Genomic DNA, 56,110 nt, shown 5'->3' with positions numbered 1-56,110 from the left:
GCTTCGCAATCTGCACCGCCTGTTCACCATCGCTCGGGTTCTGGCGCGCCATGACGCGCTTGAAGTCGTCGATCTGCCCATCGCCGCCTTAGCCTCCAAAATCATCCGCCTGGGGCGCGCGCCGACGCATGAAGGTCGCCCCGGCCAACGCCTGGCCGCCGCCCTGACCGAATTGGGGCCGACCTTCATCAAGTTGGGCCAAGCGCTGTCCACCCGCGCCGATCTGTTGGGCGACGAGATGACCGCCGATCTGTCGGAATTGCAGGACCGGTTGGCGCCGTTTCCGTCGTCATTGGCGCGCAGCATCATCGAGGAGGATCTGGACCAGCCGCTGGCCGCGGTCTATGCCCGGTTCGACGACGTGCCGGTGGCCGCCGCCTCGATCGCCCAGGTCCATTTCGCCGTCACCACCGAGGGCCGCGAAGTGGCGGTCAAGGTGTTGCGGCCCGGCGTCGACGAGGCGTTCCGCAAGGATATCGACCTGTTGCGCTGGCTGGCCGGATGGGTGGAGCTGACCCAGCCGTCCTTGCGTCGCCTGCGCATGGTGGAAAGTGTCGAAACCTTCGCCGATTCAGTCCAACTGGAAATGGATTTGCGTTTCGAAGCGGCGGCGGCGGCGGAACTGGCCGAGAATTTCGCCGGGGACGAATCCTTCCGCGTCCCCGAGGTGGATTGGCAGCGCACGGCCAAGCGGGTGATGACCCTGGCGCGGGTCAGCGGCATTCCGGTGGACGAGGTCGAGGCCATCCGCGCCGCCGGCATCGACCCGGATGACGTGCTGCGCAAGGCCGCCGAATCCTTCTTCAACATGGTCTTCCGCGACGGCTTTTTCCATGCCGACATGCATCCGGGCAATCTGTTCGTCGATTATGACGGCAATCTGGTGGCGGTGGATTTCGGCATCATGGGCCGCGTCGATCTGCGCACCCGGCGCTTTCTTGGCGAGATGCTGGTCGGTTTCTTGAACGGCAATTACCGTCGGGTGGCGGAAGTGCATTTCGAGGCCGGCTTCGTCCCGCCCGACAAAAGCGTCGATAATTTCACCCAAGCCTGTCGTTCGATCGCCGAGCCGATCATGGGCAAGCCCATGCACGAAATCTCCATTGCTCGCCTGTTGGGGCAATTGTTCCAGATCACCGAGCAGTTTTCCATGCAGACCCAGCCGCAATTGCTGATGCTGCAAAAAAGCATGCTGGTGGCCGAAGGCGTCGGCCGCACCCTGGATTCGGGCATCAACATGTGGGAATTGGCCCGGCCGTTGATCGAGACCTGGATGATGCAGCATTTGGGGCCGCAGGCGCGCATCAAGGACAGCGTCGTCAATGTCGTGCACAGCCTGGAACGCCTGCCGCGGGTGCTGGCGGAAACCGAAAAGGCCTATACAAATCTGATGAATGGCGGCTTGAAGCTGCATCCCGACACCGTCAAGGCCATGCGCGGCGAAGGGGGCGGCAAGCGCGCCATCGGGTGGTTGCCATGGGTTTTAGTCGCGGTTTTGGGCGTTTTGCTGGTCCTTAAGTAAACTTGCGCGATTTTGGCGAAGGCGTTAGGTTAACCACACTTGCCCTTTGGTAAAATGTGTGGGGTATTCCTGTGCTCGACGGCCGACGCGTACTTCTGGTCATTTCAGGCGGAATTGCCGCGTACAAATCGCTGGAGCTGATCCGGCGCTTGCGCGATCGTGGCGCCGACGTGCGCTGCATCCTTACCGGCAACGCCACCAATTTCGTCACTCCCTTGGCGGTGCAGACCTTGGCGGGCAACAAGGTGTTCGAAAACACCTTTTCCCTGACCGACGAACACGAGATTGGCCATATCACCCTGGCGCGCGACTGTGATCTGGTGGTGGTGGCCCCGGCCACCGCCAACCTGTTGGCCAAGATGGCCCATGGTTTGGCCGATGATCTGGCCTCGACCGCCTTGCTGGTCACCGACAAACCGATCTTGGTGGCCCCGGCGATGAATTTCCGCATGTGGGGGCACGCCGCCACCAGCGCCAACATGGCTTTGCTGAAAAGTCGCGGCGTTCACGCCGTCGGCCCCAATAGCGGCATGCTGGCCGAGGGCGAAAGCGGGTTGGGCCGCATGGCCGAGCCGGCGGAAATTCTGGCCGCCATCGAAACCTTGCTGGCGGCGGGACCGCTGAAGGGGGTCAAGGCCCTGGTCACCAGTGGCCCGACCTATGAACCCATCGACCCGGTGCGTTTTATCGGCAATCGGTCATCGGGCAAGCAGGGCCACGCCATCGCCACCGCTTTGGCCCGGTTGGGCGCGGACGTCACCTTGATCAGCGGCCCGGTCAAACTGGCCGATCCGGCCAACATGCGGGTCATCCATGTGGAAACCGCGCGCGAGATGCTGGGGGCGGCGCTGGGGTGCCTGCCCATGGATGTGGCGGTGTGCGCCGCCGCCGTCGCTGACTGGACGGTGTCCAATGCGTCAAAGGAAAAGCGCAAGAAGGACGCCAGCGGCCAAGCGCCGCTGATTGAGTTGGCCGCCAATCCCGACATCTTGGCGACGCTGTCGGAAAAAGGCTCGGCGCGGCCGCGCCTGGTGGTCGGCTTCGCCGCCGAGACGGAAAAGGTCCTGGAACACGCCCGCGCCAAGCATCAGCGCAAAGGCTGCGATTGGATCGTCGCCAATGACGTGTCGCCGCAAAGCGGCACCTTCGGCGGTGATTTCAATTCAATTCACTTGATCACCGCCAGCGGCGTCGAGGATTGGCCGCGCATCACCAAGGCCGACGTGGCCGAGCGGCTGGCCTGGAAGATCGCCGATGTTTTGAAGGGAAGCCCATGACCGCGAAACTCACCGTCCTCGTCCAGCGTTTGCCCCATGCCGAGGACTTGCCGCTGCCGCGCTATGAAAGCGCCAACGCCGCCGGCTTGGATCTGATGGCCTGTATTCCCGCCGACATCGTCTTGGCGCCGGGGCAGCGCATGCGTGTTCCCACCGGTTTCGCCATGGCCATTCCTGTCGGCTTCGAGGCTCAGATCCGGCCGCGCTCCGGGCTGGCGGTGATGCACGGGATTACCGTGTTGAATGCGCCGGGCACCATTGACGCCGATTATCGCGGTGAATTGGCGGTGATTTTGATTAATCACGGCGAGACCGGCCACACCATCACCCGTGGCATGCGCATCGCCCAAATGGTGATCGCCCCGGTGGTTCAGGCTCAATTGACCGAGGTGGCCGAATTGTCCGAAACCGCCCGCGGCGCCGGCGGTTTCGGCTCCACCGGCCTGAGTTAAGGAAGATCCCATGCTGCGTCCGTCGAAAAAGATGCTGTTCGCCATCGAGGCGGTGCTCGACATCGCCTATCACGCCGGCGGCGAGCCGGTGCAAAGCCGCGAGATCACCCGTCGGCAGGCGATCCCCCGCCGTTATCTGGAACAGACCCTGCAACAATTGGTGCGTTCGGGTCTCTTGGTCGGCGTGCGCGGCCCCAAGGGCGGGTATCGGCTGGCGCGCGAGCGTCGCCGCATCTCGGTGGGGGAGGTGGTCCGCGTGGTCCGCGCCATGGAAACGGCGGAAGATCCGTTTCAAGACGTGCCGGCTTCGGATCTTGGTGCCAAGGTCATTCGCCCCATGTGGGGCGACCTGACCGAAGAAATCATGAATCGCTTGGATGCCATCACCTTCGATGATCTGTGTATGCGGTCCTATAAGACCGGCATTCCGTCGGAAGCACATTCCAAGCTGGACTTCATAATCTAAGCTTGCCAAACTGTAGATATGTTGTGAACTACAGCGAAAACGAGGAAAATACGATGAGCGAGTTCCGCGGCCGCATCTACGATTCGATCGTCGACACCATTGGCGCCACCCCGCTGGTGCGCATGTCCAAGCTGGCGGCCGAGGCGGGCGCCAAGGCCAATATCGTCGGCAAGTGCGAATTCTTCAATCCGCTGGCCAGCGTCAAGGATCGCATCGGTCTGGCCATGATCGAAGCCGCCGAAAAGGATGGCCGTCTCAAGCCTGGCGCCACCTTGATCGAGCCGACCTCGGGCAATACCGGCATCGCCTTGGCCTTCGTCTGCGCCGCCAAGGGCTATCGCCTGATTTTGACCATGCCGGAAAGCATGAGCATTGAGCGGCGCAAGATGCTGGCCCATCTGGGGGCCGAAATCGTGTTGACCCCGGCGGCCAAGGGGATGACCGGCGCGGTCAAGGAAGCCGAACGTCTGGTCGGCGAAACCCCCGGCGCCGTCATGTGCCAGCAATTTGAAAATCCGGCCAACCCGGCGGCGCACGAAGCCAGCACCGCCCTGGAAATCTGGAACGACACCGACGGCAAGGTCGATGCGGTGATTGCTGGCGTCGGCACCGGCGGCACCATTTCCGGCATCGGCCGGGTGCTGAAGGCCAAGAACCCCAATATCAAGATCATCGCGGTGGAACCCGAGGACAGCCCGGTATTGTCGGGTGGCGCGCCGGGTCCGCACAAGATCCAAGGCATTGGCGCCGGCTTCGTGCCGGGCAATCTGGATCGCGCCGTCATCGATGAAATCTTGCAAATCAGCAACGAAACCGCCTTCGTCAACGCCCGCAAGGCGGCCAAGGTCGAAGGCTTGCCGGTGGGCATTTCGTCGGGCGCGGCCATCGCCGCGGCTTTGGAAGTGGGCGCTCGTCCCGATATGGACGGCAAGTTGATCGTCGTCATTCTGCCCAGCTTCGCCGAGCGTTATCTGTCGACGGCATTGTTCGAGTAATTCGTGATATCCCCCGCGCAACGGTCCCTTGTTCTTCCCCGTTGCGCGGGGTCGGGAGCACCGGGATATGGATTTCCGCGAAGACCAGATTAACCGCTATGCCCGCCACATCATCCTGCCCGAGGTGGGCGGGGTAGGCCAAGCCAAGCTGCTGGATTCGCGGGTTCTGGTCATTGGCGCCGGCGGCCTGGGGTCGCCGCTGATCCAATATTTGGCCGCCGCCGGAATCGGCACCATCGGGGTGGTCGATGACGACGTCGTCGACCTGTCCAATCTGCAACGTCAGATTTTGCACAGCACCGCGAGCATCGGCCGGGCCAAGGTGGACAGCGCGGCGGAGACGGTGGCCGGGCTGAACCCGGATGTCAGGATCGAACGCATCCGCGCCCGCCTGAACAAGGACAACGCCGCCGCCATCATCGCCGATTATCCGCTGGTGGCCGATGGTTCGGATAATTTCGCCACCCGCTTCCTGGTCAACGATGCCTGTCATTTCGCCGGGGCAACCTTGGTGTCGGCGGCCATCTTGCGCTTTGACGGCCAATTATCGACGTTCAAGCCCGATGGGCCGTGTTACCGCTGCATCTATGCCGAAGAACCGCCGCAAGGCACCATCCCGACCTGTTCCTCGGCCGGGGTGTTGGGCGCCATTGCCGGCACCTTGGGCAGCTTGCAGGCGACCGAGGTGCTTAAGGAAATCCTGGGCATCGGCCAATCCATGAGCGGCCGGCTGTTGATTTATGACGGGTTGTCGGTGGCGTTCCGCACCGTTCGGGTCAAGCGCGATCCCGGCTGTCCGTTGTGCGGCGACCACCCGACCATCACCGATCTGTCCGGCCACCGGAGCACCGCCCATGCCTGCGGCTGACAAGACCTCGCCCGATAAAGTGTCGATCGTCGTTTTTTCCGGCGATTTCGACAAGATTCACTATGCCTTGGTGATGGCGGCGGCGGCGGTGGCCTCTAATACGCCGGTAACCTTGTTCTTCACCATGTGGGCCGGGCGCGCCTTGGAACGCGATCAGGCGTGGAAACGGCTGAAATGTTCGGATGGATCATCCGCCCATGACATGGATAGCTGCTTCAAGGACAAGAACGTCGCCGATTTCGAAACATTGCTGGCGGCCTGCGTCGCCCTGGACGTGACCTTCATGGTCTGCGAGATGGGGGTGAAGGCCCTGGGCATGGACCCTGACGATTTCCGACCCGATGTGCCGCTGGCCAAGGGCGGAATCGTCACTTTTCTGGCCGATGCCAGCAAGGATGGGGCGATGATTTTTGTGTAAAACTTGACGGCACCGGGGCAGACACCCTATCTGAAAGCCAGAATTTTACACTAAGGTGACTGTTTCCATGGCTATCTTGTCCATTCTGACCGCTCCCGATCCGCGCCTGAAGCAAAAGGCGGCTGTCGTCGCCCAGGTCGATGACGGCGTGCGCAGCTTGATGGACGACATGCTGGAAACCATGTACGCCGCCCCCGGCATCGGTCTGGCGGCGCCGCAGGTGGCGGTGAGCCGACGGATCATCGTCGCCGATATCGGCCGTAACGAAGACGACCGCCAGCCGGTGCGCATGGTCAACCCGGAAATCGTCTGGGTTTCCGACGACGACAACACCTATGAAGAAGGCTGCCTGTCGGTCCCCGAACATTACGGCCAAGTGGTCCGCCCCCGCGTCATCCAGGTGCGGTATATGGATGAAGCTGGGGCACAAAAGGAATTGGAAACCGACGGCCTGTTGGCGACGGTGTTGCAACACGAGATGGATCATCTGGACGGGGTTTTGTTCATCGACCATCTGTCGTCGCTCAAGCGCAACATGATCTTGCGCAAGCTGCTGAAGGCCAAGAAGGAAGCCGGCTGAGATGCGTCTGGCCTTCATGGGGACACCGGATTTTTCCGTCGCGATCCTTTCGGCCTTGCTTGACGCCGGTCACGACGTGGCTTGCGTCTATGCGCAACCGCCGCGTCCGGCCGGGCGCGGCCACAAGGAACAGCTGAGCCCGGTCCACGCCTTCGCCGCCGCCCGTGGAATCATGGTGCGGACGCCCAAATCCCTGAAATCCGAAGCCGAGCAACAGGCCTTTGCCGAGCTTGATCTGGATATGGCGGTGGTTGCCGCCTATGGATTGATTCTGCCGCAAGCCGTCTTGGACGCCCCGCGCCGGGGCTGCTTGAACGTCCATGCCTCGGTGCTGCCGCGCTGGCGCGGCGCGGCTCCGATTCAGCGGGCGATCTTGGCCGGCGATGCCGAAACCGGGGTGACCATCATGCAGATGGATGCCGGGCTTGATACCGGCGCCATGCTGCTGGTTGATCGCCTGCCGATCACTTCGACCACCAACGCCGCCAGCTTGCATGATCAACTGGCCGAGATGGGGGCGCGGCTGATCGTCGCGGCGCTGGCCGGCTATGACGGGTTGGCGCCGGTGGCGCAGCCGCAATCCGGCGTTACCTATGCCCATAAGCTGAGCAAGGATGAAGGCCGGCTGGACTGGACCCGGCCGGCAATTGAATTGGAACGCCAGGTGCGCGGACTGACGCCGTGGCCCGGCGTGTGGTGCCAGGTGGGGGAAGAACGGCTGAAGGTGCTGGAAGCGGGCGTGGACACAGGGCAGGGCGCCCCCGGCACCGTGCTGGACGAAGGATTGTGCGTCGCCTGTGGCGATGGCGCCTTGCGCTTGCTGCGGGTGCAGCGGGCGGGCAAGGGGCCGATGAATGCCGCCGACCTGCTGCGCGGCTTTGCCATCCCGGTGGGGACGCGGCTGGGCTGACTTGACCAGGGTCACGGCGCTGGCGGGCGTCTTGGGCCGATGCTTGGCCCATGCAGATGCACTGGAATGATGCCCTGATCGTGGGCAACGTGTTGATCGACACGCAGCACCGCGCCTTTTTCGACGAGGTCAACGCCGTCGTTGACGCCTTGGCGCGCGGCGCCCCGCATTCGGTGGTGCAGCGTTTCCACCGTAATTTCGTCATCGCCCTGGTCCGCCATTTCCGCGACGAGGAATTGCTGTTGGCCCGCGTCAATTATCCCGATCTGGAACATCATCAGGCCGAGCACCGGGCGCTGATGGCTTCGGTCACCGCTTTGGCCGAAAGCCTGGGGCTGGCGGAGAGCTTTTCCGAACTGATGGTGGTTGTGCGCAACACGATTACCACCCTGATCGAGCACATGGCGCTTGAGGATATGCGCTATCGCCGCTATGTCAGTGCAGCACAGGCAGAAAGCTGGTGAGGCACCCATGGCCAAATTTTATGACGGCATCAACGACGAGCAGCGGGCATTCATTGCCGCCCAGCCGCTTTTTTTCGTCGCTACCGCTCCGGATGAGGGGCGGATCAATGTCAGCCCCAAGGGTCTGGACGACAGTTTCGTCGTGCTTACGCCCAACCGGGTGGCGTTTCTGAACCTGACCGGCAGCGGAAATGAAACCGCCGCCCATTTGCTGCGGGACGACCGCATCACCATCATGTTCTGCGCCTTTGCCGGCGCACCGAAAATCCTGCGCCTGTATGGCCGTGGCCGCTCGGTGCATCCGCGTGACGGCGAATGGGCGGATCTGATCGGCCGCTTCAAAGCCTATCCGGCGGCGCGCCAGATCGTCGTCATCGACGTGGATAGCGTCAATTCCTCGTGCGGGTTTGGGGTGCCGTTGATGGAATTGCAGTCCCAGCGCACGGTGTTGCCGGAATGGGCCGACCGCAAAGGCGATGACGGCATCGCCAAGTACCAGCGGGAAAAGAACGCCACCAGTTTTGACGGCTACCCCACTGGTCTGTTCGACGACGACGACGAGGACTAAACACCTAGACCGTGATGACTTCAATGTGCATCGCGGTCTCAGTTTTGTTTACCTCTGGCCAAGGCAAGTGTCTTGGCATGGGGGATCAGCGCGCTTGATTAGCCGCCCAATATGATCTTGATGCCGTCGCGGGCCAGCTGGTCGGCCCGTTCGTTTTCCGGGTGGCCGTTATGGCCCTTGACCCACTGCCAGCGAACCTGGTGCAGGGCGCAGGCGGCATCGAGGATTTTCCATAAATCGTCGTTTTTCACCGGTTTCTTGTCGGCGGTTTTCCAGCCCTTGGCCTTCCAGCCGCGCAACCATTCGGTCATGCCCTTCATCACATACTGGCTGTCGGTATGGATGGTGATTTGACAGGGCCGGCTGAGGGCTTCCAACGCCTTGATCACCGCCATCATTTCCATGCGGTTGTTGGTGGTCGGGTTCTCGCCGCCGCACAATTCCTTTTCGGTGCCCTTATAGCGCAAAATGGCGCCCCAGCCGCCGGGGCCGGGATTGCCGGAGCAGGCGCCGTCGGTGAAGATTTCGACGATATCGGTCATTCTATGCCATAAGCTCCGGGGCCGCTGATGCCTTGGTGAAAACGCAGCTTGCGGTAATATTCCAGGGGGTCCTTGCGTTTGACCAAGGCCCCTTCGGGGGTGTTGAGCCAGTCATACAAGCGGGTCAGCAAAAAGCGCATGGCCGCGCCTTGCGCCAGCAGCGGCAGGCTGGCCAGTTCGTCGGCGGTCAGCGGCCGGACCTTGCGATAGGCGTTCAAAAGGGCGCGGGCCTTGGTGGCGTTGAACGCCCCATCCGGCTCGAAGCACCAGGCGTTGAGGCAGATGGCGACGTCATAGGCCAGGAAATCGGTGCAGGCGAAATAAAAGTCGATCAGGCCCGAGACCCGTTCCTGTCTGGTTTCCTTGTCGGCCATGAAGAAGACATTGTCGGGGAACAGGTCGGCGTGGATCAGCCCCACCGGCAAGGTCTGCGGCCATTGGCGTTCCAGGTCATCCAGGCGTTCGGCGATGAAACTGTCGAGACCGGGGCGCAGGCTGTCGGCTCCGGTCCGGCATTGTTCGAACAGCGGCCGCCAGTCGCCGACCGACAGATTATTGGCCCGCGTCGCCGCGAAATCGGCGCCCTTCAGGTGCATCTCGGCCAAGGCGCCGCCCAGCGCCGCGCAATGACCGGTGGTCAGGCGCTTGGCCGACATGCCGCGCAAGAAGGTGACCATGGCGGCGGGGCGTCCGCACAATTGGCGCAGCACAGTGCCGTCGCGGCCGTGCAGCGGGGTCGGGCTGGCCAAGCCCCGCGCCGCCAGATGTTCCATCAGGTCGATGAAGAACGGCAATTCGTCCGGGTTCACCCGTTTTTCATAGAGGGTCAGGATATAGGGGCCGGTCTCGGTCTGAACCAGGAAGTTGGAATTCTCCACTCCCTCGGCGATGCCGGTGAAGGACACCACGTCGCCGATCGCATAGCCCGCGATGAAATCCTGCATCTCTTCGTCGGAAACTTCGGTATAGACCGCCATGCCCCTGTCCTTAAGCAACGCCCGGCCGGCAAACTACTTCACCGCGAAGGGCTTTTCCAGCGCCGCGCCCTCGATCCGCCAGATTTGCCAGCCGGCGGCCGGAACAAGGCCAAGCGAACGGTAAAATTCCTGCGCCGGCTGGTTCCAGTCCAGCACGTTGACATCGATGCGGCCCCAGCCGCGTGCCGGGGCCATGGCCACCAGCGCCCGCACCAGCATTTTGCCCAGGCCCTGCCCACGGGCGGTGGGGCGGACATACAGATCGTGGATGATCGCGCCGCTTTGACCGCGCCAGGACGAATAGCTGGGCAGGATCGTCAGCAGACCGGCGAGGGCGCCGGCCTGTTCGGCCACCAGCGCCTCGAAGCGGCCTTGGCCGAAGCCTTGCCGCAAATCAGCCAGACGGGCGGTGACCGCGCCGCCCTCGAAGGCCGCCAGTTCATGCAGCAGACACAGAATCTCGGCCAGATCGGCGGCGGTGGCGGCGCGGATGGTCACAGCAATTGCGGAGGCAGCTTGAAGGCGACGGTTTCGTCGGTGACCTTGATTTCCTCGATGGTGACGGCAAAGCGGGCGCGGGCGGCGGCGATGACTTCCTCGACCAGCACTTCGGGGGCCGAGGCGCCGGCGGTGATGCCCAGCCGGCTGATGGCGGCCAACGTGTTCCAATCCAGATCGGCGGCCCGTTCCACCAAGATGGAATGGGCGCAGCCGGAGCGCGCGGCCACTTCCACCAGCCGTTTGGAATTGGATGATTGAGGCGAGCCGATGACCATCACGGCATCGCAATGCGGCGCGATGGTCTTGACCGCGATTTGGCGGTTGGTGGTGGCGTAGCAGATATCGTCCTTGCGCGGGCCGACGATATCGGGGAAGCGGCGGCGCAGCACCTCGACGATGGCGATGGTGTCATCGACCGACAAGGTGGTCTGAGTGATATAGGCCAGCTTGTCGGCGGCGGCGGGGCTGACCGTTTCGGCATCGTCGACGTTTTCCACCAGCAGCACGGCGCCAGCGGGCACCTGGCCCATGGTGCCGATCACTTCCGGGTGGCCCTTGTGGCCGATCATGATGATTTGGCGGCCCATCTCGTGGTGCAGTTCGGCCTCGCGGTGGACCTTGGTGACCAGCGGACAGGTAGCGTCCAGATAATCCAGGCCGCGGGAATCAGCGGCTTGGGGGACCGATTTGGGCACGCCATGGGCGGAAAAAACCACCGGCACGCCATCGGGAACCTCGGTCAGCTCGTCGACGAACACCGCCCCCTTGGCCTTGAGCGTATCGACAACGAAGCGGTTATGGACGATTTCGTGGCGGACATAGACCGGGGTGCCGTATTTCTCGATCGCCGCCTCGACGATCAGGATGGCGCGGTCAACGCCGGCGCAAAAGCCGCGTGGGCTGGCAAGAACGATGGTCAGCGGAGACTTGGTCATCAATACTTCCGTTCGCGGGGGCAGCATGGCGGCTTGTGCCGCCGGTCGCGCTTCACTAATGTTGGTGCAGACTATATGGCCTCAACGGCTTTCTCGAAAGACCATCATGATCCGTCGCTTCGTCCTCCCTGTTGCCGCCTTGCTGGCCTTGCCCCTGCTTGCCTCGTGCTCGCTGCTGGAAAAGAAGGTGGCGCCGCCGTGCCCGCCGATTTACCTGCTGGGCGACACCGCGACGCTGACCAAATATAAGCCGGGCAAGGGCCGCGATCTCACCGATATCGAGTTCAGCGCCGACATCCAGGGCTATACCGGTGATTGCACCTATGACGAAAAAGGCGCCATCGTCGAATTCCAGGTGACCTTCAACCTGACCCGTGGTCCGGCCGATGACGACCGCAAGGCCAATTTCGACTACTTCCTGGCGGTGCCGTTGTATTACCCCGCCCCCAGCGCCAAGGTGGTGTTCCCGGTCGAGGTCACCTTCCCCGAGGGGGTGAATTACGTGCGCCACACCGATGAATCGGTGGTCATGCGGGTTCCGGTCAAGGACAAGGACATCATCCAGAAATACGAGATTTATCTGGGTTTCCAGACCAGTGCCGACGAATTGGAGGCCAATCGCAAGGCGCGGCAGTAAACCTTTTCTTAAGTATTGACTTGCGTCTGGGGGCCGATACATTCTGCTCTCAGACGATCCCCGCCGGGAGAGAGTGGGTAACGCCCACCGCCGAAGGAGCAACCGCCCCTGGAAACTCTCAGGCAACAGGACCAGCGGGGGGATAAAGCTCTGGAAAGCGGGTGGCGAGAGCCACCCCACCGACGATGTAAGCCCAGGCTCCTGGGTGAATCTTTCAGGTTCCAAGACAGAGGGGGGCACCGGGCTGACGCCCGTAGTGCGATTCCCGCTGTCTGTTAAGGAACCATCATGTCCGACACCGCTCTGCTGACCACGCCGCTGGATGCCCTGCACCGGGAATTGGGCGCCAAGATGGTTGCTTTCGCCGGCTATGCCATGCCGGTGCAATATCCCTTGGGGGTGTTGGGCGAGCATCTGCACACCCGCAAAAGCGCCGGCCTGTTCGACGTCTCCCACATGGGCCAGGTCACCATCGAGGCCGATGACCCCGCCGCCTTGCTGGAGACGTTGGTTCCTGGCGACGTACAGGGATTGGCGGTTGGCCGGACCCGCTATTCGGTCTTCACCAACGATGCCGGCGGCATCTTGGATGATCTGATGATTTCCAAGCTGTCGCCGACCAAGCTGTTCTTGGTGGTCAATGCCGCCTGCAAGGACGCCGATTTCGCCCACATGGCGGCGGCCCTGGCCGGCAAGGCGACGGTGACGCGCCTGGATGGGCGGGCGCTGATGGCCCTGCAAGGCCCCAAGGCGGCGGCGGTGATGGCCAAACTGGCCCCCGGCGCCGAAGCCCAGGGGTTTATGTCCATCGCCGAATATGCGGTGGCCGGGATTCCCTGTCTGGTGACCCGCTCGGGCTATACCGGCGAGGATGGCTTCGAGATTTCGGTGGCCAACGCCGAGGCGGAAAAGCTGGCTCGCGCCCTGTTGGCCGCGGAGGGCGTCGCCCCCATCGGCCTGGGTGCCCGCGATTCCCTGCGCTTAGAGGCCGGGCTGTGCCTGTACGGTTCGGATATCGACACCGCCACCACCCCGGTCGAGGCCCGGCTGAACTGGATCATCGGCAAGCGCCGGCGTGAACAAGGCGGCTTTCCCGGCGCCGCCATCATTCAAAAGCAATTGGCCGAAGGCGCGCCGCGCCTGCGCGTCGGCATCAAGCCCGATGGTCGGGCGCCGGCCCGTGCCCATACCCAGATCACCGATGTCGATGGCACGCCGTTGGGCGAGATCACCTCGGGCGGTTTCGGCCCCTCGGCCGATGGCCCGGTGGCCATGGGCTATGTTCCCGCCGGGTTCGCCGTGCCCGGCATGCCGGTCAAGCTGGTCGTTCGCGGCAAGGCGCTGGACGCCCATGTGGCGCTGCTGCCGTTCGTTCCCCATTCTTATCACAAGGGTTGAGCATCATGAGCATGTACTTCACCAAGGACCATGAATGGATCAAGGTTGACGGCGATACTGGCGTCGTCGGCATCACCGCATACGCCCAGCACGCGCTCGGCGACATCGTTTATGTGGAAGTGCCGGAAAGCGGCCGCGAGCTGAGGTTGGGCGGTGATGCCGCCGTGGTCGAATCGGTCAAGGCCGCCTCCGAGGTTTATTCCCCCGTCTCCGGCACGGTGACCGCCGGCAACGCGGTGCTGGCCGACCAGCCGGCCCTGGTCAACGAAAGCCCCGAGGATCAGGCCTGGTTCTTCAAGCTGACGCTGTCCAATCCGACCGAATTGGAAGGGCTGATGGATCGCGCCGCTTATGACGAATACGTCGCCGGTCTGGAATAAGGAAAAACCGACCATGCGCTATCTGCCCCATACCGAGGCCGACCGTCGCGCCATGCTGGCCACGATCGGTGCGCGGGACGTGGATTGCCTGTTTCAGGACGTCCCGGCCGCCGCCCGTCTGGACCAGCCCATCGACCTGCCGGCCGGCCAAAGCGAGATGGCGGTGGAGCGCGTGTTCACCCGCATGGCCGGCAAGAATTTGTCGGCCGGTTGCGCGCCGTTCTTCATCGGCGCCGGGCTTTACCGCCACCATGTGCCGGCGGCGGTGGACCAATTGCTGACTCGGGGCGAGTTCCTGACCAGCTATACCCCCTATCAGCCGGAAGTGTCGCAAGGTACGCTGCAATATCTGTTCGAGTTCCAGACCCAGGTCGCCATGATCACCGGCATGGAGGTGGCCAACGCCTCCATGTATGACGGCGCCACCGCCTGCGCCGAGGCGGCGGTGATGGCGGCACGGGTGACCCGCAAGAAAAAGATCGTCCTGTCGGGCAACCTGCACCCCCATTACGTCCAGACCACCGAGACGGTGACCAAGCATCAGGGGCTGGAAATCGAGGCGCTGGCCCCCGATCCCTTCGGTTTCGAGGATCTGATGGGCCGCGTCGATTCGCGGACCGCCTGTCTGATCGTGCAAAATCCCGGCTTCTTCGGCGGTATCCGCGACCTGACCCAACTGGCCGATGCCTGCCACGAAGTCGGCGCGCTGCTGGTGGTGGCGGTGGCCGAGCCGGTTTCCCTGGGCCTGATCACCCCGCCTGGGGCCATGGGCGCCGACATCGTCGTGGCCGAGGGGCAATCCTTGGGCATGGGTCTGCAATTCGGTGGCCCCGGTCTGGGATTGTTCGCCACGCGGGAAAAATACGTTCGCCAGATGCCCGGCCGGCTGTGCGGCCAGACAGTGGACCAGGACGGCAAACGGGGTTTCGTCCTGACGCTGTCGACGCGCGAGCAGCATATCCGCCGGGAAAAGGCGACGTCGAACATCTGCACTAATTCCGGCCTGTGCGCGCTGGCTTTCACCATGCATCTGACCCTGCTGGGCGAAACCGGCCTGACCCGGTTGGCCAAGCTTAACCATGCGCAGGCGGTGCGGCTGGAACAAAGCCTGCGCCGGGTCCCGGGCGCCAAGGTGATCAGCCAGACCTATTTCAACGAATTCGCCCTTTATCTGGGCGACGACGTCGATGCCGCCGAGGTGGTGGAAAAGCTGGCGGCCAAGGGCATCCTTGGCGGCGTCGCCGCCTCGCGCTTTTACCCGCATTGGCCGGAATTGCGTCCGATCTTGTTGCTGGCGGCGACCGAGACCAACAGCCAAGACGACATGGCCGCGCTGGTGTCCGCCTTGAACGAGGGGCTGTAAGATGACCGAGATCACCACCATTTCCGGCAATCGCGGTCTGATGCTGGAAGAGCCGCTGATCTTCGAACAAGGCTGTCCGGGGCGTATCGGCGTTGATATCGCCGATCCCGGCCCCGTCGACGAGGATCGTTTGGGCGGGCTGGCCCGGCAAGGCGCCATCGGCCTGCCCGATCTGTCCGAGCCGCAGATGGTCCGCCACTACACCCGGCTGAGCCAAAAGAATTACGGCATCGATTCCGGCTTTTATCCGCTGGGCTCGTGCACCATGAAGCACAATCCGCGTCTGTCGGAAAAGATGGCCCGTATTCCCGGCCTGACCGATCTGCATCCGTTCCAGCCGCAATCCACCGTGCAAGGGGCGCTGGAGGTCATCGACCTGCTGGCCCATTGGTTGAAGGGCCTGGCCGGCATGCCGGCCTTGGCCATGAGCCCGGCCGCCGGCGCCCATGGCGAATGGTGCGGTCTGATGGCCATTCGCGCCTATCACGATGATCACGGCGACAGCCGGCGCACCCGCGTTCTGGTGCCCGAATCGGCCCACGGCACCAACCCGGCGACGGCGGCCATGTGCGGCTATAGCGTCGATCCGGTGCCGGCCAACGAGCGAGGCCGCGTTGACGTGGCGGCGTTGAAGGCCAAGCTCGGCCCCGATGTCGCCTGCATCATGGTCACCAATCCCAACACCTGTGGTCTGTTCGAGGATGAAATCCTGGAAATCGCCCGGATCACCCACGACGCCGGGGCGTTCTTTTACTGCGACGGCGCCAATTACAACGCCATCGTCGGCCGGGTGAAAGTGGCCGATTTGGGCATCGACGCCATGCACATCAATTTGCACAAAACCTTTTCCACCCCCCATGGCGGCGGCGGTCCCGGTGCCGGCCCGACCGTGCTGTCGGCAAAGCTGGCGCCTTACGCGCCGCTTCCCTTCGTCGTCCATGGCACCGATGGTCTGGAACTGGTGGAACATGCCGAACAGGCGCCGGGCGCCAAGCCGTTCGGCCGGGTCAAGGGCTATCACGGTCAGTTCGGCGTCTTCGTCCGCGCGCTCGCCTATATCTTGTCCATGGGCGCCGACGGCCTGCGCCAGACCAGCTCGGATGCGGTGCTTAACGCCAATTACCTGTTGGCGTCGCTGAAGGACGTGCTGTCGGCGTCGTTCGACGGCCCCTGCATGCATGAATGTCTGTTCGACGACCGCTTCTTGAAGGATAGCGGCGTCACCACCTTGGATTTCGCCAAGATGCTGATCGACGAAGGTTTCCACCCCATGACCATGTACTTCCCGCTGGTCGTCCATGGCGCCCTGCTGATGGAACCGACCGAGTCGGAAGCCAAGGAAACCCTGGACGGCTTTATTGCCGTTATCCGCGCCCTGGCCGCCAAGGCCAAGAACAGCGAAGCCGAGGCCTTCAAGGCCGCCCCGCGCCTGACCCCGCGCCGCCGTCTGGATGAGACTTTGGCCGCCCGCCAGCCGATATTGCGCTGGAAGCACGGGGCCAACGCCGAGGGGTAACGGGATAAAGTAAAGCGAAGGGGCTTGCCCCTTCGCGCATCCCGTTGCTTTCTCCAAAATCGCGCATAAGCTGTGGGATGTCGGTAATGACACTCAAGGCTTGGTCATGCGTGTTTCGCTGTTCGTCTTTTTGCTGTTGCTTCCAGTCGCGGCTGCCGCCGCGCCGGGTGATTCCGTCGAAACCCGCTTGCGGCTGTTGGAACAAAGGCAGGAAAGCCAAAAAGACGACGCCAAGAGCGAAGCGATGCGGGTGGAAACCCGCCTGCTCGACCGCGTCGGAAGTCTGGAACTGACCGTCAATCAGCAAAACAGCCATGTGGATCAGGTGCTGTCGCAACTGAACCTGACCATTGCCATCGGCGGCATCTTCATCGCGGCTGTTGCCTTGTTGGGCGCTTGGAAGGCGGTTTCGATCGCCAAGGCCGAGGCCCGCGAGACGTTGCGCGAGATGCTGGGGGAGGTCAGCAAAGCGAAAACCGAGGTTGAAGCCTTGCTGAAAGAGGTGCGGCAAGGCCATGGCGAGGTGATGAGCAAGGCGGCAGAGCTCAAAGCCGCCGGCACCGCCCCAGAGAATTTCACCCCGGACGATAAGGCCTCCATCGCCGCAGCCGCTCAACAGGCGGCGGCTAAGCCGGCATCCCAGCGGACCGAGATCGACATTTGGGCCTTGGCCCAACAGGCGATTTTGCGTGGCGACAGCGGCCAGGCCGCCGATCATTTGGCCGATGCCGACGAAAGCAAACCCTGGACCTGGGTGTTGCGGGCACGGGTGAAGTCCAGTCAGGGGGATTGGGCTGGCACACGGCGGGACGCCGAAACCGCATTGCGGCTGGCGCGCCAACAAAACGACCGCGAGCAAGAAGGCTTGGCCTTGGAAGTTCTGGAGTATGCCCATAGCGCCCATGGTGATTGGCCCAAAGCCAAAGCCGTTTGTATGGAGGCTTTGCAGATCAGCCGAGAGCTTGCCGCCGCCGAGCCGGAAAATTCGCGGAAGCAATCGAATCTGGCCGTCAGTCTGCGGCGTCTCGGGCAGTTTTGTCTGGGACGGGGGGAGGTGGAAGAGGCGCGGGGCCATGTTACCGAGGCGGTGACCATCAGCCGCCGGTTTCATGACAACAATCCAGCCAGCGTTGACGGACAGAAGCAATTGGCGCGGAGCGATATCCTCCTGGGAACAGTATGCCTGGAGGAGGGGAAATGGACGGAGGCCAAGATAGCCCTGACCGAGGCCATAAGCATCAGCCAAGACTTACTGGCGGATGACCCCGTCAATACCGAGTTGTTGTATCAATTGGGCCAATGCTGGACTCGGTTAGGGCTGGTTGCTCGAATGGAGGATGATTGGCAGCAAGCCCGCGCCTGTGCGGTGGAATATCGGGTGTTGGCCGAGCGGCTGGCCAGCCTCGATCCACGCAATGCCCAATGGCAGACAACCGTCGCCTATGCCCGCCGTGACAACGCGGTCTGCGATGATCAATTCGGGCATCTGGCGATCGCCCAGGCTGGCTATCGTGCTGCCATCCAACGGCTGCAAACGCTCGACGGCCAGGGTAAATTGGCAGCGGATGACCAAAAGTTGCTGGAAGAATGTCAGCGGAAATTGGCGGCGGTGGAAAAGAAAATGGCGGAAAAGGGTGATGTCTGACGCGTTGCGGCTGATGTTGTCGGGGCAGGGCCTCAAGCGCGTTCCATCCCGTCATACCCGCGCAGGCGGGTATCCAGGGAGTCGCGGAAAAATCGGTGGTGCACCCCCTGGGTTCCGGCCTGGGCGGGAACGACGGTTTCAAGACCCACAGAGGCACAGAGAGATGGTGCCAGAGGGCGACAGCATCACCCCGCGACAAACCTCTCTGTGCCTCTGTGGTTTCCTAATCCCCTCAGCCGAACTCGAACGACGTCACCCCAAAGATACCGTCCAGCGGCAGATCCGGGGCGGGGCCGTGATACATTCGGGCACAGCCGAAGGATTGGGTTAAGCCGAATTTCGCCGCCAGTTCCAGCCCGGCCCCATTGGGTTCGGGGATATCCAGCGCCACCTTTTCGCCGGGGATGGCCGCCAGCAGGCTGCCGATCAGGCGTTCGGCGCTGGCCGGATTGTCGGCGAACACCGGTCCCAGCTTGAAGCCGCTGCGGCAGGGGCGGGCGACGCCGTAACCGACCACGCTGTCGCCTTGGCGCAGCCCCCGCACATGGGCACCCGGTTGTTCAAGCCAGCGCAGCAAAAAGGCGGCGCGAGAGACCGGGAAAAAGCGGTGATCGTAAGTCTCGATCTCGGCGAAGGAAATCTCGGGATAGGCTTGGATGGCCGGGTCAGTCACCCCATGGGCGACGCCTTCGAAGCGCAAATCGCGATGGGCGAGGCGGAAGCCGCCTTTTTCATAGAACGGCGCCATGGCGAAAACGCCGTCCATGCCGATGCTGGCCCCAGGGACAAGGCGGCGGCGCAGCAGGTTCAGGCGGTGGTGCCACAATTGCGCCCCCAGGCCGCCGCCGCGCAGATCGGCGCGGATGATGAACAGGCCCATGAAGCCGAAGCCGGCGGAATAGGAAAAGATGGTGCCGCCGCCGACCAGTTCACCCCCCTGACGCAGGGCGATGAAGGCATCGGGATCGACCGCATGGGCGATGGCCAGATCGGCCAGACCGGGGTTCCAGCCTTCTTGCGCCGCCCATTCTTCCAAGATCGGCACTTCGTCGGCGCGCATGGGGGCGATGGTGAAGGCGGGGGGCAGCGACATGGAAATGACCGTCAGGGTTTGGCGTTGTACAAATAAATAGCCAATTCGTGGCCATTGAGGATGTTGCAATAACCAAGACTGAACAAGCGGATGATGTTTTCCCGGACGTAACGGGTGGACAGCACGATGGGGGTATCGGCGGCGGCGAAGGCGGCGAATTCGTCTTCGCGGTGAATGGGCAAGCCCTGCATTTCGCCGGAACGCTCCATGTCGATGAAACCGGCCAGATTGGGGATGCCGGCCTTGCGGATTGCCGCCAGCAAAGCCTGGGCCCCCAAGGCGGTGCCATGGATGTAGAACGGACGGTCCGGCAATTGCCCCAGGTCGGCCAGCGCCGTCAACAGCAGAAAATGCTTCAAGGCGGCATGGCGCGGCGGATAGCCCAGCGCCGCCGCCATACCGGCGCGAACGAATAAATATTCGCTGTTGGCTTCGCCGGTTATGATGTGGACCAATTCCAGACCGTGCTGTTCGCCAAAGGTGATGACCTCGCGGATGGTCGAAAACTCCATCGGCCAACCGCCCAGCCAATCCCGCATATCGGTCATCATTTCCATGCCGCGAGAATGGATGTATTCGCGGCGCAGCTTGGGCAGGCCAAGCAATTTTTTGACGCTGCGCCGGCACAGGTGGTTCCAGATATAATGGATTTCCATGGCGCGGCGGCGCAATGGACCAGCCTTGACATAGCGTTGCTTGACCTCCAGCCAATATTCCGCCGGCGGGTTGAGGTGGGCCTCGCGGCTGTAAAGGGCGATATACAGGCGGCCGTCAGGCTTCATCAACGGGATGACGTTGGCCAAGGCCCGCCATTGATCGCCGGTATGGTGCAGCACCCCCCAGGAATAGACCAGATCGAAGGTCCCCAGGCCGCCGATGAAATCGGTATCCAGCACCGAACCCTGCCGGATTGTCCAATTGGCCGGCGAGCCGGCGGCTTGTCGCATGCTGTTGGTGGCGGCGACGGAATTGGGGTCGAAATCAAAGCTGAGTAAGCTTTGGGCGCCGGAAGCATGCATGCCGAGGGAATGCAGGCCGCTGCCGCTGCCGATATCAATGACGCTGAGGCCCTGTAAATCCTTGAGGCCAAGGAAATCCAGCAGATAGCGGCGGGCGACTTCGGCCCGTTCCGGTGAAAAGGCCTTGTCGAGGAAGCGTTGCCAATTGGCGCCAAAGCCAAAGCGCTCTTCCAGTCCGATTTCGGGTGCTGTTATGTCGGAACTCATTCTCGTCCGCTCCATGCCCATTGTGTTCTCTTGCGGTGGGCCGCCCCGGTGGGGGGATGATACCCCGCCTGGATTGGGGCGGCAATCGGGGGCGCACGGTATTCAGTGGCGAATGCGTCGGGTCAAAACGATGTGTTCGGCGACCCCGTCAGCGGGCGTCGATGAGGGCGGGCAAATCCCGCACCATCGCCGTGCGGGCGCGCAGGCCGGCGCTGATCTCTTGCCGGCCGTCATCCTGGATCAAGCGGGCGAAGATGACGGTGCGGTTGTCCCGAGTGGCCCAGCCGACGAACCAGCCATAGGCGCGGTCCCAGTCGCGGCCGCCTTCGGCCGTGGCCGGCGCGCCGGTTCCGGTCTTGCCATGAAGGTCCCAGCCCGCCGGGGCATCGTCGAGTCGGGTGATGAGCTCGGTCATCCGATAGGCATGTGCCGCCACCGGCAAGTGTCGCCGGGTGATCTTGCGCAGAAAGGCGATCTGTTCGTGCGCCGAGATCTCCAGCGACGAACTGAGCCAAGCCCGGCTTAGCCCGTCATGCTTGCCGGGAGTGCCGCTCAGATCCTGGTTGCCATAGGCGAAGGCGGTGATATAGCGGCGGAAGCTTTCCTCGCCCAATTGCGCGGTGATTTGCTGCGAATACCACACCACCGAGTTCTTCATCCACGCCGTCGGGTCGGTGGTGGCGCGCCAGGACGGCAGATAATCGGGATAGCCCGGCTTGAACGGCAGGGCGGGGCTATGCGCGTCCTGCAACAGCCCTGAATCGAACCCGATCAGGCTGAGGGCCAGCTTGAAGGTCGAGGCCGGAGGCACCCGGAGATCGCAGCCATTGCCCGATTGGTGCAAGGCCGCGCCTGAAACGGCATCGGCAACGATGGTGCACAAGGTGGCGCCTTGGCTGGGCGCGGCCGCAAGGACCGAGAGCGCGGCCAGGGTGATGATCGCGGCCGGCTTCATCTGTTTCAGGCGGTCAGCGCGGCGGCCAAGGGGGCGAATTCCGCCGCGACCTGCTGGTATAGCGGCCGCTTGAAGGCGACAATCCGCTCGGCGGCTTCGGCCAGGGGCATCCACTGCCATTGGCAAAATTCCGGGTGCTCGGTGTCGATGTTGATGTCGGCGTCGCTGCCAAGGAATTTGAAGGCGAACCATTTCTGCTTTTGGCCGCGAAAACGACCTTTCCACACCTTGTCGGCCAGGTCGGCGGGCAGGTCATAGGAAATCCATCCGGCGCTTTCGCCGATCATCTCGGCTTTGTTGGTGCCGATCTCCTCCAGCATCTCGCGGGTCGCGGCGGTGGCCGGGTCTTCGCCCTCGTCGATACCGCCTTGCGGGAATTGCCAGGCCACTTCTTTGGTGTCGATGCGCCGGGCGGTGAAGACCAAGCCCTGGGCATTGAACAACAAGATGCCGACACCAGGGCGATAGGGGCGCTGGGACAGCGGCAATTGTTTGCTCACGACTTTCCTCCTTGCGGCCCGATCAGGGCGGAAACGGGGGCCAAGAGAACGCCCTCGGCCGCCAATGAACCCAGCCAGGGAATCATGCTTTCCAAGGTGGCGGGGCGGGCGCTGGCCAGAACCGCTTGCGGTCCCTTGCCGCGGACTTGTCCGGCCACGGCCTTTTGCCGGCTTTCCACCGCATCGCGAAACACCTCGCTGTCCAAGATGCCGGCCAAGGCGACGGAGGGCGGCTTGGGATCGGCATCGGCGCCGTTGCCCACATACAGCAAGCCGCGTTCCTTCAGCATGGCGAGGATGGGGGCAAGCTGCTTGGATTTGGTGAAGGGACCGTCTTGCGCCAGCACGCCGACATAGCCGGCGGTGCGCGCCAGCACCCTTTGCAGTTTTTCGGCGTTATCTTCGGCCCTGGCCGAGGTGGTCAGGCCCCAAGGGCCAGGGTCGCGGGCGGGAAAGCCCGATTCTTCCACCGGCAGGGTCAGCAGCACCTCATGACCGGCATCGCGGGCCTTTTTCACCCAATTATCCAGGCCGCCGGCATAGGGGGAAAAGGCCAAGGTGACATCGGGCGGCAGGCGCTCGATGGCGATGTCGGTGGCTTCCTTGTCCATTCCCAGGCCGCCGACGATGATCGCTAAGCGCGGCTTGTTGTCCTTGGATTCGAAGGGGCGGGCATAGACCTGCCACGATTGCCGGCCATCCGAAGCGATCACCGGCAGCGGACCAAAAGTCGAATGGCGGGTCATGCCGTCGGCCGGCACCGCGCCCAGGGGTTTGGGCTTGACGGCGATGACCGGCAAGGCGGCATAGCTGGGCGGCTTGTCGATGGCGCGCGGCAATGGCCGCAAGGGACCTTGCGGCGTTTCCTGACGGACGATGATCGGCGCCGGCGGGGCCTCGGGGGCGATCACCGGGGCGATTGTCGGCTTGGCGTCGATCTGGACGGGCGGGACCAGGCTTTGACTGGGGGCCTCGTGTGATGGCGGGACGCTGACCGCCGCCACAGCGGGGGGCGCTTCGGTGGGGGCCTTATCGGTTCCGGGGCTGCCGGGGGGGTTGAGCATCGGCCCGCCTGCGGCCGGGGCCTCGTCGGCCGGCGGCATGGCCGGGCCTTTGGCGGCGCCGCGACCGGGCATCTGAATAGCCAGACGCGGCTGATCGGCCACGTCCAGCAGGCCGATGACGTCGCGGGTATCCAGGTTGGACAGGAAATAAGCACCGGTGCCCAGGCCGCCGCCTAAAACGGCGACGGCCAGGACGACCAGAAATGGACGCAACGATATGCTGCGGCGCGGCGGCGGGTCATCGACACCGATCGGCCGCAACAAAAACAGGTCGTCGTCGTCCAGCGTATCCATGCGCTTAGTTGGCCGTGGCCCGGTACAGGGACAGCCCCCGGATCAGGTCAAGGGCGCGGGCCAATTGATAATCCTGAGCCGGATCACCCATCTTGATCACCGGCGGCGCATCGCCGTGCTTTTCCTCGTCCTTGGCCGCCGGGGCATCCTTGGCCGGGGCGTCTTCGGCCGGTTTGGCCGCCTTGGCGTCGGGATTGGCCAGGGCGTTGCGCAGGTTGGCTTCGGCTCGGCGTTCGCGTTCCGGCACGTTGATCGGCTCGACCTTGGATTGCAGCACCTTGATGTCGGGTTCGATGCCGACCGCCTGGATCGAGCGCCCCGACGGCGTGTAATAGCGTGCCGTGGTCAGCCGCATCGAACCGTATTGGCCCAAGGGCATCAACGTCTGCACCGAGCCCTTGCCGAACGAACGGGTGCCCAAGACCAGGGCGCGGCGGTGATCTTGCAGCGCGCCGGCGACGATTTCCGAAGCCGAGGCCGACCCGTCATTGACCAGCAGAACCACCGGCAAGCCACCGGTGATGTCGCCGGGCTTGGCGTTGAAGCGCTGGGTGTCTTCGGCCTTGCGCGACCGGGTCGAGACGATCTCGCCCTTTTCCAGGAAGTCGTCGGAGACGGCGATGGCCTGATCCAAGAGACCGCCCGGATTGTTGCGCAGATCGACGACGAAGCCGCCAAGATCCTTGCCGATATCCTTTTTCAACTGATCGACATGCTTGCGCAGATCGGTGTCGGTGGTGGCGGAGAACTGGGTGATGCGGACATAGCCGATCTTGCCCTCGGCATGGGAGCGCACGGTCTGGATCTTGATGACCGCGCGGGTCAGCTTGACGTCGAAGGGCGCGTTGCCGTTGCGACGGATGGTCAGCTTGATGTCGGTATTGACCAGGCCGCGCATGCGGTCGACCGCTTCCGACAGGCTGAGCCCCTGAACCGGTTCGCCATCCAGATGGGTGATGAAATCGCCGGGTTGCAGGCCGGCGCGGAAGGCCGGGGTCTCGTCGATGGGCGAGACCACCTTGACCCAGCCGCTTTCCATGGTCACTTCAATCCCCAGGCCGCCGAATTCGCCCTTGGTGTTGATGTCCATGTCCTTGGCGTTCTTGGCGTTGAGGTAGCTGGAATGCGGGTCCAGCGACGTCAGCATGCCGTTGAGCGCGGCTTCGATCAGTTCGTCGTCCTTGACCGGCTCGACATATTCGGCCCGGACTTTTTCGAACACCGTGGCGAACAAATCCAACAGGCGATAGGTTTCCTTGGACTCCGCCGCCCAAGCAGGCGTCAGGAACGAGGTTGCCAGCAACGCGGTGGTGCTGACAGCAATCATGGTCTTGCGAATCATCCGTGACCCTTACTTTTCTGTGCGGTAAGCCAAGGCAGAGGGTTAACGGGCTGCCCCTGGCGGCGCAGCTCGATATACAAAGCGGGTTTGGCATCGTCGTCGCCCATGATGCCAACGGGTTCCCCCGTTGTCAGCTTTTGTCCGACATTGGCGTCGATTCGGGCCATCCCCGCAAGCAGCGTATGATAGCCCTCGCTGTGTTCGATGATCAAGAGCAGGCCATAGCCGCGAAATGGACCGGCAAAGGCGACCTGGCCCTCGTAGGGGGCGATGATCTGCGCCCCCTTGCGGGTGGCGATGCTGATGCCCTTGGTGATGACGCCCACTTCGTTGGGCTGGCCGAAGCGTTCGACCACCCGGCCCTTGGCAGGATAGATCATCTTGCCTTGGGCCGCGGAGAACGGCTTGTCGCTGGTCATCGGCTTGGCGTCGGCGGCCTCGCGCGCGGCGGATTCATGGGCGCGGGCGGCTTTTTGCGCGGCGATTTCCGCCTCGCGCGCCTGTGCCTGGGCCTTTAATTCGGCCTCGCGGGCGGCGCGGGCCTCGGCCATTTCGCGTTCCTGGCGTTCCTTTTCCGCCCGTCTGGCGGCGATTTCGGCTTCGCGGGCGGCTTTTTGCGCTGCCATTTCGGCGTCGTGCGCGGCTTTTTTGGCGGCGATCTCGGCTTCGCGCGCGGCCTTTTCGGCGGCGGCCTTGGTTGCGGCCTCAAGCAAGCGGCGCTGGCGTTCTTGTTCCAGACGCTGCATCAATTCGCGCAAATCCTGAGCCTCGCCGGCGAGTTGGCGCACGCGCTGTTCCGACGCCTCGGTTTCGGCGATGGCGGCGTATTGCAATGTTGACTTGCGGTCCCACAAATCTTTGAGGCGCTTGTGTTCGCCATCCAGGCGCACGGCGGTGTTGCCGATGCGCTGGCGCTGATTGGTGATGTCGTCGCGCAATTTGCTCATGATGTCGATCTCGTCCTTGAGATCGTGCACCGAGCGTTCGATCTGCGGCACGGCCGAGCGCAACAAGATGGCCGAGCGCACGGTCTCGGCCGGGGTTTGCGGCTGCGCCATCAGCGCTTCGGTCGGACGCCAGGCCAGGCGTTCCAGCGCGGTCAGCACCCCGGTCATCTGTGACGACCGTCGTTGCAGGGCGCTGGCGCGGTCGCCTTCCAGGGTTTTCAATTCCTCCAGTTGGCGTTCCAGTTCCGACAGCAATTCCTCGCTGTCTTGGGCGGCGCGGGCGGCGGCGATCATGTCGGCGCGGATATGGGACAATTCGTCCGAGATGGCCCGCGCCTTGCGTTTGATTTCGGCATGTTCGGCCTGCGACCGTTTGATCTGGTCTTCCAGTTCGCGCAAACGGCGGTCGGCGGCGGCGGCGTCCGGTTGGTTCTGAGCCCAAGCCGGCGTCGCCGCCAAACAGACGGCCAGGGCCAGCAGGGCAAGTTTAGCCGGCGGCACGAATCTGCGACGCATCGCCGCCGATCAGGGAATGCCCGGTCATTTGGGCCGGCTGCGGCAAGTGCAGCAAGGCCAGCAGAGTGGGGGCGACATCGGCGAGCCGGCCATCGGCCAAGCTGGAAACGCCGGCGGGAGGATTGACCAGGATGGCGTCCACCGGCCCGGTGGTGTGGGCGGTGTGCGGTTCGTGCGTGGTCGGGTCGCGCATCAATTCGGCATTGCCGTGGTCGGCGGTCACCAACATGACCCCCCCGGCCCGCAGAACCGCCTGTTCCAGCCGGCTCAGACAGCCATCGACGGCCACCGCCGCACGCATGGCGGCGCTAAGGATGCCGGTATGGCCGACCATGTCGCCATTGGCGAAATTGGCGATGATCAGGTCGTATTTGCCCGAATCGATGGCGGCGATCATCTTGTCGGCGACTTCGGCCGCGCTCATTTCCGGTTGCAAATCATAGGTGGCGACCTTGGGGCTGGGGACCAAGATGCGATCCTCGCCCGGATAGACCTTCTCGCGGCCGCCATTGAAGAAAAAGGTGACGTGGGCGTATTTCTCGGTCTCGGCGATGCGCAATTGGGTCAGCCCAGCCTCGGAGGCGACCTCGCCCAAGATCTTGGACAGGGCTTCGGCCGGAAACAACGCCCCAAGCAGCGCATTGAGATCCTTGGAATATTCGGTCAGGCCCAGTTGCGCCGCCAAGGTCACGCCGCGGGCGCGGGCGAAGCCGTCAAAGGCGGGATCGATCAGGGCGTGCAGGATTTCGCGGGCGCGGTCGGCGCGGAAATTGCCCATCAACAGGCCGTCGCCATCGTTCATGCCGCCATAGCCGCCAAGGCTGACCGGCAGCATGAATTCATCGGTCTTGCCGGCATCATAGGAAGCCTGGATGGCCGCCAGCGGATCCTGTGTCGAGGTCGGCTGACCTTGCATCATGGCGGCGAAGGCCAATCCCACCCGGTCCCAGCGCTGATCGCGGTCCATGGCGTAATAGCGGCCCGAAAGGGTGGCGATGGCGACGTCGTGGCCGGCGACATCGGCCAGGAATTTGGCCACGAATCCCTTGGCCGAGGATGGCGGGGTGTCGCGGCCATCCAGAAAAGCATGCACCTTCACCGCGACGCCGGCGGCGGCGATGGTCCGGGCCAGGGCGGCCAGATGGTCTTGGTGCGAATGGACGCCGCCGGGGCTGAGCAGGCCCAGCAGATGGAAGGCGCCGCCGGCGGCCTTGACCTTGGCGATGGCATCGACCAAGCGGGGATTGGCGGCCAGCGAACCATCGGCGACAGCGCTGTCGATGCGCGGCAATTCCTGCATGACCACCCGGCCGGCGCCGAGATTGGTGTGTCCAACCTCGGAATTGCCCATCTGCCCCTCGGGCAGTCCCACCGACAGGCCCGACGTGGCCAAGAGCGCATGCGGATACTGGGTCAAAAAGCGGTCCCAGGTCGGCGTATCGGCTTGGGCGATGGCGTTGTCTTCGCGGTCGTCGCGGTGCCCCCAGCCATCAAGAATGCACAAGATGACGGGGCGGGAGGTGCGGGGCGTGGTCATGCCGGAAAAGGTTCCTGAAAAGGCGTAAATCCGTGACATCCCGATGGGACGCGGCGGCGATTCTACACGCTTTCCGCCGCCGGGGCCACGGCCGTGCTCTTGCTTGGCCACGCCGCCAGTAAAATGCCGGCGACCACTAATCCGCCGCCCAGCCCGGTTGTCAGAGCGAAAGGGCTGTCCAGCACCAGCGGCGCTGCGGCGATTCCGGTGATGGGAAACAAAGCGGTGAAGGGGGCGGCGCGGCCGGCGCCCAAACGGGCGGTCCCGCCGTACCAGCATAAAAAGCCCAGCACGGTGCCGACCAGACCGTGCCACGACAGGGCCAGCCAGGCCGATAGCGGCCAGGATTGCGGCGTCCATGCCTCGGCCAGGGCGGCGGGCAAGGTCAAAAGCAACCCGCCCAAGCACAACAGGGCGGACAGGGTCAAGGGCGGGGGCGGCTGGCGCATCAGGCGATCAAGGCTGACGAAGGCGGCCTCGCAGGCGATGGCGGCGAAGATCAGCGGATCGACCGGCCCGCCATGACTGGCCGCGACCACCCCCAGGCCGGCCAAAGCCGAAGCAAGGGCCAGCCTGGGGGTGGGCAGGCGCCTTTGACCAAGGCAGCTGCCGGCCAGGACCAGCAAGGGCAAGGTTCCGGCGGCGACGCTGGCCGAGGCGGCGTCGCCGTGGCGCAAACCGAGCAGCAGCAGCACGCTAAAACCAAGCGAGCCGAGCGCGGCCTGACAGAGCAAAATCACCGCATCGTGCCGGTCCAGGCGCGGTATGCCGTGCCGTCGCCACGCCCAAGGCAGCAAAATGGCGGCGGCCAAGGCATAACGCAGGGCGGCGGCGGTGAATGGCGGCAATGCCAGGGCCGTCAGTTTGGCGGCGACGACGACGCTGCCGGCGGCGATCATGCCGGCCGACAGCAACAGGGCGGCGAAGAGGGGGGAATGACGAGACATGACCCCAGCATGTCCGTCCCGCCTTTTCCGGTCTTGGACGCGATGGACGGCAAGAACGTTCAAGACGGCGGCGGCGGCGGCTGGCTAAACTGGGCGAATGAGGCGACAGCGCACCCGCATGTGGGCGTCGGCCGATCTGGGCGGGATGGAATTGCTTGATGCCGATTTCATCCGTCAGGATTGCCCGCGCCATTATCACGACACCTATGCCGTTGGCATCGTGCTGCGGGGGGTGAACCGTTTCGCCTATCGCGGCATGGTTCACGCCGCCACCGCCGGCACCTTATGCACGGTGACCGTGGACGAGATTCACGGCGGCGACGTGCCGACGGCCGAGGGGCTGAGTTATCGTTGCCTTTATCCCCAGGTCGGTCAGGTGGCGGCGATTCAGGCGGAACTGTGCGGTCGCGATGGCGGCGATTTGCCGCTCTTGCCTGGAACCGTCCATGACGATGCGGCTTTCGCCTTGGTCGCGCGTCTGTTCGCGGCCGAGGATGCCGGCGCTCCGGCCCTGGTGCGCCAATCGCTCTTGAGCGCCATTTTGGCCGCCATGCTCAGCCGCCACGGTGGCGTGCGGGCGCGGCCGTTGCGCAATGGCGCCCCAGGGGCGGGGCTGTTGGCGGCGCGCGAGATGTTGCTGGAGCACCTGGAAGATCCCGTCCGGCTGGAGGAGTTGGCCGTGGTGGCGGGGATGCCCGCCTTCACCTTCTTGCGGGCGTTTCGCCAGGCCTTTGGCCTGCCGCCCCATGCCTGGCAGATCCAAGCCCGGGTGCGTCAGGCCAAAGACCGCATCCTTGCCGGCGCGGCCTTGGCGGATGTGGCGGCACAATGCGGTTTCGCCGACCAAAGCCACATGAACCGGCAATTCCGTCGGATATTGGGGGTCACCCCCGGCAGTTTGCGGCGTTAACGCCAGCCGATTTCGTGGGCGAAATCGGCCATGGCCTGTTGGCGGTGCAGCCACTCGGCCGGCGGATGTTCGCCTTCACGCCGGGCTTTCGCCTCGGTTTCAGCCACGGTGGCGGCCAAGGGCGGCAAACCGACCTTGGCGCGGCGGCTGTCAACGGCTTCTTCGTTTTCGATGGGCAGCGGAATCAGATGGCCGTCATCATCCCAATCCAATTGGGTGCCGTAAAGTTGCGGCCGGCCTTCGAAGGCGCGGATGCGGTCTTCCAGAATGGCCGGGTGACGGGCGGGAATATCGCCGCGATTGGCCGCCGATTTCATCAAGGTCAGGCAACGGCGCTGGAAGGATGGCCGCGAAATGGCATGCAGGGCGATCAGGAAAGCGGCCTCGGTGCCGTCTTCGCCGATTTCCGCGTTGCTGGGCCAGCCTTCGTCATCGACGGCCAGTTCCAATTCACGGGCGTTGGTTTCATGCAAGACGCGCATGTCCGGATGATAGCCGGCGAACAACTCGCCCGACAGCGCCAGTTGCTGGCGCAGCCGGCGGTCTGCTTCGGCCATATGCAGCAAATGATCACGCAACGGTTTCGGGCCTCCCCGAAGGTGGTGGCAAAGACCCCGCCCGAATGGGCGGTGAATCGGTATCGCTATGCCACTTAAACCGTTTTGCCGTCGGCGTCCACTCTTGAAAACGGCGGCCAAGACGACAACGGGCGGCGTGGTTGCCCAGGCCGCCCGGTGCAAGGTGTTCGGGAAAACGCCTAAACCTCGCGGATACTGGCGAGGAAGCCGGCGACTTCGTGCCGCAGGGTCGAGGCTTGACCTTGCAGGGCCTCGACGGCCAGCAGCACTTCCTTGGCCGCCTCGTCGGTTTCGTGGATGGTGCGGCTGACTTCGGCGATGTTCTCGTAGACCTGATTGGTGCCGCTGGCGGCATGGTCGATGTTGCGGGCGATTTCCTGGGTGGCGGCGCCCTGTTCCTCGATGGCGGCGGCGATGGCGGTGGTGATGCCGTCCATGGAGGAAATGGTGGTGCCGATGCCCTGGATGGCGCCGACGGTCTGATGGGTTTCCTTTTGAATGGTCGAGACCTGGGTCGAGATGTCCTCGGTGGCCCGCACGGTCTGGCGGGCCAGATTCTTGACCTCGGAGGCAACCACGGCAAAGCCCTTGCCGGCATCGCCGGCGCGGGCCGCTTCCACCGTGGCGTTCAGCGCCAGCAGATTGGTCTGTTCGGCAATGCCGGTGATCATTTCGATGATCTGACCGATCTTGTCGGCGGCGACGGCCAAACCGTTGACGCGGGAATTGACCCCCTTGGCCTCGGTGGTGGCGTTGGCGGCGACATCGTTGGACATGGCCACTTGCTGGGCGATTTCGCTGATGGAATTGGACAATTCCTCGGCCGCTTCGGCGACCATGCGCACATTCTGGTTGGCGTCGTTGGCATGCAGCGCCACCGATTTGGCCCGTTCCGACGCCGTGTCGGCGGAAGAGACCATGCGCCGCGCCGTATGTCCCATCTGTTCGGCCGATTGCGTCACCGTGTTCAAGACGGCGGCGACCGCGGTCTCGAATCCATGGATCAGTTCTTCCAGGCGGCGCATGCGGGCTTCGCGTGCCGCCGCTGCCTGGCGGGCCTCTTGCTCCATCGCCTGTTTGGCGATGGTGTTGTCCTTGAAAACCTGGACCGCGCGGGCAATGTCGCCGACCTCGTCGCCGCGATCCAACGCGGGCAATTCGATGGAGGTGTCCCCCCGGGTCAAGGCCCCCATGCGTTCGGTCATGTCATGAATGGGGGTGGTGATGATGCTTTTCAGGCTCCAGCGCACGCCCAGCACGGCGACGATGGTGGCGATAACGCCGCCGACGGCGAGAAAGATAAGGATGCGGTTGAGCTTGGCTTCGGATTCGGTGGTGGACAGCGACGACGACAAAACGGCGATGACGTCGCCTTTTTCCATGCCCATGGCGCCGTGGCAGGCGAAACAGACTTCCTGGTCGGCGCCATCGGTGACGCCCAGGATGATCGGATAGGCATAACGATAGGCGCCATCGATGAAGCGGCCGACGGCCTGCTTGGAGGCAAAGGCCTCGCGGTCGACGTCGTCCATGGGCAATTTCGGTTTGCGGTCGGGCTCGACCTCGGCCATGTGGGCGACGACCTTTTCGCCCCAGGCGCTCCAGACCTTGCCGGGATAATGAACATTGCGGCTGTCGAACCAGTTATTGAACACCTGGATGCCGATGTTGTCGCCATCTTCCAGCCGCTTGGCCATGACATTGAGAATCAGCGCATGCAACGAGGTCATCTCGTTGGCCGAAAGGCGCTGCAACTGATGTTCCATCTCGGCCCGTTCAAAGCGGCCGATAACCATCACGACGCTCAGGACCAAGACGATCACGCCGACGCCGACGATGATCATAAAACGGCTGGACAGCCGAAGGTTCCGCCAGGCTTTCACGCAATATCACCTGTTCAGGCGCAACCGATACAAAACCCCGTACCGGCGGGCGCGGATTTTAAATCCCCTGGCTAAGAGTATTATGAAAGGCCGGCGTTGCAAACACCGGCCTTTCACGAAATGCACAATTTCTTTGATACTTTGGAATGATTACGAACGAACTAAAGTATCGTAATCGCTAATAAGCGCCTTGCTGATTTCACCGGGAGTGAATGAATAGGGGCCGATTTCACGCACAGGTGTGACTTCCGCTGCGGTTCCTGTCAGGAAGCATTCACTCGCCTTACTCAACTCTTCCGGCATGATCGCGCGCTCTACAACTTTCAGTCCGCGTTTCTTGGCGATGTCGATGACCGTGCGCCGGGTGATGCCGTCGAGGAAGCAATCGGGGGTGGGGGTGTGCAATTCGCCGTCGAAGACGAAAAAGATGTTGGCGCCGGTGGCCTCGGCCACTTGGCCGCGGTAATCCAGCATCAGCGAATCCTCGTAACCGGCGGCTTCGGCCTTATGCTTGCTCATGGTGCAGATCATGTACAAGCCGGCGGCCTTGGATGCGGTCGGGGCGGTTTGCGGGTGGGGACGACGCCAGTCGCTGATGTTGAGGCGGATGCCGCGCATGCGCGCTTCCGGCGACCAATAGCTGGGCCACACCCAGCAGGCGATGGCCAGATGGATGCGGTTGGCTTGCGCCGCGACGCCCATCATTTCGGATCCGCGCCAGGCGATCGGACGGACATAGCCGTCAACGATGTTGTTGGCCTTGATGGTTTCGTTGGTGGCGGCGTTGATCTCGTCGGCGCTATAGGGCACCGTCATGCCCAAGATCTCGCCCGAGCGCACCAATCGCTCCGAATGCTCGGCCAACTTGAACACCGTGCCGCCGTAAACGCGCTCGCCTTCGAACACCGATGATCCATAGTGCAGACCATGGGTCAGCACGTGGACCTTGGCGTCGCGCCAGGGGATCAGTTTGCCGTCGAACCAGATGAAGCCGTCACGATCGTCGAAGGGGATGACACCAGCCATGATATTCCGTCCGAAAGGGGTTTAACGTCAGATAATTACTCTTCTCTCTTGCAAGACGTAACATTTTGATGGATATATGTCAACATGACTGACGTAAAGACCCCAACCAATCCGTTGTTCCTGCGCGAAGAGGAATTGCGCCAGGGCATTGAGTTGCTGTTTTTCGCCTATCGTGATTTCACCGCCGAACCCGACGCCATCCTGGCGGAATATGGGTTTGGCCGGGCGCATCACCGGGTCATCTATTTTGTCGGCCGCAATCCCGGCATGACGGTGTCGGACTTGTTGACCATCTTGCGCATCACCAAGCAATCCCTGTCTCGCGTGCTGGGGCAATTGGTGGAGGAAGGGTTCATCACCCAGCGCCCCGGTCTTCAAGACCGCCGCCAGCGTTTGCTGGAACTGACGGAAAAGGGCACCGCGTTGGAACGCCAATTGACCGAGCGTCAGCGCGCCCGTTTCGCCGGCGCCTATCGTGACGCCGGCGCGGAAGCGGTCGAGGGTTTTCGCAAGGTGATGCTGGGGTTGATCGACGAAGCCGACCGGGCGCGCTTTCCCCTGCGCGGTCCGGGCTGGCGCTAAAGGACGGATGTCATGGACGAGATGCCGCATATCCTGGTGGTCGATGACGATGACAGGCTGCGGCAATTGCTGCGCAAATACCTGTCCGACAACGGCTATCTGGTCAGCACCGCCGCCGATGCGGCCGAGGCGCGGGCCAAGCTGGCCATGGTCGAAGCCGATTTGATCGTGCTGGATGTGATGATGCCGGGCGAGGATGGCCTGTCCTTGACCCGTCATCTGCGTCAATCGGGCGCGATTCCAATCTTGTTGCTGACCGCCATGGGCGAAATCGAAGACCGTATCGGCGGTTTGGAATCCGGTGCTGACGATTATCTGACCAAACCGTTCGAGCCGCGCGAATTGCTGCTGCGCATCGCCTCGATTTTGCGTCGATCTCCCAAGATCGACCTGGGAGGGGCCAAGCTGCTGGGCTTGGGTGCTTGCGTTTGGGACATGGCGCGGGCGGAGTTACGGCAAGGCGACGAGGTTGTGCACCTGACCACCGCCGAGCGTGAGTTGCTGGGCATCCTGGCCGAGGCCGCCGGGCAAGCGGTCAGCCGCGATGACTTGGCCAATCGCACCGGCAATGGCGCCAATCCCCGCGCCATCGATGTTCAGGTCACCCGGCTGCGCAAGAAGCTGGAAGACGATTCGCGTCTGCCGCGTTATCTGCAAACCGTGCGCGGCCAGGGTTACATGCTGAGGCCCGACTGATATGCCGCCGCAAGCCGAACGTTGGTTCAAGCGCATCTTGCCGCAAGGATTGCTGGGGCGATCATTGCTGATCATCGTTACCCCGCTGATCGTGGTGCAATTGGTTTCCACCTATATTTTCTACGCCAGTCATTGGGATACGGTGGCGCGCCGTTTATCCGGCGGTTTGGCCGGGGATATCGGCATGGTGATCGAATCCTTGCGCAGCTTTCCCGGACCGGACAATCGGTTGCGCATTCTGGGGATGGCCGCCAGCAAGATGGATCTGGACATGCGGCTTGATGTGGGGGGGATTTTACCCAACACGTCGCCGCCACCGCCGCGCGGCATCATGGAGCGGGCGCTGTTCGAAGCGTTGCGGGACCGCGTGCAACGGCCCTTTCTGATCGACGCCGCCTCGTTTGAACGGGAGGTGGCGGTGCGGGTGCAATTGTCCGACGGCCTGCTGGAAGTCTTCGTGCCGCGCAAGCGTCTGTTCAGTTCCACCACCTACATCTTCGTCTTGTGGATGGTGGGGACCTCGCTGCTGTTGTTGGGGATCGCCACCGTGTTCATGCGCAATCAGGTGCGCAGCGTGCGCAAACTGGCCGCCGCCGCCGACAGTTTCGGCAAGGGCCGCGACGTCCCCAATTTCAAGCCCGAGGGCGCGGTCGAAGTCCGCCAAGCGGCACAGGCTTTCAAGCTGATGCAAGATCGCATCAAGCGGCAGATGCGCCAGCGCACCGAGATGCTGGCCGGTGTCTCGCACGATCTGCGCACGCCTTTGACCCGGATGAAGCTGCAACTGGCCATGTTCGGCGAGGTCGATGGGCGGGCCGAGTTAGAGGAAGACGTGGCCGAGATGGAGCAGATGGTCGAAGGCTATCTGGCTTTCGTCCGCGGCGAAGGCGGCGAGGCATCGGCGCCCACCGATCTGGCCGGCTTGGTCGAAGAGGTGGTCGGCCGCTATCGGCGTGAAGGGCGAGAGATGGATCTGCACGTGGAAGACACGCTGGTTATGCCCCTCAAGCCCAAGGCCATGGCGCGGGTGCTGTCCAATCTGATCGGCAATGCCTATCGCTATGGCGGGCATGTCTGGGTGCGGGTGGGGCGGCGGCCCGATGCGGCGGAAGTGATCATCGACGACGATGGTCCCGGCATTCCGCCTGAAAGCCGCGAACAGGTCTTCAAGCCGTTTTTCCGGCTGGAACGGTCGCGCAATCTGGCGACAGGCGGCGTCGGGCTGGGCTTGACCATCGCCCGCGACATCGTGCGCGGCCATGGCGGCGAGGTGTTGTTGGAAGATAGCCCGCTGGGCGGCTTGCGGGCACGGGTGCGGTTGCCGCTATAGCCGGGACGGTTTCAATCGTTTTGGGCGTTGGCGCCATAGGATTTGAACTTTTCCAGCACCACCGCCATTTCCGCCGCCGGCAGGCGCGGCGGCTCGCCCAGCGGCAGCAGGCGCAGATACAAATCGGCCAGAAATTCCACTTCCACGGCGATATCCACCGCCTGGGCGAGATCGCGGCCCATGCTGATCATGCCGTGATGGGCCAGCAGACAGGCCTTGCGGTCGCTCAATGCCGCCAAGGCGCCATCGGACAGGGCTTGGCTGCCGAAAGTGGCATAGGGGGCGCAGCGCACGTCGGCGCCGCCGGCGATGGCGACCATGTAATGGAAGGCCGGCAGGGGCTTGCCCAAGACAGCCAAGGCGGTGGCGGCGGGCGAGTGGCAATGAACCACGGCCTGGGTTTCGGGATGGGCGGCATAGAGATCGCGATGGAAACGCCATTCGCTCGATGGCTTCCAACTGCCGGACCAGTGTCCCTCCATATCCATGGCCACCAGTTGATCGGCGACCAGGGTCTCGGCCGACACCCCCGAGGGGGTGATGATGAAGCCGTCGCCAAGGCGCATGGAGATATTGCCCGAGGCCCCTTGGTTGAGGCCGCGTGCCGCCAGCAGGCGGACGGCATCGACGATGATGCTCATGCCTCAGACGGCCCTTTCCGGAAACATCGCCAGCAATCCGTCCGGGCTGGCCGCGCACACGCCGCGTTCGGTGATCAGACCGCTGACCAGACGGGCCGGGGTGACGTCAAAGCCCCAATTCCCGGCGGGACTGCCATCGGGGGTGACTTGGACGGTGACGATATGCCCATCCTCGGTCTTGCCGGTCATATGGGTCTGTTCCGTGGGATCGCGTTCCTCGATGGGAATTTCGGCGACCCCGTCGGCGACGCTCCAGTCGATGGTCGGGCTGGGCAGGGCGACATAGAACGGCACGTTATTGTCCTTGGCCGCCAACGCCTTGAGATAGGTGCCGATTTTGTTGCAAACATCGCCCTGGCGGGTGGTGCGGTCGGTGCCGACGATGCACAAATCGACCAGACCATGCTGCATCAGATGGCCGCCGGTATTGTCGGCGATCACCGTGTGCGGCACGCCGTGCCAATTCAGTTCGCGCGCGGTCAAGCTGGCGCCTTGGTTGCGCGGCCGGGTTTCGTCCACCCACACATGAACCGGGATGCCGGCATCATGCGCCTTGTAGATGGGGGCGATGGCGGTCCCCCAATCGACGGTGGCCAGCCAGCCGGCATTGCAATGGGTCAGCACGTTGACGCTATCGGCGCCGCGGGCTTGGGCCTGTTCCCAGGCGGCTTGGATCAGTGTGGCGCCGTTGTCCCCGATGGCGGAATTGATGGCGACGTCTTCGTCGGCGATTTCGGCGGCGCGGGCGTAAGCGGTGGCGACGCGATCGGCCTCGGCTACCGTGCCCAAAGCCTGGATCATTTCGTTCAGCGCCCATTTCAGGTTGATGGCGGTGGGGCGGGTCGCGTGCAGGATATTATAGGCCACGGTCAACGCCAGATCGGACGAATTGGCCCGTGCCGCCAGCGCCATGCCATAGGCGGCGGTGGCGCCGATCAACGGGGCGCCGCGCACCAGCATGGCTTTGATGGCATGGGCGGCGTCGGCCAGACTTTCCAGCCGTGTGGTCACCAATTCATGCGGCAGGCGGGTTTGATCGATGATTTCCACCGCCCAGCCATCAGCGGCCAGCCAGATGGTGCGAGTCGGGGTGCCGTTGATCTTCATGACGGTCGGTTCCAAAGCTGAGGCGGGGCAAACCTTACGAAAGCTGAGCCGGAGACGCAATGCGTCCGATCACCCTAAAGATCGCAAGAATGGTTCGAACGGTGCATATCCCTTTGCCGCCCTTACCTGCAAATAATATCCGGGTATAGAATAAATTCATATTCGGCGCGCTCCATCGGGGCTGGCGCCTTTTCTTGCGGAGGGGGAAATGAACACGCAACGCCCCCATTGCGGTTGGGTTCTTGGTCGCGGTCAAGCCGATGACCTGGACGGTCTGCATCAAATATTGCTCTGCGCGACCCGGCGCGGCTGCGAAGCGAATGTGGAGTGCAGCGAACGGGCGCTGGAACAGATCCTCAGCGCCACGCGCGCGCAGATCCGCCAGCAAACCGATGGCGACGACACCGACATTTGATCAGCGCTTGAGCAAGCGTCCGGCGACGGCGTCAAGCTTGCCTGCCACCATGGGGTCAATCTTGTCCTTGTGGGTGATGATGGCGTGCTCCAAAGCGGTGTGACAGCCCTTGGCGCAGGTGTCCTGGCGGTGGCCGATATGGGGCACGATGGCTTTGACCAGGGCGCGGGCACGGTCGGCGTTTTCCAGCAGCACCTTGACCACCTGCTCCACCGTCACCGCGTCGTGATCGGGGTGCCAGCAATCGTAATCGGTGACCATGGCGACGGTGGCGTAGCACATCTCGGCCTCGCGGGCCAATTTGGCTTCCGGCATGTTGGTCATGCCGATGACGTCACAGCCCCATTGGCGGTACAGATTGCTTTCCGCCTGGGTCGAAAATTGCGGCCCTTCCATCACCAGATAGGTGCCGCCGCGCACGGCGACGATGCCTGATTCCTGGGCTGCCGTTTCGATGATGTCGCCAAGGCGTCCGCACACCGGATGCGCCATGGAGACATGGGCGACCAACCCGGTTTCAAAGAACGATTTGGTGCGGGCAAAGGTGCGGTCGATGAACTGATCGACGATGACGAAGGTGCCGGGCGGCAGTTCTTCTTTCAGCGACCCAACCGCCGACACCGAGACGATTTCGCTGACGCCGGCCCGCTTCATCGCGTCGATATTGGCGCGATAATTCAGCTCCGACGGGGGGATGCGATGGCCGCGACCGTGGCGGGGCAGGAACACCAATTGCTGGCCGTCCAATTCGCCGAACAGCAACGCGTCCGAGGCGGCGCCAAAGGGGCTGTCGACGTGCCGCCATTCGGTTTTGGTCAGGCCGTCAATGTCGTAGACGCCGGAACCGCCGATGATGCCGAGAACGGGTTTGGTCATGCTCTGCCCCTTTGAACAATAGGTGCTCTGGCTTAGAACAAAAAAGCGGTCATCGCAAGTGGGCCGCCTTTTCTCATAGAATGGGCGGATATGTCGTGATTCCTTTCATGGAGTTCCACTCATGCCGCGTCGGACACAAATGATGGTTATCGCCGCGCTTTTGGTGGCCGGTCTTGATGGACCGCCAGCCTGGGGGCAAAATGCCGATTACGCTGCAACGGTGGCGCAATGGACATCGTATAAGGATGTGGCGTCCTGGTTGGACGGCAATTTCATCTTCGATCAGGGGCGACAAAAGGCCGTGCTTGAGCGGTTGCGTAGCCAGGGACCGGAAGGATTGCTCGCCCATGGCGCGGCCACGACGTTCGTGCATAAATCAGGCTATTGCACCGATGCGGCCGAATTCGCCCTGGAAGCGCTCAGAAGCATCAATTCCGAATACAATCCCCGCTACGTGTTCATCAATAACTCCAATGGCCCGGCCAATCACTGGGTCATCGGGTTTCAGATGGACGGCAAGATCTACATCATTGATTACGGGGCGGGGCCGGAGTGGCAGGCGATGAAGGGCGTGCATGGCCCCTATGATTCGCTGGACGAATACAAGGAATTCCTCGCCGGCTTGTCGATCCGCCGGTTTCGGCCGGAAACGGTGAGCTGGCGCAACATGCCCGGCCAACTGGACTGATACCCTATCCCTGCGATCGCAACCGATCCCCGCGGCATAAGCCGCGCAGCCCCTTGGGCCTGGCCAAATCCCGATGAGTTCCACTCAGCGGGATTTGGTGTGAGGGGGCAATAAAAAGGCCGCCATCGCAAGGATGGCGGCCAATTCATTCATGGTCTGCCGGAGCGGGCCGATCCGGCAGAGACGTCTGATTTAGTGAATGTTCTTCCAGATCTGACGCTTGAGCGCGTACAGCATGGCGGTGAACACCGCCAGGAAGATCATGACCTTGAGGCCCAGCGACTTACGCTCGTTCAACTCGGGCTCGGCCGCCCAGTTGAGGAACGCGGAAATGTCCGCGGCCATTTGTTGAGGGCTGGCCTTGGTGCCATCGGCATAGGTGACCAGATCATCGAACAATTGGGGCGGCATGCCGATGGCGTTGCCGGGGAAGTACTTGTTGTAGGACTTGCCGTCGGGAAGAACCACGCCATGCGGCGCTTCGTCGAGGAAGCCCTGCATCAGGCTGTAGATATAGTTCGGACCACCGACACGGGCCTTAGCCATCAGCGACAGGTCCGGCGGCAAGGCGCCGCCGTTGGCGGCGGCAGCCGCCTTGTCGTTGGGGAAGGGGCCGATATATTTGTCGGCGGGACGACCGGCACGCATGCTGATGACGCCCTCGTCATTGGGCACATCGGCGATTTCGCGGGCGGCGGCCACTTCCTTGATCTCTTCGGCGGTGAGGCCGACCGCACTCAGGTTGCGATAGGCAACCAGACGCAGACCATGGCAATTCGAACAAACCTGATTGAAGACTTCGAAACCGCGCTTCAATTGGGCTTGGTCATAGCGACCGAAAAAACCTTCCCACGAGAAGCCGGGCTTCATCAGGGGCTCGCCGCCGGTATTGGCCAGGGCTACGCCAGAGGAAGCGAACAGGCCAGCGGCCGTGACGGCAGAAAGGATGAGCTTACGCATTATGCCTTCTCCTTCAGCACGGCGGCGCTGATGCTGGCCGGCAAGGGCTTGGGCTTCTCGAGCTTGCCCAGCAACGGCATAATGATCAGGAAATGGGCGAAGTAATAAGCGGTGCCCAACTGACCGATGGTCACCAGCGGTTCTTCGGCCGGCTTGCCGCCCACATATCCCAGCACCAAGCAATCGACCAGGAACAACCAGAAGAACTGGCGATAGATCGGCCGGAACTTGGCGGAGCGAACCTTGGACGTGTCCAGCCAGGGCAGGAAGAACAGGATCAGGATGGCGGCGAACATGGCGACAACGCCCTGCAGCTTGGCCGGAATGATCCACAGGTCCATGGTGAACGAACGCAAGATCGCATAGAACGGCAGATAGTACCATTCGGGGACGATATGCGGGGGCGTCACCATCGGGTTGGCCGGGATGTAGTTGTCGGGTTCACCGAAGAAGTTCGGCGCCCAGAACACGAAGGCCAGGAAGAACATCAGGAACAGGCCGATGCCGAACAGGTCCTTGATGGTGTAGTAGGGGTGGAAGGGGATGGAATCCGCTTCGCCCTTCATTTCCACGCCCAACGGGTTGTTGGAACGCACCGTGTGCAGGGCCCAGACGTGCACCACCACCAGGCCGACGATGACGAACGGCAACAGGTAATGCAGCGAGAAGAACCGGTTCAGGGTCGGGTTATCGACCGAGAAGCCGCCCCACAGCAGGGTGACGATGGACTGGCCGACGACCGGGAAGGCCGAGAACAGGTTGGTGATGACGGTCGCGCCCCAGAAGGACATCTGTCCCCACGGCAGCACATAGCCGAGGAAGCCGGTCGCCATCATCGCCAGATAGATGATGATGCCAACCCACCACAGCACTTCGCGCGGGGCCTTGTACGAACCGTAATAGAGGTTCCGGAACATGTGGATGTACACCAAGATGAAGAACATCGAGGCGCCATTCATGTGCAGATACCGGATCAACCAGCCGTAATTCACATCGCGCATGATGCGTTCGACCGAGTCGAAGGCCAGCGAGGTGTGCGACGAATAGTTCATGACCAGGAAAATCCCGGTCAGCAGCATGACCACCAGCACGAACGCGGCCAACGAGCCGAAATTCCACCAGTAGTTCAGGTTGCGCGGAGTGGGGTATTCGATGGCAGAGTGCTGCATCATCGAGAAGATGGGCAGCCGCTCGTCCAGCCAGCTGATCACCTTGTTATTGGTCTGAAAACCGCTCATGGCCGATCCTTACCCGATGCGGATGGTGGTGTCGGAAGTAAACGAATACTTCGGCACCGGAAGGTTCAACGGCGCCGGACCCTTGCGGATGCGTCCCGACGTATCGTAGTGCGACCCGTGGCAGGGACAGAACCAGCCGCCGAAATCACCCTTGGGATCGCCCGCCTTTTGACCCAGCGGCACGCACCCCAAATGGGTGCACACGCCGACGACGATCAGCCATTCCGGCTTCTGCACGCGGGTGGCGTCAGCCATCTTGTCGCGCAGTTCGGCGGAATCGTCCTTGGTGGCCAAGGCAATGTCTTCTTCCGTGCGGTGACGCACGAAAACCGGCTTGCCCTGCCAAACGACGGTGATCGCTTGTCCAGGTTGAATGGCGGCAAGATCCACATCGGTGGTGGACAATGCCAAAGTATCGGCGGCCGGGTTCATGCTATGCACGAACGGCCACAGGGCGGCGGCGGTCCCGACCGCGCCGACAGCGATGGTGGAGTACAGCAGGAAATCCCGCCGAGACTGCCCATCCGTCGACGAGGGCTGGGCATGCGTAGCCGAATCAGCCATGACTAAACCTCTTGTTGGCCCGCGGAAGCGGCCCTATTAACCACATTGCCCCTTGTGATTCAACAGGGGAGTCACTCTAACATAAGATACTGCTAATTAAGGCGGTCTCTCTTCGGCAGGGCGTTTCCCACCTGAACGGGTAGAGCATTGAGGATTCGCTATGGATTTATTACGTTTGGCCTTGTTTCAGCCCGATATTCCGCAAAATGCCGGGACCTTGGTAAGACTTTCGGCATGCCTTGGAATCCCTTTGGATATCATCGAGCCGTGCGGTTTTTTGTGGGATGAAAAGCGCATGCGTCGGGCCGGGATGGATTATGTCGATCACGCTCGGGTCGATCGGCATTCGTCATGGGCCGTCTTTCGCCAAGCCTTGGCCGGACGGCGGCTTGTCTTGCTGACCACGGCGGGCGGCACCCGTTTGGACAGCTTTTCCTTCACCCCCGGCGATGTCATCATGGTCGGGCGCGAAAGTGCCGGTGTGCCGGCCGATGTCGCCGCCTGCGCTGATATTGCCTTGCGCATTCCCATGGCTGCGGGATTGCGTTCGCTCAATGTGGCCCTGGCGGCCACCTTGGCGGTGGGCGAGGGCTTGCGCCAATTAAACGGTTTTCCGCCGGAGGAACAAAGATGAGTGTCGATGCCAAAGCCATGTTCGATGCCGAAAGGGCGCAGGCCTATGACCGCCGCGTGCGCGAGGCGATCCCCGGCTACGAGGCGCTGCATGAATTGTCGTGCATGGTGCTGGCGGAAAGCACCGGTGGTCATGGCCGGGTCCTGGTGGCCGGCGCCGGAACCGGCGGCGAGTGCATCGCCTTGGCCCAGGCTTGTCCCGCCTTGCATGTGGTCGGAGTCGACCCGGCCGAAGACATGCTGGCCCATGCCGAGCAAAAGGTGAAGGAACACGGGCTGACGGCGCGGGTGCGGTTGTATCCGTCCAAGGTGTCGGACCTGCCGAAATTCGAACCCTTCGATGCCGCCACCTTGCTGCTGGTGTTGCATTTCCTTCCTGATGACGGGGCCAAGCTGGGGTTGTTGACCGACATCGCCCAGCACCTTAAGCCCGGCGCGCCGCTGGTCCAGGCCGATCTGTTCGGTCCCGCCTGGGACGAACCGTGGCAAGCGGAATTGCGCACCTTCTGGGGGCATTTGCAGAAATCGGCGGGCATTGGCGCAGAAGACATCGCCCGCGGCTTTCGCCATGTGGATCGCGACATCCATCCGGTGACCGAGCAGCGGCTGGCCGAATTGCTGGACCAAGCCGGCTTTGAGCCCCCCAAACCCTATTTCCGCGCGCTGTGCTTCGGCGGCTGGGTGTCGCGGCGCAAGGGGTAACAAATCCCATGCGCCGTTTAAGCGTCGCCGCCTCGGCATGAACCGATCCGGCGGGGCGGTTCATCGGCAGGGGGTAAAAGAAAAAAGCCCCGGAAGCCGGCTTCCGGGGCTTTTTGTCTGGGCTGAGGCAATCAGTCGAACAGGCTGGAAACCGAGCGTTCTTCCGAAATGCGCTGGATCGATTCGGCCATCAGCGGGGCGATGGTGACCTGACGGATGTTGTGGGCCAGCTTGATCGCCTCGGTCGCCGGGATGGAATCGGTGATCACCAATTCTTCCATGGGCGAGGAGGTGACGCGGGCGACGGCGCCGCCGGACAGCACGCCGTGGGTGACATAGGCGGAAACCGAGACGGCGCCGGCCTTCATCAGCGCTTCGGCGGCATTGCAAAGCGTGCCGGCGGAATCGACGATATCATCGACCAGAATGCAGCGGCGGCCCTTGACGTCGCCGATGATGTTCATCACTTCCGACACCCCGGCGCGTTCGCGCCGCTTGTCGATGATGGCCAGATCGGCGTCGATGCGGCTGGCGATGGCGCGGGCGCGGACGACGCCGCCCACATCGGGCGAGACGATCATGACGTTGTCATAGCGGGCGCGGATGTCGTTGACGAACACCGGGGCGGCGTACAAATTGTCCAGCGGGATGTCGAAGAAGCCCTGGATCTGACCTGAATGCAGGTCCAGCGTGACGACGCGGTTGGCGCCGGCGGTGGTGATCAGGTTGGCGACCAGCTTGGCCGAGATCGGCGTGCGCGGACCGGACTTGCGGTCCTGGCGGGCATAGCCGAAATAGGGGATGACGGCGGTGACGCGCCGGGCCGAGCCGCGCTTGAGGGCATCAAGGGTGATCAGCAATTCCATCAGGTTATCATTGGTCGGATAACAGGTGGATTGAATGACGAAGACATCCTCGCCGCGGACGTTCTCGTGGATTTCCACGAACACTTCCATGTCCGAGAACCGGCGCACGCTGGCCTTGGTGATGGACATGGTCATGTATTCGGCGATCGCTTCCGCGAGCGGGCGATTGCTGTTACAGGCGAGGATTTTCATGATTGCGGTTACCTGTCGGTCTTGATCCGGGGAGCCGTCTGGGCCTTTTGGGCTTTCGTCGGCTTAGGCGAGCTCTTGGCGCTGGACTTAGGCTTTACCACCGCCTTGACCGGCTTCGGCGGTGCCGGTTCCGCCGTGTCGGGCGTGGCCGGAGATGCCGGAGACGGCGCCTCGGACGGTCCGGCCACCGCGGATGGGGCTGGTTCCGAAGGCATCGGCGAGGGTGTCGGCGCCGAATTAGTCTGATCGCTTAATTCTGGCTTTCCTATATCAGCCGGTCCCGCTTCTGTAAACTGCCTTGACCCGGCGGCGCTTTCCTGCTCTTGACGATTGCGTTCGGCCAGTCGCACCACTTCGGCCACGCCCGAGGCGCCGCCTTCGGCGATATCGCGGGCCATGCTGCCCCAGGTCAGATTGAGGCGGCCGCGCGGCACCGCGCCGCCCTGGTCGATGCGGGCCAATTGCGCCCCGCCGGCGCCGCCGCGCTTGACCAGCCAGGAAATGGTGACGGTGTCCTCATTGGCGCCCGAGGGGGCGACGCTGACGACGCCGACCACGGTATAGGGGGCGGTGTCGGTCACGTCGATGCGTTCGCGGCCCAAGGCTTTGGCCAGGGCTTGCGGCAAGACGGTGTCGCCGTCGCCGGGCAAGCCCTTCATCGGCTCGATTCGCACCACCGGGCGCGGCGGCAAGGTGGTGCCGGCGGCGATCTGCGGTTTGGCGTCGGGATCTTCCAGCAAGGGATAGAATTGCGCCGCCACCTGGGCGGCGGCCAGCTTGGCCAGGGTGGCCGGCGTCGTGACCAGACGGTTCATTTCGCTGCCATCGGCGGCCAGCAGCCGCCAGACGATGCCCTGTCCCTGGGCGGCGTGTCCTTCCGGGCTGGCCTCGATAACCCGGCCGAAGCCGGGGCCGTGCCGCAGGGTCACCGGCACTTCGCGGTCCTCGAACGCCTGGATCACCGCTGCCATCAAGATGTCGCTTTGGCCCAGGTCGTCGCTGGGGCGCAAGGCGATGCCGCGTCCCAATTTGGGCCGGGCCAGGGCGCTGATGACGCCGTCTTCGTGGCGGAAGGGTTTGGGAACTGTGTCGCAGGCCGCCAGTACCGTCAGGGCGGCGATGAAGAGCACGGGGCGCAATGTCGCCTTCATCCCGCGACCATGGCCACGCAGGTGGTCAGGGCGGCCAGGGCCAGGAAGGCGGCGAACATGATTAAATAGGGCATTTCAGCGTTCCAGCACGATCACCGACACTTGGCGGCCGTAATCGGGCTGACCGGCCAAGGTCGTGCGGCGATAACTGAAAAAGCGCGTCTGATCGCGGCAGGTGTCGGCGGGGACGCGGGTGACGTCGACCAGCCCGGACCGGGCCAGCTTGCGCGAGACATAGCCGGGCAGGTCGAACAGAAAATGTCCGGCGCGGGCGGCGGGGGCGAAGAAATCGGCGTTGTCGGCGCTTTCAGCCATGAACGGGGCGGGAAAGTCGGGGCCGACTTCATACGAGCGCTGGCCGATGCAGGGGCCGATGGCGCCGACGATGTTCTTGGGCTTGGCCCCCAGTTCAACCATGCGGGCGATGGTATTTTCCAAGACGCCGCCGACGGCGCCTTTCCAGCCGGCATGGGCGGCGCCGATCACCCCTTGCTTGCGGTCGGCCAGCAGAACCGGGGCGCAATCGGCGGTCAGGATGCCCAAGGCCAGTCCGGGGGTGGTGGTGACCATGGCGTCAGCCACCGGGCGGGCATCGGCGGTCCACGGCGCGGTGACGGTGACCACGTCGGCGGTGTGGGCCTGCTGCACGGTCACCAGCGCGTGTGGCGGCAATTCCATCATGGCCATGGCGCGGGCGCGGTTTTCGGCCACGGCCTTCGGGTCGTCGGCCGAGCCGGGGCCGCAATTCAACGAGGCGTAGATTCCCTGTGACACGCCGCCTTCGCGGGTGAAGAAGCCGTGGCGGATGCGGATAATCTCGTTGAGCGCGGACAGGGTAATCATCGGGGGACCTTCAACTGACGAAGCCGGGCGGCGCGGCCATGGTGGGCGATGCGAGGGCCAAGGCTTTGAACAAAGTGCCCATTTCGGCGGCATCGATCAAGCGTCGCATCTGTCCCATGATCTCGGCGGCCACCTTGTCGCCGCCGGTTTTGGCGAGAAGCTGGGCCCTGGTTTCGATTCCGAGCGCACGCAGGAAGTCGCCTTGCGGCACCGGCCCCCACGCTCGCGACGGCACCGCCGCCGCCGCCAATGACTGGAAATCCACATGGGCGGTGATGTCGGCCAGGCCGGGCTGTTCCAGCACCGGGTGAAAGCGATGACGGCGCACCGCCTGCAAGGTGTCGCCGCATGCCGAGCGGGCATGACCGTAATCGACGATCAGAGCCATGCCCGGTTGACGGTTCAGGCGTTTGCCGATGGCGGCGGCCAAGGCGCGCGCCGGCTCGTTGATTTCGGCGATGGCGCCGTCCTCGGCATCCAGCACCGCCGCCGGCAGATCGGGCAGAGTGGCGGGGCCGGCAACGAATTCGAAACCCGCCGGCCCCAGCCCGACCATGCGCTCGCGCCAGGCGCCGTCCTGCTTTTCAAATTGGCGCACCGGCAGGGCGTCGAATAATTCGTTGGCCACCAGCAGCAAGGGGCCATCGGGCAATTGGTCGAAGCGTTCGCACCAATGCACATCGCGGCCCCGCAGGGTCTGGTGCTGACGGGCTTGCAGGCGCGGGCTGGTTTCCACCAGCCAGATATCCGCCGCCTTGAGAAAGGCCGGAACGCCGGCCGCGGCCCGCAACAGATCGTTCATCAAGGTGCCGCGTCCCGGCCCCAATTCGGCAAGGACCACCCGTTCGGGCGCCCCCATCATCTGCCAGACCAGGGCGCACCACAGGCCCAGCAATTCGCCGAACATCTGGCTGACTTCCGGCGCGGTGGTGAAGTCGCCCTCAAGCCCGAACGGCTCGCGCGTGGTGTAATAGCCCAAATCCGGGTGACCCAGCGCCTCGGCCATGAAATCGGCCACGGTGATCGGGCCGCCCTTGGCGATGCGTTCGGCCAGGATTTCCGCCAGGGATGTCATCAGGGGCGGTGTCCACGCTTGAAGGCCCAGGCGATAACCCCGGCGCCGGCGGCGATCAGCGGCAACGACAGCAATTGCCCCATGGTGGCGCCACCGATCAGAAAACCCAGATGGGCGTCGGGTTGGCGGAAGAATTCGCCGATGATGCGGGCGACGCCATAGCCGATCAGGAAGGTCCCCGCCAAGGCGCCGCGCCGTTCGCGGAACGACCGGACCCGCCACAGCAGCGCCAGGACGATGAACAGGGCCAAACCTTCCAAGGTGGCCTGATAAAGCTGGCTGGGGTGGCGCGGTTCCGGCCCGCCGCCGGGGAACACCATGGCCAACATGGCGTCGGGGGCGACGCGGCCGTACAGCTCGCCATTGATGAAATTGGCGATGCGGCCGAAAAACAGGCCAATGGGGACGGCGCAGCAGACCACGTCGCCAATGGCGAACAGGTTCAGGCCACGGCGCTTGGCGAACAAGATGATGGCGATGATGACGCCAAGGGCGCCGCCGTGAAAGGCCATGCCGCCTTGCCACAGCTGAAAGATTTCCAGCGGATGGCTGAAGTAATAGGCCGGCTTGTAGAACAGCACATAGCCCAGCCGCCCCCCCAGCACCACGCCCAGGGTCGCCCACACCAGAAAATCGTCGACGTCGATCTCGCGCATGGCATGGGGCGGGAAGCGCACCAGCCGCTTGATGTACAGCCAGCCCAAGGTCAGCCCGGTGATATAGGCCAGGGCGTACCAGCGGATGGCGATCGGCCCCAATTGGATGGCGATGGGGTCGATATGCGGATAGCTCAGCATGAGGGCAGCCTATTTGTAGCGGTCGGGGCGGTCCAGGAAGTGCTGGACGTATTGGGTCACCCCCTCTTCCAGGGGTGTGAACGGCTGGTTATAGCCCGCCGCCCGCAGGTTGTTCATGTTCGCTTGGGTGAAATATTGATATTTGTCGCGAATGGCGACAGGGGTGTCTTGGAACTTGATCTTGGGGTCCTTGCCCAGGGCCTTGTAAACCTGCGAGGCCAGATCGATGAACGAGCGCGCCTGGCCGGTGCCGACATTGAAGATGCCGTTGACCTGGGGATTGTCCAGCAGCCACATCATCACGTTGACGCAATCTTGCACCCAGATGAAGTCGCGCATCTGTCCGCCATCCTTGTAGTGCGGATTGTGCGAGCGGAACAGCTGATAGGCGGCGTCTTGCTTGGCGTGCGGATAAATCTGCGACACCACGCTTTGCTGGGCGCCCTTGTGATATTCGTTGGGGCCGTAGACGTTGAAGAATTTCAGGCCGGCGAATTGCGGCGGCTTGCGCGATCCCTGTTCGATCTTGCGGGCGACGCGGCGGTCGAACAGATGCTTGGACCAGCCATAGGCGTTCAGCGGCTGTAGTTTGGCCAGATGACCGATCGACCAATCATCATCGAAGCCCTGGGCGCCATCGCCATAGGTGGCGGCGGACGAGGCGTAGATGAAGCGCACGTTGGACAGGGCGCACCACTTCCACAAAGCCAGGGACAGCGAGAAATTGTTGGCGGCGATCTTGTCGCCGTCGGTTTCGGTGGTCGCCGAAATCGCCCCCATGTGAAAGATCACCTGGATATGCTTGCGGTTGGCTTCCAAGAAATCGAACAATTGCTCGGGGTGGACGATGTCGGCCAGTTCCCGCTTGGCCAAGTTCTTCCACTTCTCGTTGGAGCGCAAGCGGTCGCAGACCACCAATTTGCCGGCGTTGCGCGCTTCCAGCGCCGCCAGAATGTTGGATCCGATAAAGCCGGCGCCTCCGGTGACGACGATCATGGCCCATGTGCTCCCACGAAAATTACCGGTCTTGGTTATAGGACGGGGCGGGCGGCATTGCAATTCGCCGTCCACCGCCCATAATGTGTGCAGACTTTCAAAACAAGAGTACGAGCCATGCAGACCCAGAACCCCTTTTTCGACGATATCGCCCGCATGGCCGGTGGCGCGCTGGGGGCATTGTCGGGAGTGAAAGCCGAAATCGAGGCGTTGATCCGTCAGCAGATGGAACGCTTCATGGCTGGTGTCGACATGGTCCCGCGTGAGGAATTCGAGGTGGTGCGCGACATGGCCATCAAGGCGCGCGAGGAAAACGAGGCACTGGCCAAGCGCCTGGCCGATCTGGAAGCCAAGCTTGACGCAAAGTCCTCGTAACAACAGCGTCACTATTGCTGGCTTATCCACAACAATTGAACCTATGCCGCACGCTTTGCCTTGCATCGCGGCAATCCCTGTGCATAGCCTAGCCTTAGGGGGCGTCGGCTGCACATATACTATAGTTGGATTCGTGCGGTCGCCCCGCTCCGACGTAAGCCCTGGAGGCCGACAGCATGTCCATTGCCCTCGCGCATGAGGAAGACTTCGTCATCAACCCCTTGGACTTGATCGAGCAATTCGTTACCGCCAATGATTGGGCCTTTGACCGCCGTTCCGACGATGAGCTGGCGGTCGAGATGCCCGGCAAGTGGTGCAATTACTCGCTGTATTTCGCGTGGCGCGAGGACATGGGCGCCATGCATTTCACCTGTGCTTTCGACATGAAGGTGCCCGATGCCAAGCGTCCGGTGATCTGCGAATTGCTGGTCGCCATCAATGAAAAGCTATGGCTGGGGCATTTCGGCCTGTGGGAAGACGAAGGCGTGCCCATGTTCCGCCACACCTCGCTGGTGAACGGCGCCGATGGCTTGTCGCCGGAACAGGTGGAAGATTTGATGGATATCGCCATGACCGAGTGCGAGCGTTTCTACCCGGCCTTCCAGTTCGTCATCTGGGGCGGCAAGTCGGCCAAGGACGCGGTGGCCTGTTCGTTGCTGGATACCGTCGGCGAGGCTTGATCCGTCCCGCCCGCCTGTGGTCATCTGTGGCCCGGTGCATTTTTAGCGACAGGGGGGCGACGTGACCAAGATTTTGCTGGTGGGCTGCGGCAAGATGGGATCGGCCATGCTGGTCGGTTGGCTGCAACGGGGAATTCGCGCCGCCGATGTGGTGGTGGTTGACCCCCATGCCCAAGCGCTGCCGGCCGGCATCACCGTCATCGGCGATGCCGATCTGATCCCGAAAAGTTTTGCCCCCGACATCACCATCCTGGCGGTCAAGCCGCAAGTGATGGCCGGCGTTTTGCCGGCTTATGCCCGGCTGGCGGGCCAGACCACCTTCCTGTCCATCGCCGCCGGCAAGCCGGTCGCCTTTTTCCGCCAGCATCTGGGGGAAGCCGCCGCGATCATCCGCGCCATGCCCAATACCCCGGCGGCGGTGCAGCGCGGCATCACCGTGTGTTTCGCCGGCGGCGGAACCGATGCGGCCGGACAGGCTTTGGCTCAATCGCTGCTGGAAGCGGTGGGCGAGGTGGCGTGGATCGACGACGAAACCCAGATGGACGCGGTCACCGCGCTTTCCGGTTCCGGTCCTGCTTATGTGTTCCTGCTGGCCGAGGTGATGGCGGCGGCGGGGGTGGCCGCCGGTCTGCCGGCTGATCTGGCCGACCGTCTGGCCCGAGCCACGGTGGCGGGTGGCGGCGAATTGCTGCGCCAATCGGCGGATAGTTCGGCCCAATTGCGGATCAACGTCACCAGCCCCGGCGGCACCACCGCCGCCGCTTTGGCGGTGCTGATGGCGGAATCCGGCGGCATGGCGCCGCTGATGGAGCAAGCGGTGGCGGCGGCGACCCGGCGTGGCAAGGAACTGGCCGGGTGAGTACCGCCCCCATCACCTTGCCTTTCGTCGATCGGCCCGAGCTGCCCACCGGCCCGGCCGAGTTCAAACTGGTGTCCGATTATCAGCCGGCCGGGGATCAGCCCACGGCCATCGTCACCCTGGTGGCCGGATTGGAGGCCAGCGAGCGCGATCAAGTGCTGTTGGGGGTGACCGGGTCGGGCAAGACCTTCACCATGGCCCACGTCATCGCCACGACCAAGCGCCCGGCGCTGGTGCTGGCGCCCAACAAGACGTTGGCGGCGCAGCTTTATGCCGAGATGAAAAGCTTTTTCCCCGATAACGCGGTGGAATATTTCGTCTCGTATTACGATTACTATCAGCCCGAAGCCTATATCCCGCGCACCGATACCTATATCGAGAAGGATTCCCAGATCAACGAGCAGATCGACCGCATGCGCCATGCGGCGACGCGGGCGTTGCTGGAACGGCGCGACGTCATCATCGTCGCCTCGGTGTCGTGCATCTATGGTATCGGCTCGGTTGAATCCTATGCCCGCATGACGGTCAAGCTGGCGGTGGGCGAAAGCATCGACCGCTCGGATTTGCTGAAGCGTCTGGTCGAACTGCAATATTCCCGCAATGACACCGCTTTCGAACGCGGCACCTTCCGGGTGCGCGGCGATTCGGTGGAAATTTTTCCAGTCCACTACGAAGATCGCGCCTGGCAGATCTCGCTGTTCGGCGACGAAATCGAAGGCATCGCCGAATTCGATCCGCTGACCGGGGAAAAGACCGTGCGGCTGTCCGAAGTGGTGGTCTATGCCTCCAGCCACTATGTCACCCCGCGCCCGACCATCACCCAGGCGGTGAAGGGCATCAAGGCCGAGATGAAGGTCACGGTGGCCCGGTTCGAGGAAGAGGGCAAGCTGATCGAGGCCCAGCGCATCCGCGAGCGCACCACCTTTGACCTGGAAATGTTGGAAACCACCGGTCATTGCAAAAGCATCGAAAACTATTCCCGCTATCTGACCGGGCGCAATCCGGGCGAGCCGCCGCCGACCCTGTTCGAATATTTGCCGCCCGACGCGCTGCTGATCGTCGATGAATCGCATGTTACCGTGCCGCAGATCGGCGGCATGTATCGGGGCGATTACGCCCGCAAAAGCATTCTGGCCGAATTCGGCTTCCGTCTGCCGTCGTGCATCGACAATCGGCCGCTGAAATTCGAGGAATGGGAGGTTATGCGGCCGGCCTCGGTGTTTGTTTCCGCCACGCCGGGGCCGTGGGAAATGGAACGGACCGGCGGTGTTTTCGCCGAACAGGTGATCCGTCCCACCGGTCTGGTCGATCCCATCTGTCTGGTCCGTCCGGTCGAACATCAGGTCGATGATCTGCTGGCCGAAGTGCGGGCCATGGCCGCCAAGGGCAACCGGACCCTGGTCACCGTGCTGACCAAGCGCATGGCCGAGGATCTGACCGAATACATGCACGATCACGGCGTGCGCGTGCGCTATCTGCATTCCGACATTGACACGCTTGAACGCATCGAGATCATCCGCGATCTGCGCCTGGGGGCGTTCGATGTCCTGATCGGCATCAACTTGCTGCGCGAGGGCTTGGATATCCCCGAATGCGCCTTGGTGGCTATTCTTGATGCCGACAAGGAAGGCTTTTTGCGCTCGAAGACCTCGCTGATCCAAACCATCGGCCGCGCCGCCCGCAATATCGACGGCCGGGTTATTCTTTACGCCGACAAGATGACCGAATCGCTGAAATACGCCCTGGGCGAGACCAGCCGACGGCGGGAAAAGCAACAGGCCTATAATGTCGCGCATGGCATCACCCCGGAAGGTATCCGCAAGGCGGTGTCCGATGTCTTGGACAGTGTTTATGAAAAGGATTACGTCACCGTCGATACCGGCGATTCGGGCTTGGCCCATGGCGTCGGCCACAACCTGGCCGCGGTCAAGGCCGATATCGAAAAGCGGATGAAGGCCGCCGCCGCCGATCTGGAATTCGAGGAAGCGGCACGGCTGCGCGACGAGTTGCGGCGTCTGGAAGCCCAGGAACTAGGGGTTCCCGCTGCAGCCGGCGCGCGCGGCGGCTCTCGCAAGGATGGGCCCAAGGGGCGCGGGCGACGGCGCTGAGCCGAGGGCTTGTGCACGGGTTCATTCAGATGAACCTTTTGTCTGGGGAATCGGCCCCCTAAAATCCTCTGGCTTCTGCGTAAAATTTGATACAATATACGGACTGAATGAACCCGGAGCGCATTGCGCCCGGGATTTTTTTTGCCTAGGAGCAGAAAATGGCCGACGAAAACCTGACCGACGCCTCGGAAGAGAACGCGAATTCCAACGCCGCCCCGACCGAGAATGCGCAACAGGCACTGGACGATCTCACCGTTCTGTCCGATGTCGGAAATCAAAGCCTGGGCGAATCCCGCCTTAATCTGGTCCGCAATGTCGATATCGGCGATGCCGCCATGGGCGGTCTTGCCACCATCCACCAAGGCTCGGGCTCGGGCGATCAGGTGCAGCAGGGCTTGAACCTCCAGGCCGGCCTGATTGGTGCCGAGGACATCGCCATCGAGACGGCGCCGCCGGCTCCGGTCGTCGCCGCCGAGGTCCCGCCGATCGAGACGATGGACGAGGCGCCCGCCATCGAGATCATTGATCCGACGGTCAATCTTGCCGTTCAGGACGATCTTTCGGCGGAAAACATCATTTTCGGTGAAGGCATCACCTTCGACCCGGTCGTCGAGGCCGAGGGGGGCGTCGAAGAAGAGGTGGTGGTCGAAGACGCGGTTATTCCCGAGGTCGTGCCCGAAGCGGTGGTCCAGGAAACCTTCATCGACCTGCCGCCGGTGATTAAGGGTATTTTCCTTGACCCGACGCTGGAGCCGGTCCCGACCCCCATCAATTGGCAGGAAGACGAAACCCTGCGCTTCGGCGTCGATGCGTCTGATCCCGATGGTGGCGACGTCATCATCAGCTTCAGTGTGCCGGCCCATGGCGTCGTCACCGTCAATGACGACAACACATACTCGTATCAGCCTTCCGAGAATTATTTCGGCGAAGACAGCTTCACCGTTTACGTCACCGATGACGAAGGCAACACGGTCAGCCAGGTCGTTGATCTCAATATCGCCAACGTCGATGACGAAGCGGTGATCACCGTGACCGGCGGTGTCGGCAGCGAAAGCACGGATGGCGGGGCGACCATTGTCACCGGTTCCGTCGCCGCCACCGATATCGACAACGACAACGCGGTGGCCGATGCCATCGACCGCGCCGATATCGTCTATTCCTTCGGTGTCGATGAAGACGGCGCCCCGATCACCACCCTGACCACTGCCCACGGTTCGGTGACCATCGATTCGGCCACCGGCGACTATACCTTCACCGCCAGTGACAACAATTGGGGCGGCACCGACAGCTTCGAGGTGACGACCATCGACAAGCTGGGCGGCGCCACCACCCAAGAGGTCAGCGTCACCGTGATTGGCGTCGACGACGCCACCGTGGTCACTGGCCCGGTCGATCTGGGCGACATGGCCGAGGATTCGGGCTCGATCACCATCACCGCCGAGCAATTGCTGGCCAATGCGTCGGACGTGGACAACGCCCTGCATGTGGCCAATGTGTCGGTCAGCGGCGGCGATCTGGTCGATAACGGCGACGGCACCTACACCTTCACCCCGGCGGCCGATTTCAACGGCAGCATCGACGTCAGCTATGACGTGGTCACCGATGACGGCGTCGCCACCTCGGCCACCGCCAGCCTGGACGTGACGGCGGTTGACGATACGGCGGTGGTGACCAGCCCGACCGAGGTCGAGCTGACGGTGGACCAAGACGGCAGCGGCTCGGGCGATATCGACGCGGTGGACGCCGACGGCGACCCGCTGACCTATGGCATCATCGACCCGGCGACGGGCGAATTGGTGGCCGAGCTGGATACCGAATACGGCACGGTGGTCATCGATCCGGCGACGGGCGAATACACCTTCACCGCCAATGATCACGCGGCGACGCTGGATGATAACGAGAGCGCGACCGACGGCTTCCAGGTGGCGGCGACCGATGGCCATACGGTCAGCGAACCGCAGAATGTCAGCGTCACCATCACCGGCAGCAATGACGGCCCGGTGGTCGAGACCAGCGACGCCCTGAACCTGGGCGAGAACGGCAGCGATAGCGGCGTGGTGACGGGCAGCGATATCGATGCCAGTGACACGGTCAGCTATTACCTGCTGGACGAGAACGGCGACCGGGTGACCACGTTGACCACCGATACCGGCACGATGGTGATCGATCCGGAAACCGGCGCATACACCTTCACCGCTTCGGGCCAGGACGGCCTCAATGTCGGCGATACGGCGACCGACAGCTTCCAGGTCGTGGCCTGGGACGGCACCGTGGCCAGCGCGCCGCAGGATGTTTCCGTTACCATCACCGGCTCGGACGACGCCACCGTGGTGACCGGCACCGTCGATCTCGGCGACATGGCCGAGGATTCGGGCTCGATCACCATCACCGCCGAGCAATTGCTGGCCAATGCGTCGGACGTGGACAACGCCCTGCATGTGGCCAATGTGTCGGTCAGCGGCGGCGATCTGGTCGATAACGGCGACGGCACCTACACCTTCACC

The 56,110-nt window shown here is 63.1% G+C and carries 58 protein-coding genes and 1 riboswitch (1 of these 59 cut by a window edge); of the genes, 30 read left to right on the top strand and 28 right to left on the bottom strand.

The window, feature by feature from the left end:
* The 11 genes from ubiB to KEC16_RS14985 form a co-directional block, all read left to right on the top strand.
* A protein-coding gene (gene ubiB, locus KEC16_RS15035; protein ID WP_211550388.1) for a 2-polyprenylphenol 6-hydroxylase crosses the window boundary here: on the top strand, positions 1–1,522 show its 3' portion. The gene continues 11 nt to the left of window position 1, outside the view; only the last 1,522 of its 1,533 coding nucleotides appear in the window; the start codon falls outside the window, past its left edge; the stop codon is at positions 1,520–1,522.
* A 71-nt stretch (positions 1,523–1,593) separates the two neighbouring features.
* The gene (coaBC, locus tag KEC16_RS15030; protein ID WP_211550386.1) at positions 1,594–2,799 is read left to right on the top strand and encodes a bifunctional phosphopantothenoylcysteine decarboxylase/phosphopantothenate--cysteine ligase CoaBC; all 1,206 of its coding nucleotides are present in this window, start codon (positions 1,594–1,596) and stop codon (positions 2,797–2,799) included.
* Positions 2,796–3,251, top strand: a complete 456-nt coding sequence (gene dut, locus KEC16_RS15025; protein ID WP_211550383.1) for a dUTP diphosphatase — start codon at positions 2,796–2,798, stop codon at positions 3,249–3,251. Before coaBC ends, dut begins: the two co-directional genes overlap by 4 nt.
* A gap of 10 nt (positions 3,252–3,261) precedes the next feature.
* Complete coding sequence (locus tag KEC16_RS15020; protein WP_211550382.1) at positions 3,262–3,717, top strand: RrF2 family transcriptional regulator; 456 nt, start codon at positions 3,262–3,264, stop codon at positions 3,715–3,717.
* Between the two features lie 53 nt (positions 3,718–3,770).
* A complete protein-coding gene (gene cysK / locus KEC16_RS15015) occupies positions 3,771–4,712 on the top strand; it encodes a cysteine synthase A (protein WP_211550380.1) in 942 nt (313 codons plus the stop codon).
* 67 nt (positions 4,713–4,779) lie between these two features.
* On the top strand, positions 4,780–5,580 hold the full coding sequence (locus tag KEC16_RS15010; protein ID WP_211550378.1) for a HesA/MoeB/ThiF family protein: 801 nt from the start codon (positions 4,780–4,782) through the stop codon (positions 5,578–5,580).
* Positions 5,567–5,998 (top strand): DsrE/DsrF/DrsH-like family protein, encoded by a 432-nt coding sequence (locus KEC16_RS15005; RefSeq protein ID WP_211550376.1) that lies wholly within the window; start codon positions 5,567–5,569, stop codon positions 5,996–5,998. The genes KEC16_RS15010 and KEC16_RS15005 overlap by 14 nt, the downstream gene beginning before the upstream one ends.
* Positions 5,999–6,065: 67 nt before the next feature.
* The gene (gene def / locus KEC16_RS15000; protein WP_211550374.1) at positions 6,066–6,578 is read left to right on the top strand and encodes a peptide deformylase; all 513 of its coding nucleotides are present in this window, start codon (positions 6,066–6,068) and stop codon (positions 6,576–6,578) included.
* Between the two features lies 1 nt (position 6,579).
* Complete coding sequence (gene fmt, locus KEC16_RS14995; protein WP_211550371.1) at positions 6,580–7,488, top strand: methionyl-tRNA formyltransferase; 909 nt, start codon at positions 6,580–6,582, stop codon at positions 7,486–7,488.
* Between the two features lie 56 nt (positions 7,489–7,544).
* On the top strand, positions 7,545–7,952 hold the full coding sequence (locus tag KEC16_RS14990; protein WP_211550370.1) for a bacteriohemerythrin: 408 nt from the start codon (positions 7,545–7,547) through the stop codon (positions 7,950–7,952).
* 7 nt (positions 7,953–7,959) lie between these two features.
* The gene (locus KEC16_RS14985) at positions 7,960–8,520 is read left to right on the top strand and encodes a pyridoxamine 5'-phosphate oxidase family protein (protein ID WP_211550368.1); all 561 of its coding nucleotides are present in this window, start codon (positions 7,960–7,962) and stop codon (positions 8,518–8,520) included.
* A 98-nt stretch (positions 8,521–8,618) separates the two neighbouring features.
* Here the strand turns inward: KEC16_RS14985 and rnhA are convergent, their stop codons facing one another.
* From rnhA to ispH, 4 genes are read right to left on the bottom strand one after another with little or no spacing between them, the layout of a single operon-like run.
* Positions 8,619–9,062, bottom strand: coding sequence for a ribonuclease HI (gene rnhA / locus KEC16_RS14980; protein ID WP_211550366.1), 444 nt, complete (start codon positions 9,060–9,062; stop codon positions 8,619–8,621).
* Positions 9,059–10,039: a homoserine kinase gene (locus KEC16_RS14975; protein ID WP_211550364.1), complete on the bottom strand. Its 981-nt coding sequence runs from the start codon at positions 10,037–10,039 to the stop codon at positions 9,059–9,061. The genes rnhA and KEC16_RS14975 overlap by 4 nt, the downstream gene beginning before the upstream one ends.
* A 33-nt stretch (positions 10,040–10,072) precedes the next feature.
* Positions 10,073–10,537 (bottom strand): GNAT family N-acetyltransferase, encoded by a 465-nt coding sequence (locus tag KEC16_RS14970; RefSeq protein ID WP_211550362.1) that lies wholly within the window; start codon positions 10,535–10,537, stop codon positions 10,073–10,075.
* Positions 10,534–11,475 carry a 4-hydroxy-3-methylbut-2-enyl diphosphate reductase gene (gene ispH, locus KEC16_RS14965; protein WP_211550360.1) on the bottom strand — a complete coding sequence of 314 codons (942 nt, stop codon included), beginning with the start codon at positions 11,473–11,475 and terminating at the stop codon, positions 10,534–10,536. The genes KEC16_RS14970 and ispH overlap by 4 nt, the downstream gene beginning before the upstream one ends.
* A gap of 106 nt (positions 11,476–11,581) precedes the next feature.
* Between ispH and KEC16_RS14960 the strand changes: the two genes are divergently transcribed.
* The 6 genes from KEC16_RS14960 to KEC16_RS14935 all read left to right on the top strand — a co-directional run bounded on the left by KEC16_RS14960 (position 11,582) and on the right by KEC16_RS14935 (position 18,414).
* A complete protein-coding gene (locus tag KEC16_RS14960; protein WP_211550358.1) occupies positions 11,582–12,112 on the top strand; it encodes a hypothetical protein in 531 nt (176 codons plus the stop codon).
* 54 nt (positions 12,113–12,166) lie between these two features.
* A riboswitch (glycine riboswitch) is annotated at positions 12,167–12,256 on the top strand.
* A 144-nt stretch (positions 12,257–12,400) separates the two neighbouring features.
* Positions 12,401–13,510, top strand: a complete 1,110-nt coding sequence (gene gcvT, locus KEC16_RS14955) for a glycine cleavage system aminomethyltransferase GcvT (RefSeq protein ID WP_211550356.1) — start codon at positions 12,401–12,403, stop codon at positions 13,508–13,510.
* A gap of 2 nt (positions 13,511–13,512) precedes the next feature.
* Positions 13,513–13,890 (top strand): glycine cleavage system protein GcvH, encoded by a 378-nt coding sequence (gene gcvH / locus KEC16_RS14950; protein WP_211550439.1) that lies wholly within the window; start codon positions 13,513–13,515, stop codon positions 13,888–13,890.
* 13 nt (positions 13,891–13,903) lie between these two features.
* Positions 13,904–15,253: an aminomethyl-transferring glycine dehydrogenase subunit GcvPA gene (gene gcvPA / locus KEC16_RS14945; RefSeq protein WP_211550354.1), complete on the top strand. Its 1,350-nt coding sequence runs from the start codon at positions 13,904–13,906 to the stop codon at positions 15,251–15,253.
* Between the two features lies 1 nt (position 15,254).
* Positions 15,255–16,769: an aminomethyl-transferring glycine dehydrogenase subunit GcvPB gene (gene gcvPB, locus KEC16_RS14940; protein WP_211550352.1), complete on the top strand. Its 1,515-nt coding sequence runs from the start codon at positions 15,255–15,257 to the stop codon at positions 16,767–16,769.
* Between the two features lie 106 nt (positions 16,770–16,875).
* Positions 16,876–18,414 carry a tetratricopeptide repeat protein gene (locus KEC16_RS14935; RefSeq protein WP_211550350.1) on the top strand — a complete coding sequence of 513 codons (1,539 nt, stop codon included), beginning with the start codon at positions 16,876–16,878 and terminating at the stop codon, positions 18,412–18,414.
* Between the two features lie 232 nt (positions 18,415–18,646).
* Here the strand turns inward: KEC16_RS14935 and KEC16_RS14930 are convergent, their stop codons facing one another.
* From KEC16_RS14930 to KEC16_RS14890, 9 genes are all read right to left on the bottom strand, one after another.
* On the bottom strand, positions 18,647–19,507 hold the full coding sequence (locus tag KEC16_RS14930) for a GNAT family N-acetyltransferase (RefSeq protein ID WP_211550348.1): 861 nt from the start codon (positions 19,505–19,507) through the stop codon (positions 18,647–18,649).
* 11 nt (positions 19,508–19,518) lie between these two features.
* Positions 19,519–20,733 (bottom strand): class I SAM-dependent methyltransferase, encoded by a 1,215-nt coding sequence (locus KEC16_RS14925; protein ID WP_211550346.1) that lies wholly within the window; start codon positions 20,731–20,733, stop codon positions 19,519–19,521.
* A gap of 148 nt (positions 20,734–20,881) precedes the next feature.
* Positions 20,882–21,688 carry a class D beta-lactamase gene (gene blaOXA, locus KEC16_RS14920; RefSeq protein WP_249209218.1) on the bottom strand — a complete coding sequence of 269 codons (807 nt, stop codon included), beginning with the start codon at positions 21,686–21,688 and terminating at the stop codon, positions 20,882–20,884.
* A gap of 5 nt (positions 21,689–21,693) precedes the next feature.
* Positions 21,694–22,188 carry an RNA pyrophosphohydrolase gene (locus tag KEC16_RS14915; protein ID WP_211550342.1) on the bottom strand — a complete coding sequence of 165 codons (495 nt, stop codon included), beginning with the start codon at positions 22,186–22,188 and terminating at the stop codon, positions 21,694–21,696.
* Complete coding sequence (locus KEC16_RS14910) at positions 22,185–23,546, bottom strand: divergent polysaccharide deacetylase family protein (protein WP_211550340.1); 1,362 nt, start codon at positions 23,544–23,546, stop codon at positions 22,185–22,187. The genes KEC16_RS14915 and KEC16_RS14910 overlap by 4 nt, the downstream gene beginning before the upstream one ends.
* A gap of 4 nt (positions 23,547–23,550) precedes the next feature.
* The gene (locus KEC16_RS14905) at positions 23,551–24,888 is read right to left on the bottom strand and encodes a S41 family peptidase (protein ID WP_211550338.1); all 1,338 of its coding nucleotides are present in this window, start codon (positions 24,886–24,888) and stop codon (positions 23,551–23,553) included.
* Complete coding sequence (locus KEC16_RS14900; protein ID WP_211550336.1) at positions 24,885–26,351, bottom strand: murein hydrolase activator EnvC family protein; 1,467 nt, start codon at positions 26,349–26,351, stop codon at positions 24,885–24,887. The genes KEC16_RS14905 and KEC16_RS14900 overlap by 4 nt, the downstream gene beginning before the upstream one ends.
* Positions 26,323–27,888 (bottom strand): 2,3-bisphosphoglycerate-independent phosphoglycerate mutase, encoded by a 1,566-nt coding sequence (gene gpmI / locus KEC16_RS14895; RefSeq protein WP_211550334.1) that lies wholly within the window; start codon positions 27,886–27,888, stop codon positions 26,323–26,325. The genes KEC16_RS14900 and gpmI overlap by 29 nt, the downstream gene beginning before the upstream one ends.
* Positions 27,889–27,950: 62 nt before the next feature.
* Complete coding sequence (locus tag KEC16_RS14890; RefSeq protein ID WP_211550332.1) at positions 27,951–28,835, bottom strand: DMT family transporter; 885 nt, start codon at positions 28,833–28,835, stop codon at positions 27,951–27,953.
* 97 nt (positions 28,836–28,932) lie between these two features.
* Between KEC16_RS14890 and KEC16_RS14885 the strand changes: the two genes are divergently transcribed.
* Positions 28,933–29,745: an AraC family transcriptional regulator gene (locus KEC16_RS14885; protein WP_211550330.1), complete on the top strand. Its 813-nt coding sequence runs from the start codon at positions 28,933–28,935 to the stop codon at positions 29,743–29,745.
* On the opposite strand, the gene KEC16_RS14880 is transcribed toward KEC16_RS14885, so the two are convergent.
* The 3 genes from KEC16_RS14880 to KEC16_RS14870 all read right to left on the bottom strand — a co-directional run bounded on the left by KEC16_RS14880 (position 29,742) and on the right by KEC16_RS14870 (position 33,232).
* Positions 29,742–30,323, bottom strand: coding sequence for a DUF6624 domain-containing protein (locus KEC16_RS14880; RefSeq protein WP_249209217.1), 582 nt, complete (start codon positions 30,321–30,323; stop codon positions 29,742–29,744). The genes KEC16_RS14885 and KEC16_RS14880 overlap by 4 nt on opposite strands.
* Positions 30,324–30,502: 179 nt before the next feature.
* Complete coding sequence (locus tag KEC16_RS14875; RefSeq protein ID WP_346344097.1) at positions 30,503–32,206, bottom strand: methyl-accepting chemotaxis protein; 1,704 nt, start codon at positions 32,204–32,206, stop codon at positions 30,503–30,505.
* A gap of 150 nt (positions 32,207–32,356) precedes the next feature.
* Positions 32,357–33,232 (bottom strand): branched-chain amino acid aminotransferase, encoded by an 876-nt coding sequence (locus KEC16_RS14870; protein WP_211550328.1) that lies wholly within the window; start codon positions 33,230–33,232, stop codon positions 32,357–32,359.
* A gap of 84 nt (positions 33,233–33,316) precedes the next feature.
* On the opposite strand from KEC16_RS14870, the gene KEC16_RS14865 reads away from it, so the two are divergent.
* Genes KEC16_RS14865 through KEC16_RS14855 form a run of 3 tightly spaced genes read left to right on the top strand, consistent with a single transcriptional unit; the run spans position 33,317 to position 35,840 of the window.
* On the top strand, positions 33,317–33,814 hold the full coding sequence (locus KEC16_RS14865) for a MarR family winged helix-turn-helix transcriptional regulator (RefSeq protein WP_211550326.1): 498 nt from the start codon (positions 33,317–33,319) through the stop codon (positions 33,812–33,814).
* A gap of 12 nt (positions 33,815–33,826) precedes the next feature.
* Positions 33,827–34,510, top strand: a complete 684-nt coding sequence (locus KEC16_RS14860; RefSeq protein WP_211550324.1) for a response regulator — start codon at positions 33,827–33,829, stop codon at positions 34,508–34,510.
* 1 nt (position 34,511) lies between these two features.
* Positions 34,512–35,840 carry an ATP-binding protein gene (locus tag KEC16_RS14855; protein WP_211550322.1) on the top strand — a complete coding sequence of 443 codons (1,329 nt, stop codon included), beginning with the start codon at positions 34,512–34,514 and terminating at the stop codon, positions 35,838–35,840.
* 11 nt (positions 35,841–35,851) lie between these two features.
* On the opposite strand, the gene KEC16_RS14850 is transcribed toward KEC16_RS14855, so the two are convergent.
* Both KEC16_RS14850 and mtnA read right to left on the bottom strand, forming a co-directional pair.
* Entirely contained in the window at positions 35,852–36,481 is a 630-nt protein-coding gene (locus KEC16_RS14850; RefSeq protein WP_211550320.1) for a class II aldolase/adducin family protein, read from the bottom strand.
* Positions 36,482–36,484: 3 nt separating this feature from the next.
* Positions 36,485–37,588, bottom strand: a complete 1,104-nt coding sequence (gene mtnA, locus KEC16_RS14845) for an S-methyl-5-thioribose-1-phosphate isomerase (protein WP_211550318.1) — start codon at positions 37,586–37,588, stop codon at positions 36,485–36,487.
* Positions 37,589–37,796: 208 nt separating this feature from the next.
* On the opposite strand from mtnA, the gene KEC16_RS14840 reads away from it, so the two are divergent.
* Complete coding sequence (locus KEC16_RS14840) at positions 37,797–38,003, top strand: hypothetical protein (protein WP_211550316.1); 207 nt, start codon at positions 37,797–37,799, stop codon at positions 38,001–38,003.
* On the opposite strand, the gene KEC16_RS14835 is transcribed toward KEC16_RS14840, so the two are convergent.
* Positions 38,004–38,879, bottom strand: coding sequence for an S-methyl-5'-thioadenosine phosphorylase (locus KEC16_RS14835; RefSeq protein ID WP_211550314.1), 876 nt, complete (start codon positions 38,877–38,879; stop codon positions 38,004–38,006).
* Between the two features lie 121 nt (positions 38,880–39,000).
* Here KEC16_RS14835 and KEC16_RS14830 point away from each other — a divergent pair, with 121 nt between their 5' ends.
* Entirely contained in the window at positions 39,001–39,567 is a 567-nt protein-coding gene (locus KEC16_RS14830) for a transglutaminase-like domain-containing protein (RefSeq protein ID WP_211550312.1), read from the top strand.
* Between the two features lie 192 nt (positions 39,568–39,759).
* Here KEC16_RS14830 and KEC16_RS14825 read toward each other — a convergent pair whose 3' ends face one another.
* The 3 genes from KEC16_RS14825 to petA are packed head-to-tail and all read right to left on the bottom strand — an operon-like array spanning position 39,760 to position 42,329.
* Entirely contained in the window at positions 39,760–40,527 is a 768-nt protein-coding gene (locus KEC16_RS14825; protein ID WP_211550310.1) for a cytochrome c1, read from the bottom strand.
* A complete protein-coding gene (locus KEC16_RS14820) occupies positions 40,527–41,765 on the bottom strand; it encodes a cytochrome b (RefSeq protein ID WP_211550308.1) in 1,239 nt (412 codons plus the stop codon). Before KEC16_RS14820 ends, KEC16_RS14825 begins: the two co-directional genes overlap by 1 nt.
* Before the next feature lie 9 nt (positions 41,766–41,774).
* Entirely contained in the window at positions 41,775–42,329 is a 555-nt protein-coding gene (gene petA, locus KEC16_RS14815; protein ID WP_211550306.1) for a ubiquinol-cytochrome c reductase iron-sulfur subunit, read from the bottom strand.
* 160 nt (positions 42,330–42,489) lie between these two features.
* Between petA and KEC16_RS14810 the strand changes: the two genes are divergently transcribed.
* Complete coding sequence (locus KEC16_RS14810) at positions 42,490–42,963, top strand: tRNA (cytidine(34)-2'-O)-methyltransferase (protein WP_211550304.1); 474 nt, start codon at positions 42,490–42,492, stop codon at positions 42,961–42,963.
* The gene (locus tag KEC16_RS14805) at positions 42,960–43,664 is read left to right on the top strand and encodes a class I SAM-dependent methyltransferase (RefSeq protein WP_211550302.1); all 705 of its coding nucleotides are present in this window, start codon (positions 42,960–42,962) and stop codon (positions 43,662–43,664) included. The genes KEC16_RS14810 and KEC16_RS14805 overlap by 4 nt, the downstream gene beginning before the upstream one ends.
* A gap of 131 nt (positions 43,665–43,795) precedes the next feature.
* On the opposite strand, the gene KEC16_RS14800 is transcribed toward KEC16_RS14805, so the two are convergent.
* The 6 genes from KEC16_RS14800 to rfaD form a co-directional block, all read right to left on the bottom strand.
* Entirely contained in the window at positions 43,796–44,722 is a 927-nt protein-coding gene (locus KEC16_RS14800) for a ribose-phosphate pyrophosphokinase (protein WP_211550300.1), read from the bottom strand.
* Positions 44,723–44,730: 8 nt separating this feature from the next.
* A complete protein-coding gene (locus KEC16_RS14795) occupies positions 44,731–45,861 on the bottom strand; it encodes a hypothetical protein (RefSeq protein WP_211550298.1) in 1,131 nt (376 codons plus the stop codon).
* Between the two features lie 87 nt (positions 45,862–45,948).
* Positions 45,949–46,716 carry a peptidoglycan editing factor PgeF gene (pgeF, locus tag KEC16_RS14790; protein ID WP_211550296.1) on the bottom strand — a complete coding sequence of 256 codons (768 nt, stop codon included), beginning with the start codon at positions 46,714–46,716 and terminating at the stop codon, positions 45,949–45,951.
* Between the two features lie 10 nt (positions 46,717–46,726).
* The gene (locus KEC16_RS14785; protein WP_211550294.1) at positions 46,727–47,791 is read right to left on the bottom strand and encodes a class I SAM-dependent methyltransferase; all 1,065 of its coding nucleotides are present in this window, start codon (positions 47,789–47,791) and stop codon (positions 46,727–46,729) included.
* The gene (lgt, locus tag KEC16_RS14780) at positions 47,791–48,588 is read right to left on the bottom strand and encodes a prolipoprotein diacylglyceryl transferase (RefSeq protein ID WP_211550292.1); all 798 of its coding nucleotides are present in this window, start codon (positions 48,586–48,588) and stop codon (positions 47,791–47,793) included. Before lgt ends, KEC16_RS14785 begins: the two co-directional genes overlap by 1 nt.
* Before the next feature lie 9 nt (positions 48,589–48,597).
* Complete coding sequence (gene rfaD / locus KEC16_RS14775) at positions 48,598–49,584, bottom strand: ADP-glyceromanno-heptose 6-epimerase (RefSeq protein ID WP_211550290.1); 987 nt, start codon at positions 49,582–49,584, stop codon at positions 48,598–48,600.
* 117 nt (positions 49,585–49,701) lie between these two features.
* Between rfaD and KEC16_RS14770 the strand changes: the two genes are divergently transcribed.
* The 5 genes from KEC16_RS14770 to KEC16_RS14750 form a co-directional block, all read left to right on the top strand.
* On the top strand, positions 49,702–49,959 hold the full coding sequence (locus tag KEC16_RS14770; RefSeq protein WP_211550288.1) for an accessory factor UbiK family protein: 258 nt from the start codon (positions 49,702–49,704) through the stop codon (positions 49,957–49,959).
* A gap of 176 nt (positions 49,960–50,135) precedes the next feature.
* On the top strand, positions 50,136–50,639 hold the full coding sequence (locus tag KEC16_RS14765) for a type III secretion system chaperone family protein (protein WP_211550286.1): 504 nt from the start codon (positions 50,136–50,138) through the stop codon (positions 50,637–50,639).
* Positions 50,640–50,700: 61 nt separating this feature from the next.
* A complete protein-coding gene (gene proC / locus KEC16_RS14760; protein ID WP_211550285.1) occupies positions 50,701–51,498 on the top strand; it encodes a pyrroline-5-carboxylate reductase in 798 nt (265 codons plus the stop codon).
* On the top strand, positions 51,495–53,606 hold the full coding sequence (uvrB, locus tag KEC16_RS14755) for an excinuclease ABC subunit UvrB (protein ID WP_428846063.1): 2,112 nt from the start codon (positions 51,495–51,497) through the stop codon (positions 53,604–53,606). The genes proC and uvrB overlap by 4 nt, the downstream gene beginning before the upstream one ends.
* Before the next feature lie 158 nt (positions 53,607–53,764).
* A partial coding sequence (locus KEC16_RS14750; RefSeq protein WP_211550282.1) for a tandem-95 repeat protein occupies positions 53,765–56,110 on the top strand: 2,346 nt, incomplete at its 3' end.

It is taken from the genome of Magnetospirillum sulfuroxidans, from assembly GCF_018224925.1.
Classification (GTDB): Bacteria; Pseudomonadota; Alphaproteobacteria; order Rhodospirillales; family Magnetospirillaceae; genus Magnetospirillum; species Magnetospirillum sulfuroxidans.
This window is presented reverse-complemented; position numbering and strand designations above follow the sequence as displayed.

Coding starts and splice junctions, on each gene's coding strand:
- KEC16_RS14810 (WP_211550304.1), top strand. CDS start 42,490: ATGGATTTATTACGTTTGGCCTTGTTTCAGCCCGATATTCCGCAAAAT.
- KEC16_RS14825 (WP_211550310.1), bottom strand. CDS start 40,527: ATGCGTAAGCTCATCCTTTCTGCCGTCACGGCCGCTGGCCTGTTCGCT.
- def (WP_211550374.1), top strand. CDS start 6,066: ATGGCTATCTTGTCCATTCTGACCGCTCCCGATCCGCGCCTGAAGCAA.
- KEC16_RS14900 (WP_211550336.1), bottom strand. CDS start 26,351: ATGCGTCGCAGATTCGTGCCGCCGGCTAAACTTGCCCTGCTGGCCCTG.
- KEC16_RS15005 (WP_211550376.1), top strand. CDS start 5,567: ATGCCTGCGGCTGACAAGACCTCGCCCGATAAAGTGTCGATCGTCGTT.
- gcvPB (WP_211550352.1), top strand. CDS start 15,255: ATGACCGAGATCACCACCATTTCCGGCAATCGCGGTCTGATGCTGGAA.
- KEC16_RS14870 (WP_211550328.1), bottom strand. CDS start 33,232: ATGGCTGGTGTCATCCCCTTCGACGATCGTGACGGCTTCATCTGGTTC.
- KEC16_RS14930 (WP_211550348.1), bottom strand. CDS start 19,507: ATGTCGCTGCCCCCCGCCTTCACCATCGCCCCCATGCGCGCCGACGAA.
- KEC16_RS14985 (WP_211550368.1), top strand. CDS start 7,960: ATGGCCAAATTTTATGACGGCATCAACGACGAGCAGCGGGCATTCATT.
- lgt (WP_211550292.1), bottom strand. CDS start 48,588: ATGCTGAGCTATCCGCATATCGACCCCATCGCCATCCAATTGGGGCCG.
- KEC16_RS14820 (WP_211550308.1), bottom strand. CDS start 41,765: ATGAGCGGTTTTCAGACCAATAACAAGGTGATCAGCTGGCTGGACGAG.
- KEC16_RS14830 (WP_211550312.1), top strand. CDS start 39,001: ATGCCGCGTCGGACACAAATGATGGTTATCGCCGCGCTTTTGGTGGCC.
- KEC16_RS15020 (WP_211550382.1), top strand. CDS start 3,262: ATGCTGCGTCCGTCGAAAAAGATGCTGTTCGCCATCGAGGCGGTGCTC.
- KEC16_RS14990 (WP_211550370.1), top strand. CDS start 7,545: ATGCACTGGAATGATGCCCTGATCGTGGGCAACGTGTTGATCGACACG.
- ispH (WP_211550360.1), bottom strand. CDS start 11,475: ATGACCAAGTCTCCGCTGACCATCGTTCTTGCCAGCCCACGCGGCTTT.
- gcvT (WP_211550356.1), top strand. CDS start 12,401: ATGTCCGACACCGCTCTGCTGACCACGCCGCTGGATGCCCTGCACCGG.
- fmt (WP_211550371.1), top strand. CDS start 6,580: ATGCGTCTGGCCTTCATGGGGACACCGGATTTTTCCGTCGCGATCCTT.
- KEC16_RS14800 (WP_211550300.1), bottom strand. CDS start 44,722: ATGAAAATCCTCGCCTGTAACAGCAATCGCCCGCTCGCGGAAGCGATC.
- KEC16_RS14855 (WP_211550322.1), top strand. CDS start 34,512: ATGCCGCCGCAAGCCGAACGTTGGTTCAAGCGCATCTTGCCGCAAGGA.
- KEC16_RS14860 (WP_211550324.1), top strand. CDS start 33,827: ATGGACGAGATGCCGCATATCCTGGTGGTCGATGACGATGACAGGCTG.
- KEC16_RS14890 (WP_211550332.1), bottom strand. CDS start 28,835: ATGTCTCGTCATTCCCCCCTCTTCGCCGCCCTGTTGCTGTCGGCCGGC.
- gcvPA (WP_211550354.1), top strand. CDS start 13,904: ATGCGCTATCTGCCCCATACCGAGGCCGACCGTCGCGCCATGCTGGCC.
- KEC16_RS14785 (WP_211550294.1), bottom strand. CDS start 47,791: ATGACATCCCTGGCGGAAATCCTGGCCGAACGCATCGCCAAGGGCGGC.
- gpmI (WP_211550334.1), bottom strand. CDS start 27,888: ATGACCACGCCCCGCACCTCCCGCCCCGTCATCTTGTGCATTCTTGAT.
- KEC16_RS14865 (WP_211550326.1), top strand. CDS start 33,317: ATGACTGACGTAAAGACCCCAACCAATCCGTTGTTCCTGCGCGAAGAG.
- mtnA (WP_211550318.1), bottom strand. CDS start 37,588: ATGAAGATCAACGGCACCCCGACTCGCACCATCTGGCTGGCCGCTGAT.
- KEC16_RS14805 (WP_211550302.1), top strand. CDS start 42,960: ATGAGTGTCGATGCCAAAGCCATGTTCGATGCCGAAAGGGCGCAGGCC.
- KEC16_RS14850 (WP_211550320.1), bottom strand. CDS start 36,481: ATGAGCATCATCGTCGATGCCGTCCGCCTGCTGGCGGCACGCGGCCTC.
- KEC16_RS15010 (WP_211550378.1), top strand. CDS start 4,780: ATGGATTTCCGCGAAGACCAGATTAACCGCTATGCCCGCCACATCATC.
- rnhA (WP_211550366.1), bottom strand. CDS start 9,062: ATGACCGATATCGTCGAAATCTTCACCGACGGCGCCTGCTCCGGCAAT.
- KEC16_RS14925 (WP_211550346.1), bottom strand. CDS start 20,733: ATGAGTTCCGACATAACAGCACCCGAAATCGGACTGGAAGAGCGCTTT.
- KEC16_RS14770 (WP_211550288.1), top strand. CDS start 49,702: ATGCAGACCCAGAACCCCTTTTTCGACGATATCGCCCGCATGGCCGGT.
- KEC16_RS14960 (WP_211550358.1), top strand. CDS start 11,582: ATGATCCGTCGCTTCGTCCTCCCTGTTGCCGCCTTGCTGGCCTTGCCC.
- pgeF (WP_211550296.1), bottom strand. CDS start 46,716: ATGATTACCCTGTCCGCGCTCAACGAGATTATCCGCATCCGCCACGGC.
- petA (WP_211550306.1), bottom strand. CDS start 42,329: ATGGCTGATTCGGCTACGCATGCCCAGCCCTCGTCGACGGATGGGCAG.
- KEC16_RS14905 (WP_211550338.1), bottom strand. CDS start 24,888: ATGATTCGCAAGACCATGATTGCTGTCAGCACCACCGCGTTGCTGGCA.
- dut (WP_211550383.1), top strand. CDS start 2,796: ATGACCGCGAAACTCACCGTCCTCGTCCAGCGTTTGCCCCATGCCGAG.
- KEC16_RS14835 (WP_211550314.1), bottom strand. CDS start 38,879: ATGACCAAACCCGTTCTCGGCATCATCGGCGGTTCCGGCGTCTACGAC.
- KEC16_RS14840 (WP_211550316.1), top strand. CDS start 37,797: ATGAACACGCAACGCCCCCATTGCGGTTGGGTTCTTGGTCGCGGTCAA.
- rfaD (WP_211550290.1), bottom strand. CDS start 49,584: ATGATCGTCGTCACCGGAGGCGCCGGCTTTATCGGATCCAACATTCTG.
- KEC16_RS14935 (WP_211550350.1), top strand. CDS start 16,876: ATGCGTGTTTCGCTGTTCGTCTTTTTGCTGTTGCTTCCAGTCGCGGCT.
- cysK (WP_211550380.1), top strand. CDS start 3,771: ATGAGCGAGTTCCGCGGCCGCATCTACGATTCGATCGTCGACACCATT.
- KEC16_RS14910 (WP_211550340.1), bottom strand. CDS start 23,546: ATGGATACGCTGGACGACGACGACCTGTTTTTGTTGCGGCCGATCGGT.
- KEC16_RS14975 (WP_211550364.1), bottom strand. CDS start 10,039: ATGGCGGTCTATACCGAAGTTTCCGACGAAGAGATGCAGGATTTCATC.
- KEC16_RS14765 (WP_211550286.1), top strand. CDS start 50,136: ATGTCCATTGCCCTCGCGCATGAGGAAGACTTCGTCATCAACCCCTTG.
- blaOXA (WP_249209218.1), bottom strand. CDS start 21,688: ATGAAGCCGGCCGCGATCATCACCCTGGCCGCGCTCTCGGTCCTTGCG.
- KEC16_RS14885 (WP_211550330.1), top strand. CDS start 28,933: ATGAGGCGACAGCGCACCCGCATGTGGGCGTCGGCCGATCTGGGCGGG.